A 55,374-nucleotide genomic window follows, 5' to 3' on the forward strand; every position below is an offset into this window, starting at 1 on the left:
ATGCGTCTCATAGTCCAACAAAGGGGAAATTTTTACATTTCCCGCTTCGTTCAGTTCCACTTCGCCGCTCATCTTGCATCACTTTCGCATTGAGTCGTCATTGACCCAACCGATCATGGCATGGAGACTATTGCAAGCACGTTAAGGATGCAAAGGAGCGCGGGTGATGAAATCAGCCATCTCCTGTCGCTGACGGTGGCATAGGCGGCGGACAACTGCTTGCGGCTATCCCGGCGAAACGCATCCGCCGGGCCCTCATTCAAAGTCGCCCAATCAGCCCCGCCTCAAAGCGCAGCCTTCACCTTGGCGGCCACATCCGGGCTCACCCATTTCGTCCAGACGTCTTCCCGCGTCTTTAGAAACTGGCGGGCCGTGTCTTCGTTGGTTCCCTGGTTGTCGGTCTGCCAAGCGAGGATGCTGTTGACGGTGTCGTTGGTCCATTTGCGGGTCTTGAGATAATCAATCGCAACGCCCGCCTTGTCTGCGAAGGACTTGGTGACGACGGTGTAGACCTCGGAGACCGGATAGGAATTGACCTTCGGATTGGCGCAATTGGTCACCGAGGTGCAGGCGTCCCATTCCGCCTTGTCATGCGGAACGCCGAAGGAGAGGCGCACCATCTCGTATTTGCCGAGGATGGCGGTCGGCGACCAGTAATAGCCGAGCCAGCCGGTCTTGTGCTCGAAAGCGTTGGCGATCGTGCCGTCGAGGCCAGCGGCCGAGCCGGTGTCGACGAGCTTGAAGCCCTTCTTCTCCATGTCGAGCGCCCGGTAGAGATTTTCGAGCGACGACTGGCATTGCCAGCCGGGCGGGCAATCGTAGATCGCAGCCTTGGACCGATCGTCCGGCGCGGGGAAGAGTTCGGGATGCTTCAGCGCGTCCTGAACCGTCTTGATGTCGGGATGCGCGTCGGCGATGAATTTCGGGATCCACCAGCCGTCCTGGCCTCCGTCGGAGAGCAGGGGGGCGGCAATGACGAGCCGGCCTTCGGAGACGGCCTTGTCGAGCGGCGTGCGGACCGCATTGATCCAGAGCTCAGGTGCTACGTCGGGCTGGCCCTTTTCGTCCATGGAGGTGAAGGTCGGCAGCGTGTCGCCGGTGACGAGATCGACCGAGCAGCCATAGCCGTTTTCGAGGATGATCTTGTCCACATTCGCCGCGACGCCCGCGGATGCCCAGTTCATCTCGGCGATCGACACCGAGCCGCAAGTGGCATTCGCCGATCCCACCAGGCCGCCAAGGAGTCCCGCTGCCAGCAGCGCGGACGCGATGAGCTTTTTCATTTCAACATCTCCAGGTCTTATCATTGCAATTGACCACCCGGACGCTATGGACAAAAGCCGGGCGTCTGCCCCTTCAGACGGCGGGGCACCTGCGGACTATTGCGACGGCTGCAAGACGACCAGATGTCAGCGGTTGAAAACCGGCGCTTTCCCACAGGAGATGAACTTCGCGTATCTATTCGAGGGGCCGGCGTGATCGTGCCGTCATCGACATCGCCGGTCAGCGCGTCGAGCTTGTCACGGCGGAAAGTCCGAGATTAAGTCACGCCGAAGACTGGTAATTGGTTGGCGTGCCGAGCAGCTTTCCCGTTTCCGCCGATAGCGGCTTCAAACCGCCCAAGCCTTGCGAGTCCGAGGTTTGCGCAAGAAGCAGATCCTCCGGAAAGTTGTAAATCTCCATCAAAAATAGAATAATTTATATGTAGAAAATGCAATTATAACTGTATTATTGTGAGAATTGCCTCACGTTAATCGAATTAATTCCATAATTTTGATATTTGTACATACTGATTCAATGGAATTGTGGTATTCTCTTAGTTTGCTTTAGAGCGATTTTTGACCGATACGGTTGCGGTCGTGTCGTTCTTGCAATTCTCCAAAGCAAGGAATGCAATTGTTGGTACAACCACTTGCCCTGAGGGGCGAACTTTGGGAGGACGACCATGAGACGCTTGCTTTCAATCTCACTCGCACTCGCAGGTATCGGCTTGATTGGCCCGGCAATGGCCGCGGAAGTGGACATGTCGAAGCTGACCTGCAAGGAGGTCGGCGCAATGCCCGCGGCAAAGAAAATCGGTGTCGCGATGTGGGTGAACGGCTACGTTCACGGCAAAGCAGGCAACGCGATGATTGACGGCGACAAGGCACACGCCAACGCAGAAAAGGTTGCCGACTACTGCAAGGACAACCCCGGATCCACTCTGCCGGAAGCGCTTGAAGCGCTGAAGTCATAGAGCTGGAATAGGGTATCTCGGCCCCTCGCTCTGGAGCGCGTTGATGCCGCTATGACTGTGTAAAGGCGTCAAGGAAGTATCCCGCCCTTTATCGTGAACCGCGTCGGCGGGCTTCTTCCTTATCTTTCCGAACGAAACGTCTCGTCTCCGGGCAAACGGCCCGGCGGCGGGGCTATAACGCTGGATTTCAAAGAGCGCTGGGAGGCATCTCAAAATGGCGGCGCCACCTGACCGGCAATGGAAGATGCCGAAAACGCCGCGGTTCAAAATTACCGGAAAGTTCCGCGACCCTCGTGCAATATCTGTGGAACTGCCTTATTTCCGACGGCTTGCGGGCGGATGGCGTTGCCGGACGCAAGCGGCGGTATGTCGCCGAGCAAGATTTGCGCCGGACCTGCTTGTTATATCGAATGGTGGCCGCCTCCATGATCCGTCAGATCGCATTGTCAGTGCTACTGCTTTCCGCAGCCTCGGCCGCGTCAGCTGCAACGGTCGAGCCCTTGCCGACCCTGCCTAGCAAGCCAGTCCAGAATGCCTCGGCGATCAAGCTGGTGGAACCACATCTGCATGTGACACGATCGGGCAAGGGCGCGCCGCGCATCGCGCTGACCTTCGATGCCTGCATGGGCAAGACCGATCCGCGTATCCTCAATACGCTGCTCGAGCAACACATTCCGGCAACGATCTTCGTCACCGCCCGCTGGCTGAAGACCAATCCGGAAACGCTTGCCATCTTCCTTGCCCATCCCGAGCAGTTCGAGCTGGAGGATCACGGCCAGAACCATATCCCGGCCGTGGATCACCCGACCCTCGTCTACGGCATCCCTGCCGCCGGTTCGCCGGAAGCGGTTGCCCAGGAGGTAAAGGGTGGGGCGGACGCCATGGTCGCGCACGGCATTCCGCAGCCGCACTGGTTTCGCGGCGCCACCGCCAAATACAGCCTGTCCTCGATCGCGCAGATCCGCGCCATGGGATACCGCATCGCCGGCTATTCCGTGAATGGCGATGCCGGCGCCTCGCTGATCCCGAAAATGGTCGAGAAGCAATATGCCTCCGCCAAGGACGGCGACGTCATCATTTCGCACATCAACCAGCCGACCCATGCTTCGGGCGAGGGCGTGGCTGCAAGCATTCTGGCGTTGAAGGCGAAGGGTGTGCAGTTCGTTCGCCTGCAGGATATCGCCGAGAGCGGCGACGACGACACGACGCAGTGATGCGCTTTCCCAATTCTCGCTGAGGGCTAATACCTGAAGGCAAGCTGCGCTTTCCAGCGCGTTCAATGCGGTACGGTGGCCATGAGCGGGTCGCCCCCACCGGCATAGTGCCGCATCCCCAATCCCGGTTCCGGCCGGTCGAGCGCGAAATCGTCGAACCAGTCGCGACGGGTATCGGTGACCATGGCGCCGATCATCAGCGCCGCCATGAAGGAGAAGGTGATGCCGTTGCCGCCGTAGCCATAGGCAGCGAGCACGCGGGGCATAGCGGGAACCGGCCCGATCAGCGGCAATCCATCCGCGGTCGTGCCGAACGTGCCGGACCAGGCATAGTCGACGCGCGTATCCGCCTGCGTCCAGAGCAGCTTCAATTTTTCCCTGAGGGTCGCGATCTTTTCCGGCACCTTGGCCTCGCGGGCCTGCGGATCGATGGTCTCGTCATCTTCGCCGCCGATCACGATGCGATTGTCGGCCGTCGTGCGGGCATAGAGATAGGGATGGCTGTCCTCCCAGATCAGCGCCCGCTCGCGCCAGAGCCGCGACCGATCCTGGGGCACTGTCGCCATCGCCCAACTCGAGGTAGACCGATGCAGTTTCGGCATGTCGATACCGGGCATGCTGTAGCCCGTTGCCAGCACCACGTGTCCGGCCTCGATGGAGTAAGGCCCGTCCATCTCGACGGTGACCCGTTGGCCCTCGCTATGAAGCTTGGTCGCCGAAGCGCTCACAAGCCGCGCGCCGCGCTTCAGGGCGACTTCCAGCAATCCCCAGGTGAGCAGCAGCGGATCGACCTCGGCCGAGCCGGGCGAGAAGATGCCGCCATCCCGCTCGATCTCGAATTCGGTCATCAGATAGGGGTGCGAGAGATATTCGCCCGGCAATCCTGCCCGATGCCGCAGTTCCAGCTCCTGCAGCAATTCCCGGGCGCCTCCGGGGCTGCTGGTGAGATAGAGGGATGAGCGCGGACGATATTTGCAGATGATGTTGAGGCGATCGATCAGTTTGGCGAGGCCGGACACGGCAACCGCGCTGCGACGATAGATCGCCGCCGCCTTCTCGAAGCCGTAGAAGAGCGAGAGTTCGGAGAGCTGCGTGTCGGTCTCCCATTGCAGCATGGCCGTGCTTGCCGCCGTGCTGCCGAGCCCCGGCGTTTCCCGATCGATGACACAGACTGAAAGGCCGCGTGCCGTCAGATGTTCAGCAGCAAGCGCGCCGGTGATCCCGCCGCCAACGATTGCCACGTCGAAGGAGAGGCTTTGGCGAAGCGGCGCATAGATCGGCCTGGCCGCCGCCCGTCCCCAGAGGGAACGGCCATTGACCAACTGGCCTTGAGCAGACTGCGGAAGCGGCATCTCGGACGACATGATATGTGATGACTCCCCGGTCGTCGCATATATTGAAACCATCTATTTCGGCAGTTGCGGCTGAGCCTTTTCCTCGACGAAGAGCTCGCTGACGACAGCCATCACGATCAGTGACAGCGGCAGCGCCAGCATAGCCCCAACGGCTCCCCACATCCATGTCCAAAATAGGATAGCTAGAAAAACAAGAAAGGGATTGAGCTCCAATTGTCGACCCATGACGGCAGGAAAAATCAGGTTTTCCATAGCTAGATGAAAGCAGAAGAACACCGCTGCCGGTATCAGCCCGATGATGAGCGTGTCGTGGGTCAGAATACCGGCGATCGCAACCGAGGTTGTCATGACCGCGATCCCGAGAAACGGCACGAAACTGGAGACGAAAGCAAAGATGCCCCAGAGGGCCGGCACGCTCAGCCCGCCGAAATAGGCAATGATCGTCATGACGACGCCGAGGCAGGCATAGATCAGCGCAGCGGTGGCGAAATAGAAGCCGAGCACCTGTTCAACCGCGTTGATGATGCGGATGGCGGCCAGACGGTGTTCGCGCGCCGAGAAGGCCATGATGATGGTCTTGCGCAGATTGACGCGGCCGACGAGAAACAGAAGCAGCGCTGCGAAGAATACCAGTCCCTGGACAAGCGCCGGCGTCAGGTTGCCGGCGACGACATGCAGGATATTGCCGGTATTTTCCAGAAGCGCGTTGATCGACATCGGTCCGCTTTCGAAAGTCTGCGGCGTGATGTGCAACCATTTAATCCCTTCGAGGAAGGGCAATACACGATCGATCGACTTCTGGACCATGTCCGGTCCCTGCTTGGCGAGCGACCCAAGCGGTCCGACGATGGTATTGACCGCCAGGAATATGAGAAGTGCGACTGATGTCGACAGCAACAGTGCATTCAGGATGCGCGGCACACCGAGCTTGCTCAGTTTCTCTGCCACTAGGCCGAGGATCATGCCGACGACGACGGCAAGCGTGATCGGGATCAGGATGGTCGACATCAGGTAAAGGCCGGCGACCGCAAGGACGAGAAAGATGCCGATGATCGACCAGGCGGAAACGACATCAAGTCCGTCCTTCTCTACGCGACGGACCGGCGCCTCGTTCGCCATTTCCTCGGTGGCAGCTCTTAGCGTCCTTGCCCAGCTGCTGAGATGCATCTGGCGCTCGGCCGCCGTCTTTGCCGCCTGCTTGCGGATGCCACTGGCGATACCCATCCTGGTTTGTTTCCCCGAAGCCCCATTGCGTTGCGACATAAACGCGCTTGGGTCGGTTCTGTTCCAGCGACCGATATCGACTGAGCTCTAACGTCCAAGTGCTGCCGAAAGCGGCACCGCGACATATCCGGGCGGCGGCGCCATTTCATTGTCCGATGTAACAGGAATGGGCGGTGGCAGGTTGTCGTTGATCTTGGCAGGCCCGATCCTGCCCCAGTCGTAGAGGAAGATTTCCTCGTAGAACTTGGCGATCTCGGCATCGTAGAAGATCAGGCTGGCATCGCGGTTGAAGCCGGTTCCGGCGGTCGTCCAGTTATGGCTTCCAACGAGCACCGCCTCGCTGTCGATGATGATGCCCTTCGTGTGGCAGTTCTTCTGTATTCTGATCGTCTTGCTGTCGAAGCCGTAGTCCTTTGCATTGCTGATCGTATCGCGGTCTTCCGAGCCGAAGCTGCGGAAGATGACGCGCACGTCGAGACCCGCCTTCTGTTTTTCGAGCAATGCGTCGAGCAGTCGCCGATACCCGTCGCCCACGGTCTTGGTGTTGAAGCTCTGGTTCTGGAAGAATATCCGGGTCTTGGCCGACTGGATGAAGGGGACGACCGTGTCGATATAGTTGTCGGGCGTCAGAACCGGCTGGGCGTCGATTTCGCGTTCGCCGGTAAGCGGCTCGAAATAGCGCGGCTTCTGCACTGCCTCCAATGCCTCGCCGGCAAAGTCCGCGGGCAGGAAGACCATCGGCTCGGCGGCGACCTCCGCTTCGGGCGTTGCCTTGGCGTCATCGAGGTCGCGCAGGATATGCTCCTCGTAGAGCTTGCTCAGTGCCTCGTCTTCCAGGATGGCATGCCATTCGCGATTGTAGAGCCGAAGCGCCGAGGCGGCATCGGCGGGCTTGGTCAGCGGCGATATGTTCGGCTGGTTCGAGCTTTGCCAGTTGCCGCTCGAAAGCCACATGGCGGTATGATCGCGCACTGCTACCTTGATATGGTAGGCGGAATCGAAAATGCCGGTCTTTCCGACGCTCGCCGGGGCGAAATCGAACTTGTCGCCCTTGGCCTGCCGGATCTTGGCGACCGCCTCGTAATCGGTCAGATCGCCCGTGTGCACCTTGCCGCCCATCTGTAGCACCAGGGACATGGTCTCGGTCTTGTTCTTCACGGCATCCAGCACGCCGTCGGCGACGTTGGTCGCGCCGAAATCATACATTGCGACGACAAGGGACTTGCGGGTCTGTGACAGGAACGCGCCGAGCTGCGGCCAGCTTGCATCCGGTCCGGAATGGATGACGAATTTCGTATTGGTCTTGCGGCGCGTCAGCGGCAGATCCGGCCGTGGCTTGTAGCTGGTATGCCAGCTCGGCGTGAATGCCTCATCGCCAAGGTCGATCCCAAGCATGTCGGCTGCCGAGGCGACGGCAACGTCGGTGCGTACGCCGTCGATATATTTCGGAAGCTGGGTGACGCCGCGCGATTCCAGCGCGCCCGGTTCGATCTTGCGTTTGACAGCAATCACCACGGCACGCTGGTCGGTGATCTCGCCGTTCTCGAAGCGGTAACCGGGCTTGATGGCGACCACGTCTTCGCGATTGGCAAGCAGCGTGTGCGCCGTTCGCACCGCGGACTGAACCTGTTCCTTCGTCGGCGACACGATCGCATCGGCGGGCGGCGTCGGGGCGCTGCCTGTGATGGCCGACATCGTCGCAATGGGCGGGCCGCCGGCCGGGGCCGCGGCAATAGCCGATTGCAGTGTTGCCGTGTCCAACTCGATCGTGATCTTCAGCGGCACCGTGAAGGTCACCTTGCCTCCGCCACCACCACCGCCACCGCTGCTACCGCTGCCTTGTTCGCTCATTTTCAGTTCCTCCGTCGACGGTGCGAGCAGTCCGCGCGCCCGCTGCAGGCAGCGCCGCAGCACTGCGGCTGGTATGGCGTCATTCTCGATGAATTCGACGCCTCGGTAATGAAGTCCGGTCACCTTGCCCGTTCCGATGTCGAGCAAAGGCGAGCCGGAATTGCCGCCGAAGGTCGCACAGGAATGGGTGAGCAGGTCATCCCCAACGCCGAGAAGATTGCCGACGGCAAGCCGCTTCTTGTTGAAGACCCCGCCGAAAACCTTGTTGGCAAGCGTCTGGTCGGAAAAACGGGAATCGCTCGCGGGATAACCGACCGCGGCGACCGGCAGCTTCGCCTGCGGAAGTTCGTCGGAAAGCTCGAGCTTCAGCCGACCGACCGGTGAAGACATTGGCTCGAGCTTCAGGAAGGCAACGTCAGGCCCGTTCTCGGGCGCCACCCATACGATGCGGTCGATCTTGACCTCGTCGGAGGCAGCGTTGCCGAATTCTTCGAGGAAATCGACATCCACGCCGATCTCGTGGCGCGCGTCGAAACCGATCCTGAATTTGAAGCCGGTGCCACTTGCCTCGGCAAAGAGATTTGCGACATGGCGGTTGGTCACGACCAGACCGTCATCGATCACCCAGGCCGTGCCGGCATAGTCCCGGTCGGCATTGCTCACATCGACCCGCCCGATCGACACCATTGTCCTGTTGATGACCGCAGCATTCGCGGTGAGAAGCCGTCGCCAGGCAACGGCCTCTTGCCGGGCGCTATCGATATCGACCACGTTGTTTCGAACAAGGAAAACCGGCGTCCCAACCGCAAAGACGATGGTCTCGTCATTGCCCGGAGGCGGCGGCGGGGCTGCCGTTTGGACTCCACCACCTCCGGGCGGTGGGCTCCCGATGTCGCCAGCCGCTCTGGCCTCGACCTCTTCGTAGACCGGTGGTGGAGGGTTCATCAACGCACGCAGCCCGCCATAGCGCGTTGTCATGGCGCTGCCGGCTTCCTGAACCCAGGCAGGCTGCTCGCGGCTTTGCTTCAGCGCCTCGATATCGGCCTGCACGTCAGGCGAGCTTGCATCTGCAACCTGCTGTGCGACCAAACGCACACGCTGGGAGTCCTCCACAGTCATTCTGCCCCCTCGGTCCGCACGCGGACCCTCAGTCAATATGCAGGAACGATGCGATCGAGATCAGCTGGGAAATCTATTGGAAGTTGCGTGAGGAAATGAGTATTAGAAGTTTATTACAACCAGATGATGACGTCTAGCCGCGGAAGTCGGTTGACGTTAGGGCAGGATGAAAAGGGCCGGTGTGTGGCCGCTCCGATCGGTCTTACGCCGTCAGCGTCAGGCCGATACCCCAGGGATCCCTGAGCGAGACGCCGCTGTCACGCTTCTCGCTCTTGATTTCGAGTTCGTCGAGCTTCGCAACCGCCTTGTCGAGCGCGGTCTTGTCGTTGAAGCGCAGCGTGTAGTCGGAGAGGCCGGTCATATGCTCGGTGCGAACGCCGGCGCCGCGGCTGTTCCAGATATTGGCGGCGACGTGGTGATGGTAGCTGCCGGTCGCAAAGAAGCTGGCGCCGGGATAGCGCGCCATCAGCTTGAGCCCCAGCACGTCGCGATAGAAGGCGTCTGCCTCCGGAATGTTGCCGACCTGAAGGTGGATGTGGCCGATGGCCGACCCGTCAGGCATGCCGTCCCACCTGTCGTCGGGCGCGCTGTTGTAGAGTGCCTGCAGGTCAAGCCTGAGCGTTGCCATCTCCACCATGCCGTCCTGATGGAACTTCCACTTTTCATGCGGCCGGTCGGCATAGATTTCGATGCCGTTGCCCTCGGGATCGGAAAGATAGATCGCCTCGCTGACGAGGTGGTCCGAAGCCCCTTCGAGCGCGACATTGTTGTGCGCTGCATGACGCAGCCAGCGGGCAAGCTCGACGCGATCGGGCAGCAGGAAAGCGGTGTGGAAGAGACCGGCGGCATTCCTTGGCGCAGCGCGGACATTCGCATCCGTCGTCAGCGTCAGAAGAGGCTGGCCGCAGACGCCAAGCACTTCGCCGCTCGGCGTCTTTTCGAGGACCTTCAACCCCAGCATCGATTGGTAGAAGCCGGAGACCAGAGCAAGGTCCGTCATCACAAGATGCGATTGGCCGACATAGGCGGGCCGCGTCAGTGCATAGGAGGTTTCGTGTTCGGTCATCGTTTCTGTCCGCTGTTGTGGGGCCGCCGTTGTGAAGGGGGAGGGACCGGCGCGGGCGACAAGCATGTCGCCTGTGGCAGGCCTGTAAATAGGCGCCGGTTCTATCCCCTCAAGTTCCATTGGCCCGCTGTACTTGGAATCTTTATGCCGGATTTTGATTGTTCACAGAAGCCTGCTTTTTGATGATGAAGCGTCCACTATTCGTTGACAACATCCGGGGTAGATTCGATTCTTATTATGGAATTATCGCCGTCTTCGGTGTCTAATCGCAAAGACGTTTTCGGTGAAAGGCATGGGGATTTCAGATGTATAAAAGGATCATCGCTGCGGTGGATATCGCCAAGATGGACAGGGCAAAGCGGATTCTCTGTCGGGCTGACGCACTGGCGGACGAAGACGGCGAAGTCATTGTCATGAGCGTCATCGAAGACGTGCCGGGCTATCTCGTTGCCGATCTGGCCCAGGACTATGTCGACAGGGCCATCATGACCGCGGAAAAGAAGCTCGAGGAGCTCTGCGCAAAGACCGGTATCCGCGCCGTCGTGGAGGTCCGCGCCGGAAAATGCGCTTCAGCGATCCTGACGGTGGCCGGCGAACGCGATGCCGATCTGATCGTGCTCGGGTCGCATGTTCCCGATATTTCCAACTACTTTCTCGGAGCGAATGCCGACCGGATCGTTCGCCACGCCCGGTGCTCGGTCCTGATCGATCGGCACTGAGACAGCCGTTCACGAAGTTTTACCGCGTCCGGCGCCGCGTCCCGTTGCCTTGCCGTTCAAGAGATGCAACGATCCAAAAGGATCGAAGGGAATGGCGCGCATGACCGAGTTCAACGGAATCCGCTGGGCTTACGACAGGTATGAGCTGATCGCTGACGCCATCGTCAATGGCGTGGGTGTCATATTCGCTGTCATCGGCGCCACCGTCCTCATTTTCTATGCAACGGTCTGGAGTTCCTATGGCGAGATCGCGGCTGCCTGGATCTATGGCCTTGGCCTGGTCCTCACGCTGGCCATGTCCTTTTCCTATAATATCTGGCCGGTTTCGCGCACGAAATGGATCTTGCGGCGCTTCGATCATTCGGCGATCTTCGTGCTGATTGCCGCCACCTATACGCCGTTTCTGGAACGCGGCGCCGACGACCCGCTGCTACGCGCCATGCTGATTGCGATCTGGCTCTTCGCGGCGGCCGGCATCTGCCTGAAATGCTGCTTTCCCGGCCGTTACGATCGGCTGGCGATTCTGCTCTATCTCGCCATGGGCTGGAGCGGCATCCTGGTTGCGGAACCTGTCGCCTCGCGCATACCCACGACCTCTATGGCGCTGATCCTGATCGGCGGGGTCATCTATTCGCTCGGCGTCATCTTCCATGTCTGGGAAAAGCTGCGCTTCCAGAACGCCATCTGGCACGGCTTCGTCGTTGCCGCAGCCGCGGTCCATTACTCTGCAGTGCTGACTTGTTTCAGCCTGTCGCAGGCAAATGTTTGAAAGCCTGCGTGCTGTTGGTGCATTTCGTGATCGGCTGAAGGCTGCGCACCAGCCGCATGACCACGGCGTCGAAACGGTGCATGTCCGCCTTCGCATAATCGATCTGGAAGAAGGCAGCGCCGCCGTTGCAGAGCGCCACGCCGCGGACGTAGACGATACGGTCCTGGCGGATGCCGGAGAAGCTTGCGCCGTGCGAACTCAGCTTCGAATAGGAGATCTGCCAGCCGTCGACCTTGGCGACCGCCATGCGGATCTTTGCTTCCGATGCCAGGTCGCCGTTGAGCACGGTTGTACCGAAGACCCTAAGCCTGGCAGACTGGTCGGCCGGCGTCAGCGTCAGCCCGTCACCACTGTCGGGATAGATCGAAAGACCAAATTCCGGCGGCAGCTCGATCGTGTAGCCGTAGCGCACATTGTCATAGGGCCACCAATCGGCCGAAAAAGCCGGAGCGGCAGAAAGCAGCAGGATGGCCAGAATGCGCGGAAGCATTGCAATTACCGGGAGGCGAAGAGGGGTATCGGCACGAAACTAGCGCATTTCTGAGCAAGAATCTCGTGCCGATTTAGGGAACGTTACAAACTTAGCTCAAAAAGATTACAGTTTGATTGCGAGCCATGCGGAAATAGCTGATTTACTTCGCTGATTTCGCGGCGTATGTGCCGAATATTCCAATTTAAGATGACGGACCGATCCATGGACCAGACCGTGCTGCTGCGCGATGCCACCGAAGCCGATCTACCGGAGATCCGCGACATCTATAATCACGCCGTGGAGCACACGACCGCGATCTGGAACGAGACGCTGGTCGACGTCGAAAACCGCCGCGAGTGGTTCAAGGCGCGCAAGGGCAGGGGCTTTCCCGTCATCGTCGCCGAACGCAACGGCAAGGTCGCCGGCTATGCCTCCTACGGCGACTGGCGCGCCTTCGACGGCTATCGCCACACCGTCGAACATTCCGTCTATGTCGAGAAGGATTGCCGTGGTCTGGGCATCGGCGAGGGGCTGATGCGCGAACTGATCGTTCGGGCAGCCGCTGCCGAAATCCACGTCATGATCGCCGGCATCGAAGCGGAAAACACCGCCTCCATCCGCCTGCACGAAAAGCTCGGCTTCCGCATCGCCGGCACCTTTTCCGAAGTGGGCATCAAGTTCGGCCGCTGGCTGGACCTGACCTGCATGGAACTGCGCATCGATAAAGCCCGATAGGCCGCAGGTCCGTCATTCATATGTCATATGCGATCGTTATCCCGCGCTGGTTGTAAGTGGCCGGCGACCAACGGGGTATGACGATGACGAAACAAGGCTTACGCATTGCCGTCATCGGCGCGGGTGTCGTCGGCGCTGCCATCGCCTGGCATCTCGCCCGTCGCGGCGCATCCGTGCATCTGTTCGATGAAGGCCCGCGACCGGCATCCGGCGTAACAAGCCGTGCATTCGGCTGGATCAATTTCATCAACGGCTCTCCCGCAACCCGTCCGGAGGACTATCGTCTCCGGCGCGACGGCGTCGAAGAATACCGGCGTTTGGCCACGGTCCTTCCCGATGCCGTCTGCGATATCAGGCCCGGCTCGCTGGTTTGGCTGGAGACTGCGGAAGAAACCGAGGAACTGATCCGCGAGCATCAGGCGGAAGGGGCAGGCGTCGAGCTGGTGGATGCCGTGACGATCGCGAAACTGGAGCCGCATCTGCGCGACGTTCCGCCATGCGCCGCCTATTCACCCGGCGATCTCGCCCTGTCCCCGGCGGCATTGACGGACGCATTCGTAAAAGACGCGCAGGCCGCTGGAGCAACGGCGCATTTCGGCGAGACGATAATCGCCATCGAGACTTCAGGCAGCAAGGTGACGGGCGTCCGGACGACAAGTGGCTCCCAGTCGGCTGATATCGTGGTGCTGGCTGCCGGCGTCGCGACAGGCAGACTCGCTTCGGCACTTGGCGCTGATATCGGCGTCGAAAGCTCGCCGGCAGTCTTACTGCGCTATTCCGCTTCAGCGCCGTTCATCAACCGCATCCTTTGCGGTCCCGGCCTCGAGGTCAGGCAATGGCACGATCATTCGCTTTTCGTTGCCGCAGCCTATCGAGACGATGCGGAGGAAAACTCGCCCGCTGCAGTTGGGCAGCGGGCGCTTACGAAGATCAGGAAACGCTTCGCAGCGCCGGATGACATGCATCTCGTCGAAGCGGTCGTTGGCCAACGCCCGATATTTTCCGATGGCCTGCCGAGACTGGGCTTCCTGCCCGACGTCGAGGGCGCTTATGTAGCCGTGGGCCATCCTGGCGTCATACTCGCGCCGTTGATGGGCCGGCTCGCGGCGGAGGAGATTGTCGATGGCATGAGACAGCATTCGATGCTGTCCCCGAGGCAGTCTTAGGCAGGATAAGGCAAGGCGATCCGCCATCCGCCGGGAAGCCGTCTTTCTGACGCCGGATCGCATCGATGATCTATATCCGCAAGGAAGCGGCAATCAGATCTTAGTATCCGCCGCCGCCCGTCGACCCTGCGGTTTGCGCGGGCTTGGAGCCGCCCCCTGCAGTCGTGCAGGCGGAAACGCCAAGGCAGACTAGGGCGAGCAAAGCGATGGAGGAGATGGCTTTCAGCAACATGTGAGGTCGATCCCTTCTTGCAGTCGGCGCACGATGCGCGCGACCGGAAGTGAACAGCCAAAGGAGCTGTTTTATTCGATCATCTCTTTGCCCCGGTTCCAATAATTTAGGCGCAATCCCGGCTTGGCTCATCCATGTTTGCTGCCTCTGCTTCGAACACCATCGCGTGCCCGTTAATGCAGTAGCGCAACCCCGTCGGCGGCGGGCCGTCCGGAAAGACGTGGCCGAGATGGGCGTCGCAGGTGCCGCAGCGGATCTCGGTGCGGACCATTCCATACGAGGTGTCGTTGTGTTCGGTGACAGCGCCTGATGAGACCGGCTCGAAATAGCTTGGCCAGCCGCAACCCGAGTCGAATTTTGTGTCGGACCTGAAGAGTGGCGCGTTGCAGCAGACGCATCGGTAAAGGCCTTTCTCGAAGGAGTCCCAGTGGGGACCCGTGAAGGCGCGTTCCGTTCCGTGCTGGCGCGTGATGCGGTATTGCTCGGGCGTGAGTTGCTGTTTCCACTCCGAATCGGTCTTCTCGACCTTGGGATAGATCGTTGTGACGGTCATGACATGGGCCCCTTTTTCCCTACCGGCGAAAGGAGTGTGCCCGGCTTTTGGTCAAACAATGTGGCGAAGCGTTGCGAATCCTGATGCCGGTGTGAGGTTCACCCCTGGGTAGCAGGGGGTCTATGGTCGATTTCCGGGGTTATACCCCGCTTTATTGACCTCGGCCCTTGAGCGAGCGTCACCCTTTCCCTATCCCGGAAGAACGTTTGATTTGCCTGATTCCGTGCTCCAGGAGGAAATATGGCCGGGTTTGCGGGCCTTACGTTCCTAGCCTTGTGTTTGCCCTTTCTCGGCGCTGTGGTTGCGCCGGCGCTGACGCGTGCGCTCGGCCACAACGCCGCCTGGTTGCTGGCGCTTGTCCCGGCACTCGCTTTCCTCCATTTCGCGACCTTCCTGCCCGCAATTGCCGGTGGAGGATCCGTCGTCGCCGGGTTTGACTGGGTGCCCAGCCTCGACCTGCGTTTCTCCTGGCTGCTGGACGGCCTGTCCCTGACCTTTGCGCTGCTGATAACGGGCATCGGCGCGCTGATCGTGCTTTATGCCGGCGGCTATCTGAAAGGTCATGCCGATCAGGGCCGCTTCTTCTCCTTCATCTTTCTCTTCATGGGATCGATGCTCGGCCTTGTCGTATCGAACGGCCTGCTGATGCTGTTCGTCTTCTGGGAGCTGACCTCGATCACCTCCTTCCTGCTCATCGGCTTCGATCACAGGCGCGAGGCCTCTCGCCGCGCAGCGCTGCAGGCGCTGGTCGTGACGGGCGGAGGCGGTCTCGCGCTACTTGCCGGGCTGCTGCTGATCTGGAACCTGACGGGATCCACGGAGTTGTCGCAGCTGCTGACATCGGACGATCGGCTACGCGCCAGCCCGCTTTATCTGGTGGTGTTGATCCTTGTACTCGGCGGCGCCTTTACGAAATCGGCGCAGTTTCCTTTTCACTTCTGGTTGCCGAACGCCATGGAAGCGCCGACACCTGTTTCGGCCTATCTCCATTCCGCGACCATGGTGAAGGCCGGCGTCTATCTCCTGATGCGGCTGAACCCGGTCATGGGTGGAACAGAGGCCTGGGAAATCATCTTGCCCGTTTTCGGTGGCGCAACGCTGCTGGTCGGCACGCTGCTTGCCATCCGCCAGACGGACCTCAAGCTGAAGCTCGCCTATACGACCGTCTCCTCGCTCGGCCTGCTGGTCATGCTGACCGGCTTCGGCTCGCCCTATGCCGTCGAAGCGGCAGTGCTTTATCTCGTTGCTCATTCGCTCTTCAAGGGTGCGCTCTTCATGGTCGCAGGCATCATCGATCATGAGACAGGAACGCGCGATATCACCAGGCTGCGCGGTCTGCGCGCCGCCATGCCGCTGACTTTCGTGACGGCGCTTGGCGCTGCCATATCCATGGGCGGCCTGCCGCCTTTCTTCGGCTTCCTTGCCAAGGAGGAGATCTATACGGCGCTCGCCCATGGCGATCTCCGCTCGATCACCTTCACTGTAGTTGCCGTTATCGGCAATGCGCTGATGTTTGCCGTCGCCTTTGCCGTGGCGCTGAAACCTTTCCTCGGCACATTGAGCAAAACGCCGAACAAGCCGCACGAGGCGCCGCCGCTGCTATGGCTCGGGCCGGTTGTGCTGGCGTTGCTGGGCCTTGCCTTCGCGCTCTTCTCGAACCTCTCCCATGCCTATGTCTCGTCGCCGATGGCGACAGCGGTGAAGGGGCGGGAGACGACGATCTCGATTTCGCTCGAACCACATCTCGGCCTGCCGCTCGCGCTCTCGCTGCTGACAGTCGTGATCGGCATCGTCGTCTATTGGCAGCTCGATCGTGCCCGCTTCGCAATGTCGATCGTGATGCGCGCGCTGGGTCCAGGGCCGAACCACGGCTTCGATAGTTTCATCGGCGGCCTGGTGACGTTTGCCTATGCGGTCACGCGATTTTTGCAGCCGGGGCGGCTCAGGACCTACACCACGGTCACGTTCGTCTGCCTCGGCGCGACCCTGCTCATCCCCGCCTTCCAATATGGCGAACTGCCGTCGATGCCCTCCTGGCCGGTCGATATCCAGTGGCACGAGGCGGCGATCTTCCTGATATCGGTCATCGGCCTTGCCGCAGTCGTTGCCGCAAGGGATCGGCTGACGGCGATTGTCTCGCTCGGCATCCAGGGCTTTGCTGTCGCCCTGATCTTCCTGCTCTTCGGGGCGCCTGATCTCGCCTTTACCCAGTTCATGGTGGAAACGCTTTCGGTGGTGATCCTGGCGCTGGTCATGACACGGCTGAAACTGTCCGTCACCGATCGCCGGCCGCCGGCGCGGATGGTTGTCGATGCCACGATTGCTATCGCCTGCGGTCTCGGCTTCGCCCTGTTCCTGATGCGAACGACCGAGGCTCCCCTCGACGCCAGGCTGACGGATTTCTTCAACCACTATTCCAAGCTGATCGCGCACGGCGCCAACGTGGTCAACGTCATCCTCGTCGACTTCCGCGGCACCGACACTTTCGGCGAGATCGCCGTGGTGACGATATCAGGCCTTGCCATTCTGGCGCTGGTCCGGTTGCAGGCCGGCACCGAGCGCAAGCTGGTGGATGACGCGCCGGATCATCCGGCCGACATCGGAGTGAAGCGCTGATGAACACGCCCATCTTCCGCACCGTCGCACCGTTTTTGACTGCCTTGATGCTGCTTTTTTCCGTCTTCGTGTTGCTGCGCGGGCATAATGAGCCGGGCGGCGGCTTCATCGGCGGGCTGATCGCAGCCTCCGCCTTCGCCATCTACGCGATCGCACATGGGGTTACCGCCGTGCGCTGCATTCTGTTCTTTCATCCGCTTACCATTGCCGGTTTCGGCCTGCTGGCGGCGACCGTCGCCGGGTTGCTGTCGGCGATGTCAGGAGTGCCCTTCATGACGGGCCTCGGCATCTATCCACACCTGTTCGGCGTCGAAGTGCCGCTTTCGAGCGTCCTGCTGTTCGATACCGGCGTCTATCTCGTCGTTCTCGGCGCCATCACCTCGATCGCGCTTGCGCTGGAAGAACAGGAGGCTGAATGATGGAGCCGGTTCTCGCCATCCTCGTCGGACTGTTCTTCGCAGCCGCTCTCTATCTTATGCTGTCGAAGGTGACGATCCGCCTGATGCTCGGCATCGCCATTCTCGGCAACGCGGTCAACCTGCTGCTCTTCACAGCAGGCCGCGTGACGCGCGAAGTGCCGCCGATCATTCCGGCAGGCATGGACACGCTGCCATCAGATGCGGCCAATCCCCTGCCGCAGGCCCTTATCCTGACCGCGATCGTCATATCCTTCTCGCTGCTCGCCTTCCTGCTGGTGCTGACCTATCGCGCCTATCAGACGCTGAAGACCGACAACACCGACCAGATGCGCACTGCCGAACCGCGGGAACGGCCCCTGCCGCCGATGGGGTATTGAGGATGGGAATGCGCAACACACCCCCCTCTGCCCTGCCGGGCATCTCCCCCACAAGGGGGGAGATCACGGATGCTACCGGTCTTGCTCCATATGCATTGGACAGAGCAGCTAGGCTGGGCGGTGAGGAGTGGGCGAGACAGTGCGGCATATCAATCTCCCCCCTTGTAGGGGAGATGCCCGGCAGGGCAGAGGGGGGTAGCTCCCGCGAAGGACTGATCAGATGCACCAACACATTGCAGGAGGCCGCCTGACATGGCCACTCCCGCCAGCATCGATCTCTCCGCCGCCATGATCACCGCGCCGGTGCCACCAGGCAACTGGCTGGTCGTCCTCCCCGTCGTGCTCTGCGTCGGCCTCGGCGCCCTTCTCCTCATTCTGAGAGACCGCACGAGCCTCCACGGCTGGATCGCGATTTCAGGCCTTGTCCTGCTTGTGTTGATCGATGCGGGCCTGCTTTATCGGGTGGCGAACGAAGGTCCTGTGACGATGGTCATGGGCCGCTGGTTGCCGCCCTTCGGGATCGCGTTCACGGTCGATCTCTTCGGCGCGCTGATGGCGCTGGCGGCGGCTATCGTAGGGCTTGCGGCAGCCGTCGCAGCACTCGGCGATATCGAGGACGTGGGCCGTCGCTACGGCTTCTATCCGTTCCTGATGCTGTTGCTTGCCGGCGTCAGCGGCGCCTTCCTGACCGGCGATATTTTCAATCTCTATGTCTGGTTCGAGGTGCTGCTGATCTCGTCCTTCGGCCTGCTGATCCTCGGCTCCGAACGCGAACAGATCGATGGCGCGCTGAAATATGCGGTGCTGAACCTGATCGCGACGACCATCTTCCTGATCGCAGTCGGCTATCTCTATGCGATCTTCGGCACGCTCAACATGGCGGATATCGCCGCCAAGGCAAGACAGTTCGGCGGCACAGCGCCGCTGATGACGCTCGCCGCGCTCTTCTTCATCGCCTTCGGCATGAAGGCGGCGGCCTTTCCGGTGAATTTCTGGCTACCGGCGTCATACCATACACCGCGAATCGTGGTTTCGGCGCTCTTTGCCGGGCTGCTGACCAAGGTCGGCATCTATTCGATGATCCGGGTTCTGGTCATGCTGTTTCCCGTCGAGCGGGCCGAACTCGCTTCGCTGGTCGGCATGGTTGCAGGCTTGACCATGATCGTAGGCGCGCTCGGCGCGCTGTCCGAAACCGACATGCGCCGGCTCTTCGGCTATGTCGTGATCTCGGGCATCGGCAACATGCTGGCCGGCATCGCGCTCGGAGGGGCGGATGGCATCGACGGGGCGATCGTCTATGCGCTGCATTCCATCATCCTGATGACGGCGCTCTATCTCGTGGCCGGTGAGGCAGCAAGGCTCGGCGGCAGCTATTCGGTAATCGAGCTCGGCGGTCTCTGGCGGAGAAGCGGTTGGTTCGCCGGGCTTTCGCTGGTTCTCTTCCTTGCCGCGTCCGGCCTGCCGCCCTTTTCCGGTTTCTGGCCGAAGGTGATCCTCGTCAAGGCGGCACTCGATGCCGGCTCGGGCTGGCTGGCGGGGATCATTCTCCTCACCGGGTTCCTCAATACGATTGCATTCGGCCGGCTTTTCCTGCTCGCCTATTGGCGTCCGCGCCAGATCCCCGTCGCAACCGGGCAGACGCACACAGGCGCGGCCGCGCAATCGCCGGCCTGGCAGGAGATGGGTGCGCTCGGAGCGTTGACCGCGCTTATTATCGCCGTCGGTCTGTTTCCCGAGCCGCTTCTGCACCTGACCGAAGGTGCTGCGAGGAACCTGACCGATCCCGCCGCCTATCTGGCTTCCGTCTTTCCGGGAGGAGGGCAATGATTTCGTTGACCCTCAGCCTTTTGCTGGCAATCGTCTGGGCCGCCATGACAGGCAGCGCCTCCGTTCCCAATCTCCTGCTTGGCTTCGTCCTTTCGGCGGCGGTACTCGCGATTGTCGGAGTTCCCTATGGCGGCCGACTGGGCTTGCGACGCATATGGCGCATCCTGTCGCTCGCCATTCTTTTCCTGCGCGAGCTTCTGAAATCGGCCTGGGCCGTGGCGATGACGGTCACGCGGCCGAACATGGTGGTGAAGCCCGGCATCTTCGCCTTTCCGCTGACCGTCGACAGCGATTTCGAGATCACGCTGCTCGCAAACCTCATCACGCTAACGCCGGGCACGCTGTCGGTCGACGTATCGGAGGATCGAAGGACGCTTTATGTGCATGCGCTCGACTGCTCCGATCCGGACGGGCTGAGACGGTCGATCGCAGACGGATTCGAGCGGAAGATACGGGAGGCATTCCAATGACGCCTTCAGGCATAATCTCCATTGCGGCAACGCTCTCGCTGGCAATCCTCGGGCTCGCCTTTCTGGTCACGATCTTTCGCGTGGTTGCCGGGCCGACATTGCCCGATCGCGTCCTCGGCCTCGATATGCTTGTCGCCGTCGCCATCGGCTTCATCGCTGTCATCGCCGTCAAGACGGGGTTTGCGCTCTATATCGATATCGCCATCGCGCTCGGACTGGTGGGCTTTCTTGCAACCGTCGCTTTTGCACGCTTCATTCTGGCACAGGCGCCGCAATCGGGCAGGGGTCACGGAGAAAAAACGGTTACGCAGAAGGTCGGAAAAGGACAGGGAAAAGCCAGGAATATGCGCAAGGTCGCGAATCGCAGGGGCCAAGGCGGCAGAGGCCAAGGTAGCAAGGGAAAGGCATGATGGAGATCGTTCTGGCATTCATAGTGTCTGCGCTGCTGCTCGCCGGCTCGCTCTTTTGCCTGATCGCCGCGATCGGCATCGTTCGTCTGCCTGATACCTACAGCCGCATGCACGCAGCCTCGAAGGCCGGCACGGTCGGTTCGGGATTGCTGCTGCTCGCGGTGGGGATCGCGGCTGAAGGCTTGCCGATCTTCGTTCGGGCCATGACAGGTATTCTATTTTTTATCTTGACCGCGCCGCTTTCAGCCCATCTTTTAGCCAGATCTGCCTATAAGGCAGGCTATTCTTTGTCGTCACAATCCGTGCGCGATGATCTGAACGAAAAATAAAACTTATGCTTTGCGAAACTGAGCATTCGCAACGATTTCATTGTCTGTAAAGGGAATGCAAATTTGCGATCTTAATTATGAGATCTTAATATGTGAGAAATTTTGCCAAGAACTGGTAGAAATAATAATTGGACATTTGCAGAAAGAATGCTAATTCAGATTCAAGTAGAGTTCTGATGTTGAGTTATTACAGGCCGGCATTAAGTACCAGATGCTTGGATGTTTCTTGAAACAATAGCAAGGTCTGAGGCTTTGTTCCGGAGCAGGAGAGCGGCGCAATGCCGCTTCTGCTGATTCTCTCATCGGACGGTATGGAAGTAGGTTTCACTGCTTGAAGTCTAGGGGTGGATTTCATCTGGGTTCCAGAATGGCTGTGAATTTCTCTTCTCTTTGCTGGAAAACGCTACGAATTTAGGCAGACCTTTTGAAGGGAAGGTCTGCCTGGGCAAGCATATGAACAGGAGAAAACTATGACAGATGTGGCTCTTGGCAACGGGCCGGATTTACTCGTTGAACTGACCGCGGACATCGTCGCCGCCTATGTCAGCAACCATGTGGTTCCGGTAAGCGACCTTCCGAATCTGATTTCCGACGTGCATTCCGCATTGAGCAATACGTCCACGCCGGCCCCTGCAGTCACCGTGATTGAAAAGCAGAAGCCTGCCGTCTCGGTTCGCAAATCCGTTCAGGACGACCAGATCACCTGCCTGGAATGCGGCGGCAGCTTCAAGTCCTTGAAGCGTCACCTTATGACACACCACACCCTCTCGCCCGAGGAATACCGTGAGAAATGGGATCTGCCGGCCGACTATCCGATGGTCGCGCCCGCCTATGCGGAAGCCCGTTCGCGCCTCGCCAAGGAGATGGGCCTCGGCCAGCGTCGCAAGCGCGGCGGCCGCTGATTAGCGCATCGCATTCAGAATGTCTTAAAACCGGGCCTTCGTGCCCGGTTTTTTGTTTGTCGGTGCCGGCCTCAAGGGAACTGAAAGAGGAAAATAGTCCCATATATTTTCCATGATATGCGGAAAATACCAAAGAAAACAATGTTAAGTTGTGGTTGGCTTGTTCCGCTCGTCCCCATTCGTGCTCTAGGGTGTATGAATTAATTCCTATTTCGTAGGAGTAGTTGATATGACCCTCAATAAAAACCCGGTCGGCAAGGCCGGGTCGCCCAAGGCGCCGCCCGTCCTTTCGTCCCTTGCGACCCCGAGCGACGAGGCGCTCTTGAGTGATGAGGCCGCGGTGATCCCGCGTCCTTCTTCCCTCCCGGTGCGCAGCATCTGCCGAATCGTCGGCCACATGACAAGCGAGATGGTCGCCCTTGTCGGCGCGCGCGTGCAATTGCGGCGCGATCGCCGCCGCACGCTCTGCCATGTGCGCCAGATCGCCATGTATGTCTGCCACGTCGCCCTGCAGATCCCGCTTCACGAGATCGGCCTTGCCTTCGGCCGGGATCGCACCACGGTCGGCCATGCCTGCCATGTGGTGGAAGACCGTCGCGACGATCCTGCCTTCGACGATTTCGTCGCCGCTGTGGAGCGCATCGTAACGTCCGTTTTCAGCACTTCGGGGAGTGCAGCGCATGAATGAGGCAGCAGTGGCAAGCGAAAGGAAAGAACTGCTACGCCTGCTGAAACTGCTGGGCAGCAGCGATGCCGTCGTCGGCATGCGGAATGACGGGAATGTCGATATCGAAACCGCCGAGGGCCGCAGCCAGGTGTTTCGGCCCCAGGTCGTCGAGCGCGCCGCAGCTCTCGGCCTCATCTCCCGCAGGGGAACCCAGTTGAAGCTCACGAAGGATGCACGCGCCTTCCTGCGGCGCGCAGCCGCTGACAAGGAGGAGGCTTTCCTTGCCCAGCATGGCGAGATCGAAAGCGGGACGATCGACATCGACGGCGGGCGGCAGAAGGTGCGGGTCAATCTGTCCGAATCGCCGCTCGGCCCGCTCTCCCGCCTCAGGGATCGCGACGGATCGCCTTTTCTGCCGGCGGAGGCGATTGCGGCAGGCGAGCATCTGGCAAGTGATTTTACCCGCGCCCAGCTTCAGCCGAGAGTCACGGCCTCCTGGGAGCCGCGTCTCTCATCGCATGGCAAGCGCGGACGCGGCGGCATGGCGGATCTCGCCGACAGCGCTGTTGCCTCGCGGCTTGCCGTCAACCGTGCGATCGAAGCCATGGGGCCGGAACTGTCAGGCGTCGCCCTTGATGTCTGCTGCTTCATGAAGGGACTGGAGACGGTGGAACGCGAGCGCCAATGGCCAGCCCGCTCGGCAAAGCTGATGCTCCGCACCGCGCTGATGGCCCTGTCCCGGCACTATGCCCCGCCGCCGCGGCGGACGCATCAGATGCAGCATTGGGGTACGGATGACTATCGGCCTGAGCTTTAGCAGACGGCATTTCCTTGCTTTGGAGGGATGCCGTCGGCGAAAGGTGCCTATATAGCTCCCAGAGAGACAGTTCGCCCCGTCGCTCCGGCTCGGGCCAGATGTCGCCAGAGATCTCAAGAGGAAGCCATGGACGATCAGATCAAGGCCGTGCTCGACGTTTATCACGAGATGATCGTGGAAGAGGAGAGCCGCTCAACCGAAGTCCCTCCCGGCGGTCGCGATGGCGGACAGGACAGGCGCATGCGCGCTGTTGGTCCCGAGACCGGTCAGTTCATCAATATCCTTGCAAAAAGCCTGGGTAAGCCGACCATTCTCGAGCTCGGCACCTCCTTCGGCTATTCCGGCATCTGGCTGGCGGAGGCGGCGCGCGCCTCTTCAGGCCGGCTGATCACCATGGAACTGCACGACTATAAATCTGCCTACGCCCGCGATATGGCAGTGAGGGCGGGCTTGGCGAAGCACATCGACTTCAGGGTGGGCGATGCTGTCAAGATGATCGCCGAGTTGTCGCATGGCATCGACTTCGTGCTCGTGGATCTCTGGAAAGATCTCTATCTGCCATGCCTGGAGGGTTTCTATCCTAAGCTCAATCCGGGCGCGATCATCGTCGCCGACAACATGATCTGGCCCGGAGATGACTATGTGAAGCAGTATGGCGTCGCCGTTCGCGCGAAGCCGGGCATTTCGAGCGTCCTCCTGCCTGTCGGCAACGGCCTCGAGGTCAGCCGGTTCGATCCTGTGCGATAAACGCGGATCTGCTATTTCTTTCTCAACCTGTCGCCTCAGACGATGGTCGATCGTCCGTCCGTCCAATATGGGCGCTCAGGAATCGTCCGGCGGATGCCAAGGCCTGGCGTCCGGCTTCCAGCCTGGCGTTCCAGAGCGGCCAGGCGTGGATCATTTGAGGCCAGATTTCCAGCGTGACCGGCGCATCGGCCTCGCCGGCAGCGGCTGTGAACCGTGTCGCGTCCGCAAGCAGCGTTTCGGCCGAGCCCACCTGGATGAGGAGCGGCGGCAGACCCTTCAACTCGCCGTAGAGCGGCGAAACGCGCGGGTCCCTAGGATCGATCGAAGCCGGCAGGTAGGCGTCGGCAAGCTCGTGGAGATAGGCTTTATGAATGAGCGGATCGACCGCGTCCTTCGTGGTCAGAGTCCCGCCCGACATCGTCAGATCGGTCCAGGGCGATATCAGCCAGCCGCAAGCGGGAAACGCTTCCCCCGCATCGCGCAGCCGGCTGATCAGCGCGACGGTAAGTCCGCCGCCGGCGCTGTCTCCGCCCACGGCAATGCTTTCGCCCGCAATGCCGCTCTCGCGCAGGAAGCGCCAGGCAGCCGTCGCATCGTCGAGCGCTGCGGGAAACGGGTTCTCGGGTGCCAGGCGGTAGCCGACAGCCAAAGTTCGAACTCCCGCCGCCCGCCCGGCCTCCGTCACCAGGCGCCGATGGCTGATGATCGAGCCCGAACAATAACCGCCGCCGTGAAAGAACATCAGGACGCGGGATGCGTCACTGCCGGGCGCGATCGACCATTCAGCGGAAACCCCGCCCAGATCCACACGTTCAAGCTTGATATCGTCGGCGACGGGCCAGATCGCGCCGACCTCGTCAAGGCGCTGTCGCCGTTCGGCCCAGCCGACCGGCCGGGGCTTGGAACTCAGCAGGGTTCTGATGGAATCGATCTCGCGCGTGTCCGCCATTTTGATCTCCACATGAGCCCACGCGAGGTTATTGCCGGATCTTTATATTTATACGGACGCGTTGCCGACGAAACGGATGCTACTCGCGTCCGGGTCCGTCAACAGAATAGGATCAGCACAGCAAGCTTGCAAGAAACGAGCGCGCCGTTTCCGGCGCACATAGCAATGAAGGCCTATGCGGCAGCCCTGAGCATCGCCTCTTCGCGAATGCGCTTGATCATCGAGCGCAGGCCGTTGGCGCGTTGGGTGGAGAGGTTCTCGACCAGCCCGATCTTGCCGAAGACCTCGATCGCGTCGAGCTTGGCGATTTCGGAGGCGTGCTTGCCGGAATAGGTGGCAAGGACGATGGCGACGAGGCCGCGGACGATATGGGCGTCGGAATCACCCTCGAAAGTCATGACAGGATCATCGGGATTGCCCAATGTATGGGTCACAAGCCAGACCTGGCTGGCGCAGCCCATCACCTTGTTTTCCAGCGTCTGCTTCTCTTCGGGCAGGGGCGGCAGCGCCTTGCCGAGCTCGATCACATAGCGATAGCGGTCTTCCCAATCGTCGAGGAAGGAAAAGTCTTCAATGATCTGCTCAAGCGTCGCCATCATGCCGGTCCTGTCTGTCTACGCTCCGCATATAGGTCATATCCGAAGGAATTTGAACCCGATGCAAAAAAGAACGCCGTGGGGGATGGCTCCCTCACGGCGCAGCAACAAGCTGAAAAAGTCAACAGGCAGGCACGTCACGCATCGGGTCGGTCGGCACTTGCGCCGGCCCGATGAAGCTTTGCGGATGCCGCATCAGGCGGAGATCCAAGAGGTAATTCAAGAAATGTCAGATGGCGGGCTTCGGCAGCGGCACCGGAATGAAGGAATGCGAGACCGTGCCGGTCACGACAGCATCGGCGGTTTCGCTGGGGGCAATCTTTGCCGGCATCGGCTGCGATGCCGCTGCCTGCTCGATCTTGCTGATGGTTGCGGGGTCGATCTTCAGCGACGCGGCGGCGGCGGCGAGCTTTTCGCCGACCTTATTATTGCCGGACTGGCCATTGCCGAGCTGCTGATCGAGGAATTCATAGGCAACGCGGGCGCCTTCGCGGGCCCGGTAGCCAAGTGCGGTCAGGGTCTCCCCACCCTTCACGCAGACGTCGGGGCGTTCGTAGCAGAGGGCACTCACATATTGAAACGCGCCGGTTGCAGCCGAGACCGCATCGGAAACCTGCACCTTGGGATCGCTCTCAAGCCTGGACGTGCTCTGCGAGCTGAAGACCGGCAGGAGCACCAGTACCAGCGAGAACCAGAAGGCCGTCTTGATCAGAAACCACATCGTGTTGCCCATCCTGTCTTATCGTTCGGTCTTGGTGCCGAATCGAACCGGTTTGTCCGGCGTTGATTGAACCCTACGCGGTAGATGCTGACATCGTTTTTCAAAACTGGGACGTATTTTCGGCAAATTTGGCTCAAATTCGAATTATCGGCATTTGAGACGCATTTTCGTCAAATTGTAGCGACTGCTGTTAAGCATGTGGGCAGGGCCTTGCCTGAAAAGCCGGGACTATTGCGGAGCGCGACTGCCACAAAGGTTAACGCAAAGCCGAAATGCAAGATAAATCCGTCGCTTACCCCCCATTAACCACAAGAGACAAAGCCGCTTGTCCTTGCCTCAAAATGGGATTTTCGGCCTTTTTCGCGGCCCTGGCGCCCGCTCACCTTATCCTTTCTTTAAGCCGCGAAGGCCTATTGTCGGCCCGTTAAATGGCGTTTGTGCGAGTCTAGTTTGCGCGTATTGAGTGACATTGTTGGCAGGGCGGTTGCCCTCGTGGATAGGGCAGGCGGAAGCTGGCTCGCACGCACGAGTGGTAACGGCGAGGTGCGCGAGCGGGAACTCGCGATCCTGCGCCGGCTTGCCCTCATGTCGTCGGCGGCGATGCTCGTCGTTCCCGCCGGCCTCTCCCTCATCACGAGCCCTGCCGTGGCACTGCCCGCCGGCGTTGCCACCGTCTGCGCCGCCTTCCTCTTTTCATCCGTCGGCGGAATCGCGCTTTCGCGCCAGAAGCCGCTGCCGGGTATCGCGCCTGCCGTCGCTGAACAGCAGGAAGAGCTGATGCTCGAAGCCGCCGCCGGCCTCGTGCTCATTTTCGATCCGCAGGCCAATGTCACCGAAACAGGTGGCCGCGACCGCGCCGAATTCCTTGCCTGGATGCGCAGCCCGCGCGGTCGCGGCTTCATCGAGCAGGTGCATGTTTCCGACCGTATCGTCTTCCTCCAGGCGATCGATGAACTGCGGCAGGGCCGCGACGCCCTGACGATCGACCTGCGCCTGGAGCGCTACACCGTTGGCGCCGACAGGGATCAATTCGTCCATATTCGTGTGGACATGACAGCCAGACGCGATGCTGACGGCGCGTTGCGCAGCATTGTCACGCAATCGCGCGATGTCAGCCATGAGCAGTACCTGCGCGAAGAGGCCGCCCGCAAGGCATCGGAAGCCGAATCGGCCAATGATGCGAAATCCCGCTTCCTGGCTGCCGTCAGCCACGAACTGCGCACGCCGCTGAACGCCATCCTCGGCTTTTCCGACATTCTGATCGGAGAATATTTCGGCAAGCTCGAAAACGACCGCCAGCGCGAATATGTCGGGCTGATCCGTCAATCAGGCGCGCATCTGCTCTCCGTCGTCAACACCATGCTCGACATGAGCAAGATCGAGGCGGGCCGCTACGAACTGCTGGTCGAGCCCTTCTCGATCGGCGCTTCCATACGGGCATGCGAGGCCATGCTCGGCCTGCAGGCGAAGGAAAAGGGCCTCACCTTGACCAGCCGCGTCCAGCGCGGCCTTGGCGAGGTCGTGGCCGACCAGCGCGCCCTCCAGCAGGTTCTCATCAACCTCGTCGGCAATGCTATTAAGTTCACGGAGGCCGGCGGCGTCGTCAGCGTCGATGCGGCGGCATCAGGCGACATGCTGAAGCTGACCGTCAGCGATACCGGCATCGGCATCCCGGCCGACAAGCTCGCCAATCTCGGCCAGCCTTTCGTGCAGATCCAGAACGAATATACCCGCCGTTACGAGGGCACGGGTCTCGGCCTGTCGCTGGTCAAGGGCCTTGTGGCGCTGCACGGTGGCAGCTTCACCATTTCGAGTGCCCCCGGCGAAGGGACGGCGATCACCATTCTCATCCCACTGGACGGATCGGGCGCCGTGGGCGCGGAGCGTCAGCAGGGATACCAGGACAAGACTGTGGATTTCCCCCCACGCCTCAGAAATGCAATGGAGTTTTCAGAAGACCGCACGACATATGGCGGCATGAAGGAAGACGTAGATGGCCACGCGGAAGCGAAAATCGCCTAAGGGAAAGGGCAAGCGGCGTCAGCCGGGACTGGCCTCCCAGGGGGCAGTCGCGGTCGGGACGCTCGGCTTGCGCGGTGCGGGCATGCTCGGGGTCCTCGGCATGCGCGGCGCAGGCGCGCTCGGCGGCATGATCGGCCGCTATCCGTCGATCGCTGGCGGCGCCATGGCCTTTGCCGTCATCTTCGGTTTCGTCGCTGCCAATGCCCTCTGGTATCAGCCGGGCACGCATCCGTCGCCCTTCTTCCGCACGCGCGACCCGTCCTCGCCGAATTCGCTCGGCCGCCGACCCTTCTTCAGCATGCAGAAGCAGAACCCCGCCGACGTCACCACGTTCCGCATCGAGCGTCCTGATGAGGATGCGGCGACTTCCCCGGCTGCAGCCTCTGGGCCGGCCGGACAGACGGCTGCCGCCACGACGCCTGCAGCCAAGCTTGTCGCCGATGTGCAGGCAGCGCTGGGTCGCCGCGGCCTCTACAACGGCAATGCCGATGGCGTGATGGGGCCGCGCACATCAGCTGCGATTATCTTCTTCCAGGAAACCGCGGGCCTCGCCCAGACAGGCGAAGCAAGCCCCGAACTGCTGGCCGCCTTGCAGGTCGGCGACAAGACTGGCGGGATTGCGGCCGACACCGCAAGCGCCAAGCCGACGGCTACCGTCCCGGCCGAACGCCCGCCGGTGGACCTCCATTCCAAGGCTGTCGCTGTCGATCCGGTCGCAGCCGCGATCATGAGCGCGGAAAAGAACGTCAAGACCGCTTCTTCGCCGAAGAAGCCGCCCACCGATCCGATCAATTCGTCCGATCCCACGAACACGGCCAAGCTGGTGATGCAGATCCAGAAGGGCCTGAGCAATATCGCCTACAGCAATGTCAGCATCGACGGCGTGGCCGGCGATCAAACCAAGGCGGCGATCAGGCATTTCCAGAAGCACTATCGCTTGCCCGAAACCGGCGAACCCGATGTCGCCGTGCTGAAGAAGCTACAGGATATCGGTGCGCTCTGATCGGCGATACCGCCCCACGGGGCCGCCGGCGGCCGGCTAGTCGAAATCGTGCGCCGTCCGATAACGGCCAGACATACCCCCACAATGTTGATTTGGAGAGCCAGAGGAAAATGTTCGTCACGCTATTCCAGATACGGCGTGAGCACACCTTCGATCCATTTCATGAATGCGCGGACTCGGCGCGACAGATTGCTCCGATGTGCTACGACGAGGGACACGGGGAGCGCCCGGCGACGCAAATCGGGGATGATCTCCACAAGCGCTCCACTCTCCAGGTATCGACCGATCCCCAAGAGTGGCGCCTGGATCAGGCCGAGGCCAGCAAGGGCCGCGGCTTCATAGGTTTGCGCGCTGTTGACGTGTAGCGTCCCTGGAAGCTGAAGCGTCGCGTAGCCGTCGCCGTCCGGATATTCCCATCCATAGGGTCTTGCGCCCAGCATCGTTGAAAAATGAATTGTCCGATGTTCCTGACGCTTAAGATCTTCCAGCGATCGAGGAACGCCGTGGCGGGCCAGATAGGCCGGACTGGCAGCGTTGGCCATGCGCAACAGGCCCAGTGGACGGGCAATCAGCGTCTCGTCCCTTATGGGTCCAAGCCGCAGTACACAGTCGAATCCCTCTTGAACCAGATCGACTTGCCGATCGCTACTCGACACTTCCAGCTCCAACTCCGGGTGAGCCACCATGAAATCCGGCAAGGCCGGCACGATCGTCATCCGCGCCACCTCGGTCGGAAAATCCACCCTTAGACGGCCGCGGAGCGCCACGCGATCGCCTGCGAACATCGAGTGCAGGTCATCGACTTCGGCAAGCAGAGCGCGGGCGCGGACATGAAATGCCCGTCCGTCCTCCGTCAACTGCACGCTGCGCGTCGTCCGATGCAGGAGTCTGACCCCGACATCTTCTTCCAGCTTCCGGACCGCCGTTGACGCCCGTCCCTTTTGAATGCCCAGGCTATCGGCTGCGCGGGTGAAGCTCCCCATTTCCGCTATCGTTACGAATATAAGTATGGGTTCGAGGTTCTGCATTTCCTTGCCTCGGTATTGTTCTCCTCTGAGAGAACGGTGAGTTCCTTTCCTTGGTGTTTATCACATCTGGGAGACACAGTAAGTTTCGCATATCAAAATCCCCATCGGAGAATGACAATGTCCGAAACTATGAACCACCATCATGTGCCTGACGCTATGACCAGGGATCACGCCCCGTGGGCCGGGCGGATAGTGAGTGCGTTTGTCGTCGTCGCCTTGATAGCAGACGGCACTATTCAGCTTTTCGCGCCGGCACAGATCGCGAGCATGCTGCAGGAAACCGGATTCGCGATGGATCTGACCCGCATCGTGGGTCCGATCATACTCGTCTGCGCCATCCTTTACGCGATTCCGGCCACCGCCGTCCTCGGCGCGATCCTGGTGACCGGCTTTCTAGGAGGCGCGATCTGCGCCCATGTCCGCGTCGGTGAACTGGGATCGCCGCCGGAACTTATTTCCCTGCTTCTGGGCGCGATGACATGGGGCGGCCTCTACCTTCGCGATCCCCGTATCCGGGCCGTTCTGCCGCTCATCCATTGAAACAACAGGGGGCAACGCTTTGTCCCAGGAAATCAGGAGAATACGCATGTTTTTAGTCATGGGAATTACCGGAAAAGTGGGTGGCGCAACGGCGGAACATCTGTTGGCGCAGGGCCAGAAAGTGCGTGCACTCGTCCGTAATCGCGAAAAGGCGTCAAGCTGGGCTGACCGGGGCGTGGAACTGGTGGACGGCGATTGGAATGACGCGGCGGCCATCGAGCAGGCGCTCAAAGGCGCCGAAGGTGCGTTCGTGATGTTGCCTTCTGTATGGGCGCCGTCACCTGACTACAAGGAAGCGCGGGGCATGATTGCGAACTATGTTGCAGCACTCACCAATGCAGCGCCGCCGCGAGTGGTAGCGCTCTCGTCGATGGGTGCGAACAGAACCAGCGGGCTCGGAATGATCACAGCCCTGTCGCTTCTGGAGCAAGGGTTTCGCGACCTGACGTCTCCCGTCGCCTTCGTGCGTGCAGGCGGATTCTTCGAAAACTTCCTCTACGGCTTGCACGTTGCCCAAGGCGGAACGCTGCCAGTCTACTACAATCCGACTGACCGGAAATCGACCATGGTCGCCACGAAAGATATCGGCGCGGAGGTCGCAACCCTTTTGACCAGACCGGCGTGGACAGGGCGGCGCATCATCGAGCTTGGTTCAATGGTCAGTGCCGATCAGGTCGCTGGGCAACTGGGCGAAGTCCTGAAGCTCGACGTGAAAGCCTTTGCCATCCCGCGTGCAAGGTGGGCGGAAGCGTTCGAGCAATTCGGTATCCCCAAGGGCCACACCGGGCCTGCCGAAGAAATGTTTGAGGCCGTGAACGCAGGATGGATGGACCTCGGAGCCGAGGGTACAGAGCACGTTGCGGGTACGACGTCCCCACGCGAAGTCTTCGAGGCCGCACAGAACGCACAGAACGCTGCCAGGACGTGAGTCCGGGACGAACCAGGCATGAGGCGATTGGTTGAATCGAAGTCGATTGTCACTTCGAGGCAGCGCCGCTATAGCTCTGCCATGAGATTGCGCACCGATATCTTCGTATCCGCTCTGCTTCGCCGTGTGTTCGGTCGGGGCGATTTCGCCGCCATCGAGCGCAAGGGGGCAGAGGAGGCAGGCGCGATCTTCATCCGTCAGCGCTTCCGCGATGGCCTGGAAACGCTCTACGGGCCAGCGCCGCAAAGCTTCTTCGAGGCGGATGAGAGCGGCGATCGCCTGTTCGAAATCCGTCTTGCGCGCACAAGCGCCGAGGCGGTTCGCGAGATGCTCGACCGCGAGGCGCGGTTCGATTCCGATTTATGGATCGTTGAACTTGAGGCTGACGATATCGCCGATATCGTACCGTTCGCAAACGGCGCCTGAGACCCCGGCTTACCCCAGGGGGCTGTCAGGGCGGAATCGGCCCGCCCGGACTCTTAAGATATCGGTTTGTCTGCGATATCAGTTGCAGACGCGCATACGCTCGTAGTGCCAGCCGTCGTCATATTCGTTTTGGACGGCCCGTCTTTCGAACCAGCACTCCGGCGGAGGCGGAGGAGGGGGAGCATAACCGGCATTGCCATTAGCAATCGCACCACCCAGGATGCCGCCGATCACGCCTGCCGCGATACCGCCGGCAATGACAGCGCCATTGTTGTTATGATGGTGGTGATGACGGTCCGGCGGTGGCGGGTCGTACCGGTCGTTATGGTGACGCCATTGCTGATTGTCATATTGCTGCGCCTGCGCCTGACTGACGGTCGCCAGCGTGCTTCCCGCAAGTGTCGCGAGAACGAGAACCGAGAGCATTGCTTTTTTGATCATTGCCAACTCCGAAGTGCTGGATCCAACCACCACCAGGAGCGTTCGAATCAGCTAAAAAAACCATATTGAATATGGCCATCGCGATCTGAACATTAGGTGAATATGCCGTTCATCAAATAAGGCCGCCATCCGGCGGCCGGACAGCACGGCCTAGCGCGACCGGCCGAATGCCTTGGAAAGGGTGCGCATGTCGCGGGCCGGCGGCACCTGGCGCATGAAGCGCGGCTCGCTGGCATACGCTGCCGGCGCGGCAGGTTCTTCCGGCGGCAGGTAGGTGTAGCTGTCGGCCCGGCGCCAGGCTTCGACGCGCTCGTCGCTCTCATAGGGATCGACATCTTCGAGCACATGCCATGCACGGCTGACGCTGCCCTTGATTTCGGCCAGATGCGGATAGAAGTGCTCAAGCACGAAGACCGCGTCGGGGAAATTCATGCCTAGACTGGTCAGCGTTACCGCAAGCTGCTGGCCGGAGAGATCCAGCATGATGCGCTCCGCAAGCCAGCGGCTTGCGGAAAGCGCGTCGGCAAGGGTCGTGGCGAAATGGGTCGCTTCACGTTCGCGGGCAAAGCGTACCAGTAGCGCTTCCTGCACCTGCGAGAGGGTGCGCAGCCCCAGACGGTCGTCGGGCTCATGGGCGAGATGGTTGGCGATTTGCTTGATCTCGCGGCGCAAAGCCTCTTCGCGCTCAAGGCGGCCGGGTTCAGCGGCCTCGATTGCCGGCACCTGGCTTTCCACGGTCCGCGGGGGCGCCGCAAGAGGTTCGATCGTGTCCACGGCCAACGGGTCGCGGCGGGGTTCGGCCTGCCGCAGGCCGACAAGCGCGTCGATCACCTTCGGCGACAGGGATTCCCGCCGAACGATCGCCTTGGCATGGGCAGCACCCTGGGTGCGGGCGATCGTGATCAGCGTATCGTCGTCAATGATCTGGGAGCTGGCAAGAAAGGGAGCGGCAATGCCGATCGGCTGGCAGCCGATGAAGAGCGCGACGGCCGGCGGCACATGCGCGCATTGCGACAGCGCTGCCACCGCCTGACGCTTAGCTTCCTCAGACGAGGCCTGGAAGAGCGGCGTGAACAACTCGGCGAATTGGCGGAGTTCGGATTTCGACGGATGCGAAAGGCTTTCGAAGCTGGTGACGGTCGCCATCAGGACAACGTCCTTCTTCCGGACAGCCAGCGGTCCTTCAAGGTCTCGAAACCGGTCGCGCACGCAAACACCCATACAGATACGCAGAACAACAAGGACGGGAACCGGACCGAAGGACGCATCGGCGGGGGCGCTATCCCGAAACCGTATCGCCTTGCCCGCATCTCTCTCTCCGGGCGAGCCAATACGGACGGAACCGACGCGTAGACGGTCATCCAGATCTGGTTATGGGGAAAGAGTAAGGCTCGCAAGGTTAACAGCTCGTGAAGACTTTATTAAAATCCTAATCAAAGTTACGCGCGTAGCTTGCGCCAAGATGACGGTTTTGTGAACATCGAAAATAAGAAAATTTGGTGGCTTAGCGCATTTTCGGGGAACTTGGCCCGGCGCGCGCCCGCGCATCAAAAAAGCGCCCCGTGAGGCGCTTCGGATGATCCACTGGCAGAAGAGATGAAGCCCTACAGAGCCCTGTGTTCCCGCAATGCGTCCAGCAACTTCTCGGCGGTGTTGTGGCCCGATTGGAAGAGGTCGATCGCTGCAGAGGCCGCAAACTGTGCGTCCGCGCTTTTCACGTCGATCCTTTTTTCCACGCACCAGCTATCAAGCGCGCCGCGCATAACTTCAACATCTTCAAAGGAAAAGGGCGAACCCATAAATAAAGTCATCACGTGTCCTCCGCATAAAAGGCAAGAGCACCTATGATCTCTTGAACCGGTCCCTGCCGACCGATTTGCGCACCATACGCTTAAATTAGTGATTGGCAAATTATATTTGCGTGACACTTTTTTGCAACAGTTGGAATTGTTGTTCCCAGCGGCTGGTGAGCCATTGGTTTTATTTAAGAATATGATTTTATATTACTTTATGGTTCGACCCTCGTAATTTTTTTGCCCAAACCGATGAAACCAAATCGCAACACGCTGCGTTATTTTATCCGGGATGCTGCGATCACGGGATCGCGTCATTCACATTAGCGTTCTGTTAACTATGGTGTGTCTCAATTCGGGTTGGAACAGTGCGATTTGCAGTATTTGATCGTATGCTGATTCTCATGATCGCTGAAGCACAGCGGTCATGCCACGGTATCCAGTAAGCATGAAAATGCCGTGAGAAAGGACGCAAATGCCTCTGGAGATGGGCAAAGCCCGGTTTCTCAAGAGGAGCGTCAGCCCGCCGCAAGCGGGCAGGATGAAATAAATCGCGAGTTCATCCGTCTCGAGCTGCAATTGGAGACGAGCATGGCAAAGGTCATTTCCCTTTTGGAACGCCAGTCGCGCATGCCGCGGCGCGTGCAAAAGGAGCCGGTCGAGGCGAAGATTCTTCTTTTCACCGGCGTGCGCTACGAGCGCCTGGACGTAACCTCGAATCGGCCGGGAACGGGTCCGAAGCGGGCAAAGAACAAATAGACTTCGCAGACGGCGCGACGGTCGACCCCTCCCGTGTCGCCTAACTGCCGTCAAAGACGTCGCAGCCCGCTTCCGCAAGGAAGCCGCGCGCGGCTTCGTCAAAGCTTGACTGCGGCGCCATCGTCCGCAGCACCGCGTAGCCCTCAGGATGAGGCATCTCCACAAGGATCGCCTGGGAAAGCGACGGCGGCAGCGCCTTGCGCAGTGTTGTCAGCTGGATCGGCGAGGCGACCAGAACGTCCAGCAGACCACCGACCGACGTCCGGTCGCTCATGCTGAAGACCTCGTTCGAAGCCCTGTCGTAAATCGAAAGCGACCAGAACGGCACCTTGCCGGCCGCCGTCAGGCGGATTGGCTGGTCCCCGAGATCGAAGGCGCAGACCGCCGTCTTGATATAAGGATCGCCGTTGGAAAGCCCGGCATCGTCATCCTTGTCATCAAGCATGTAGAAGTGGTTCTCGTCCCCTTCATCCTCGACACGCGTATAGGCGTCGCGATCGGAAAAATGCGGCAGCGACAGGATGATGACGAGGTGGAGCAGGGCCGCACCGAAAATCCCCGTCAGAACGGCAGAGACGATCCTAAACATGGCCGCAACCGATCTTTTCGAGTTTCGGCATGGAAAGGTCGATCAGTCCCGAATTGCCGGCGGCGGGGGAATCGAGCAGCGTCAGCACCAGCCGGAAATCGCCGGATGCGGGCAGCGCCAGCCAGTTTCCGGCATGGGCGTCCTGCGACACCGTGATGTCGAAGCTCGAATCCGGATTGCGTAGCACCGTCCAGGAATTGAGCGCCGAAGGCCGGCCTTCGATTGGCGGCAGCGGCTCGCTGTCTTCGCCGGCTGTAAACAGCGTCCAGAGGCGGGCAGGGGGTGTCTGGCCGCTGATCCGGTAACGGCAGCCAGCCGTCAGCCGGCCGCCGCTATCGTCATCGAGCGCGGTAAAGACGAGGCCTTCCGCGGTGCCGTAAAGCAATCTTCCCGCACGGGCGCGATGGGATTTGGCGTAAGGATCTGCTTCAGCCGTATGCAGGCTCGGAAAAGCCTCCCAGGCGCCCAGCCTGATCGCACCAAAGCCGGCGGTCGCGTCCAGCGCATAGAGCGTGAACATGATGCCGCCGCCGAAAGCTATGACGAGCGAAAGCGCGACCAGAAGGGGAACCCGGAACACCTTGGTTTCCTCGTGACTATTGGAACCAATAGCTTATCCCTGATTCTGCAATGAGGGGAAAGGCAGGGTTGTGCGCGCTCCACCGGAGAAAGGCGAATCTCAGGAATTCGACGGCAAGTGCCATCAGCGCACATGGCCGCCCGGCGCCGCGAACGAACAACGTGACGTAAAACTGTCAATGGCATCACATAGATACCCGGTCGGCTTTACATAAGGAGTTTGCCTTGTCCCCTTCGGCCCGCAACACTGTTTTGAAGTCGCTCGCAACCTCAATCTCATCGATCGAATTGGCTCGGCCAATTCGAGTTGCCGTTGATGGGCGAACGGCCTCGGGAAAGACAACGCTCGCGGATGAGCTTGCCGAACAGCTTATTGCAGTAGGCCGAGACGTTATTCGAACCTCAATTGACGGCTTCCACAGGCCGAAGGCGGAGCGCTATGCAAGGGGAAGGCACTCACCGGAAGGATATTACTACGACGCGCGTGACCTCGACGCGATCAACGCTTTGCTCCTTTCGCCACTCGGAGCAGGCGGCAACCACGAGTATCGTACGGCATCCTTCGACCTCCTGAACGATCAGGCCATTAAGCAGGCCGCAAGGATTGCTTCCTCCGACGCTATACTGATCGTAGACGGTACGTTCCTGCAGCGCCCGGAGTTGGTTGAAAATTGGGATTTGGTGATTTTCGTCGAAACCACAGAGGCAACCTCCGCGCAACGTGGAGTGGGGCGGGACACACAGCTTCTGGGCGGCATCGAAGCAGCCCGCCAGCTTTATGCAGCTAGATATCAACCTGCTTACAGGCTCTATGAGACCATTTGTGCGCCTGCGACCAGCGCGGACGTCGTATTCAACAATGAGGACGTCGACCGCCCGGTCCTTACGGTCAGGGGAAATGGTCGATTGCCAGCCTGACCTGAGTCTGCTCACGGCCCCATGAGCGACCATTGCGATCGTCTGCGAAGCAGCTACATTTGCCGCCGGCACGTCATGGGAAAGCCGGGGCCAGACATGACTTCCTTATTGGGGCTTACGACACTTCCGTGTTTGGCAATTATCATTTCCGCGTCATTCATGCGCCGAGGTGTGTGGACTTGGGCATCCCTAATATTCGCCGCTCTCTCGGTGTCGGTTGCAGCAATGTACCTGTGGCTTGGTGTCGCTCAAAGCTGTCAAATTGACGAAAGCGAATGTGTCGGTGCGACCGCCACATCTTACCTAGTCATGGCGCCGTGGGGTCTCTGCGCCGTCGCGCTTGCATTTCGCCTTGTCGCCGTACACTGGACGCGTCGGTGAGGCTGCGCAATGATCGCCATGGGCCGACTGCTTTCCTTGGGAGGGCCGCCGCTATCGATGGGAGTTGAATGGTGGACGGACGTTTGCACCGCGATTTATACGGGTGGGCTTTAACGATGCCGTTGGAAGTCCTTTGGGACGACAAGGGCGACTTTGGTCGGAAGGTTCGAGACCTGACGACCGAAGACATCAGGACGCTGCTGAAAGCTGGGCCTGTACAGTTCGTTGAGGCAGACGTCGGAAAGAGGCTCCGTTGGGTGCCCGAATCAGACCGTTTCGATTACTGGAAGGCTATTAAGCCCAACCTTTTCGAGGATGGGAAACACCATCTTGACGATTACCCCAATGGTTTCTTTCTGGCCGCGTCGGAATGGTCTGGCAGACAGGGCGAAACCATTGTAGCGCTGGAAAAACATCACTGATGACGGCTTCTGGCCGCCAAAGCCGATCCGCTGGTCAGCGGGAAAGCTCCCGACGGAACATTCTTGAAAACTCATCACAACTTTTCGGGGTTTGTTTGTGATATTCAGCCAATCGCTCCCTCGTCACCTGACGTCGCAGATAAGCGAAAGCCCTCTCGGTCGCAACTTCTGGCTGCTTAAATTCCTTCTTCGCGAACTTTAAGAAAAGGGCCTTTGCATCACGAACCATTTCCGGACGCTTGAATTGTAGATCGCAGACCATCGCGACATTCATGCTTACCGCTGCTATGCCCAATCCCGCATTTTCTGGTATTGGCCCTAGCTCATGTGCGTAAGATACAGAGGCCAAAATAGAAGCGACGAAAAAGGTGATCTGAGGAAATACTCTCATCTTCGGCAATTCCAATCTATTGTATCGCAATAAGCTCGCGTTCTACCAGAAACGCTCAAACCACGCTGCCGCGGTCGGGGCTTAAATATTTGAGACCAACTTTGTCGAATTCGGTCTCCAATGCTTCCAGTCCATGTATTTTCTTAAATGTGATTTCTTCTCGCGTAATCGGCAGAAGCCAATAGAAATGAATTGGGCCGCCTTCCAAATTGAAGATTTCGAGGCTTGGCCCGTCCAAATAGGGCAACAAGATAAGGCCATGATCAGCGCGCGCATGGTTCAACCAAGGGCGGCCGAAATTAACGGAATGACCTAGATCCAGGATCGCTCCGGTCCTGTGATAATGCGCCGTCGCCACGAGCAGTTCAGCCACGTCGTCAGTTTCGTAGGGACTATGAACATGAAGTTCGAGCGCCTTCTTATCTCCTTCTTGCGACATGCATGCAGTTGAATAGGTCCACATGTCTCGATCAGCGCTGGGGCCGAACTTTAACACCGCGAAATCGGGCGGGAGCTGATGGATCGGTCCCTCGGAGAAATCTACCTTCTGCGGACGCGTCCCCCACGACCGTTCATAATGGCCTATGATTGCTTCTTGTCGCTTGACCACAGGCTTCTCCTCGCCGGACACCGTCGGCCTGTATGTCAAAGATAGTGGGAGACAATCAAGTGCGCGCGAGGAAACACGATCAGTAGTTCTTCATCTCAAGATGCGGCATTCCCCCATCGAAAAATTCATCGCCGAATGCGGTGAAGCCGAAGCGCTGGTAAAGCGCAACTTGTCGCTCTGGGCGGTCAGGTAGAAGCGGTTGCCGCGTGCCGCGCGGTGGGTTTCCATCGCGTAGCCGATCATGGCGCTGGCAATGCCGCATCCGCGCCATCTGATGCCGACGGCGACCCTGCCGATCTTCACATGCTCCTCGGCATGGATCACCCGCAGCGTCCCGCGGACTTCGCCGGAACCGATGGACACCACGTGAAAGGCCGTGAAATCCCCGACATCGAATTCCTCTTCCTCGGGCACATTCTGCTCGACGATGAATACCTCGCGCCGGAGCCGGAAAGCCTCGTTGCATAGAGTGCTGAAAACAGGAACCGTCAAAATCGCCGTATCGTCCATAAGTACCTCCCTGTGGACGTCGTGGGCCGCAACGCATCATCCGGAGCGTCGATACCTCTGCAGGCAGCCATATTGGTCGGTTTCGGCGTCCGGCAATTGCACGGAATGAGTAGGTCGAGGCTCGTTCAGTGATCCGTCGGCAGGACCGGCATTGGTGCGTCCTTCATCATCTCGGCATAGAGCTTTTCCGTTTCCGCATCGGTCGGAAATAGGGATTCGACCCTCAATTCCTGAGCCGCGATCGTCATCGGCGTGCCGACTGTCGTGATCAGCGAAAAGAAGCTCAACGTCGTGCCATCCCTAACGAAATTCAGCGGAACGATCGGCGTGCTGGCGGGAGCGTCAAGCGCCTTCCAGTCGACATCGACATCGGGATAGGCAAGCAAGGTCTTCAACAGTTCCCTCGTCTTGTCATCGATCACCCGGCCGATCGATTCTCGATGCACACGGGCGAGAAGGCTCTTTGAGGTCTCGGCCCAGCCCTGAATGAAGGGGCGCATGCCTTTGGGGTCGAACATCAGGTGCAGCAGGTTGCGCGGCAGCTTGCGCTCTGCCATGTCGACGAAGCAATTGAAGAAGCGGGGCGCTGCGTCGTTGGACATGACAACGTTCCAGTAGCGGTCCATGACAACGGCGGGAAAGGGCTCGTGCTGTCTGAGCATTCGACGCAAGGCCTCCACCACGGGCTGCATGTCGGGTGCATCCCAGGAGTCATCCGAATAGAGCGGCGCGTAGCCGGCCGCCAGCAGCAGCGTGTTGCGTTCGCGAAACGGCACCTCCAGTGCTTCGGCAACCGTCATCAGCCGCTGGCGACTGGGAACGCTGCGGCCGCTTTCCACAAAGCTGATGTGACGCTGCGACACGCCGGTATCCATGGAAAGGTCGAGTTGGCTCTTGCCGCGCACTTCCCGCCAGTGACGCAGCAATGGTCCGAGCTCTCTCGATATCGCCATGCCTCTCCCGTTGCCGTTCATGCAGGCCTCCCTGTGCTTATGCCTCGCAGTCCCTTCGAGGAGGAAAGGGCCTGCGAGGCATGTTGGTTTCCATATCCGCACGGTACCGAACGGAAACGCTCGAACCGAAAAGATCAGAACTGAACCGGACCGACGGAGCCAAACCAGTGGCGCACTTTAGTGGGGTCTGCTTCGTCCATGTAGAAAAAGTGGGTCATGACGGGCTTGACGACAGGGTGACTTCGGTCGTCCGGCGTCATTGTCACAAAGCCGCGGAACACCTTCAGCGATCCGCCATCCCAATACTCGGTCACGTCGTGATGGGCGGTAAAGCCCGTGTCGATAAAAGCACGCAGGCTCTCGCGGATCGTCTCGCGGCCTCTCCATTCGGCGATGCCGAGATTGGCAGTCGCATTTTCAGCAAAGCAATCGAAGCCTTCGCCGAAAGTCTTGTCGTCGATTTCCCTCCAGAAGGAAAGCAGCCATTCCGGGGCTTCGCGCATGGTAAACGTCTTCTCGGTCATTATTCATTCTCCGATGTTTCGTGAGGCATCTCTCCGGCACGGTTAGTGCCGATCTCGTCTTGAGATGCCTGGAAACTATGCCCCGCCAGGAGGTGTCTCAATTACATCGGAGGTCATATTGCTATGTCAGGCAGCAAATGCCACCAGCCATCCCTGGCGATGTTAACGCGAGAATGGCGGCATAAGCGGCTATTTACCATCATTAGGCATAGATGTTTTGTGCAGCAATTTTTGATTGCAAAGTTGAACGCTGTTCAGCAACCTGCAACGTGGTCACTACGCGTTAGTCTGCTGAGGTTTTGGATATGCTAAGTGAAATCAAGGGCGGCGATCTCGTAAGGACGCTGATCCTAAGTGTCTCAGCCGTGGCACTTTTCAGCCTGTATTTCTATGTCCGCGGTGGGCTCAGCGTTGCGATATTTCAGTGGTTGGTCGCCATTGTCGCAATGGGGGCCATCTTCGATACCTGTTGGCTGAATGCCAAACGGACACGACTCCGATCCGCGCCTGAAAAGCCGGCTTCGCTCGCCGAAAAGCGGGAAAGGCAGATAAAACTAGGGCGCAGGCTGCTACGGCAGGCAGGCATAGTCGCGATCGCCGGCGTGACGATACCGGTCCTTGTTAAGCTTTGGTTCTTACTCCATTGACGACCGCTTCAGCCGTGACCCGCCACTGATGGCAACGGGCTACCCAATCATGCATATTTAGAGCGCGGCCGTGTGTCGTCTGGCCGCTTGCCAAGACGCGGCTTCCTCAAGCTCTCAATACGAAGCCAGAACATTACCGAAGTTCGGTTCGATGCCCAGCAGCGGTGCCGCCTGGCTGATGATGTCATGAACCATCGGTGCGGCCGTCTCTGCGGCGAGGTTCAGGTTGTGCACGCCCGTTAGCGGCTGGTCGATGAAGGACAGAACCACATATTTCGGGTGATCTATGGGGAAGGCTGCGAGGAAGGAGTTGAAGCTCAGCTTGTGCGAGTAGACGCCGTTGATGACCTTGTTGGCCGTGCCGGTCTTGCCGCCGACATGGAACCCGGCAACATCGGCCATTCTCCCCGAGCCCTGTTCGCCGTTGAGTTTGAAGAGATATTTGATGACGTCGCTGGTGCTTTGCTTGACGACGATCTTTGCGGTCTTTTCAGCCTCTTCCTGGGTACGCGGCAGGAAGGTGGGCTCGATCAGCTTGCCGTCGTCGATGAGGGCAGCACCCGCAACCGCCGTCTGCATCGGCGTCGTGGCGACGCCGTGACCGAAGGCGGCGGTCAGCGAGTTGATCATCTTCCAGACCTTCGGCTGGCTCGGCTTCGCCACCTCGGGCAGCTCGGTGTCCATCCTGGATAGCAGGCCGAAGCGATTGAGATAGGCGCGCTGGTTCTCCATGCCGACCTTCTCCATCATCTTGGCCGTGCCGACGTTGGAGGAGTAGCGGAAGATTTCCGGGATCGACAGCACCCGGCGCGGCACGTCGCGGTCGTCGTGGATGGTGAAGCCGCCGTAATGCAGCGGCGTGCTGGCGTCGAACGTGTCGGTGAGCTTGACCGTGCCGGTATCGAAGGCCATCGCCATCGAGAAGGTCTTGAAGACGGAGCCCATCTCGTCGGTACCGTTCGACATGCGGTTCAGCCAACCCTTGACATCCGTCTGCGGATCGTTGGGATCGAAATCGGGGGCCGAGGCCATGGCCAGCACTTCGCCGGTATGGATGTCGAGGATGACGGCGCCGGCCGATTGGGCCTGATAGGTCGCAGGTGCCGCCGCGACAACGTCATGGACGATGTTCTGGACGCGCAGGTCGACCGACAGTCGCACAGGCTGCAGCGCGGCGTCGCTCGGCGTCATGCCTGTTGCGGCCAGATCCGAGAGACCCTGCATGTCGAGATATTTCTCCATCCCCGCCACGCCGTGATTGTCGATGTCGACATAGCCGAGGATATGCGCGGCGGTGCGACCACCGGGATAGAAACGTTTAACTTCCGGGCGGAACCCGATCGCCGGCAGGCCGAGCGCAAGGACTGCGTTCTGCTGTTTCGGCGTCAGCTGCCGACGCAGCCAGGCAAAGCGCGACCGCTTGTCCGAGAGCTTCTGGTAAAGGGATTTTCTGTCTAGATCCGGGAAGACGCCAGCGAGCTTCTCGACCGTTTCATCGACGTCAACAACACGGTTCGGTTCCGCAAACATCGATACGGTGCGAATATCGGTCGCCATCAGTTCGCCGTTCCGATCGACGATGTCTGGACGGAATGCGGGCGCCTGGCTTGGCGGAATGGACGATGTGAGGTCCTCCGGCGTCATTGCCAGATAGGTAAGTTTTGTAAAGATGGCGACATAGGCAATCGCCAGGGCGCAGACGAGCACGAGGATACGGGATTTCGCCAGTTTCGCCTGCCCTTTACCCGTCGAATGTTGCCGCCGGCTGGGAGATCCGGGGCCGAATGTCAGCTCGATAAGACGGCCGCTATTCGCGCTGAAGGCATGGATGATGGACATGGCTACTCGGCTACAAAAACGGGGGTGCTCGCAATCGGTCGAATTGATCCTTTTTTATACCCGCTGGATGGTTAACGAGAGCTTATCACCGGCAGCTTCCCTAATATTCAATGACAATCTGGAACACCCCAAAAACGTTCAATCCCGTTGCCGGTCGCTCCCAGTTTGCAACCCAGGAATGATATGTTTTTGGATCGCGCAGATGACCTGTGATACAGTCAAAGCGGATGAAGGTGGGAACCCATATCTCTGATGCGCAGCTTTGAGAGGCTCGGCATGGTACACGGCGGGTTGATGCAGGCTGCAGATCTTGGCTGGAGATCTGTGGCCTATGTTTCCGTTCGCTTCGCAGTCGCTCTGGGCGGCTATCTCGTCGCCGTGCTCGTTGCCTGCGTCCTCATGGCCGCCTTCATGGTGATCAAGGACACGGCGCCGCAACATTATGGGACATCTGGCGATTTCGCTGCCGTCATCGAGTTTGCTGCGGTTGCATTTCCGTTCGTCGTCTACCTGCTTTTCTTTCCTGCAGGCCTGATCATTGTCGTGGGTGAAGTGATGAGCTTACGAAATAGGCTCTATTACGTTTTATCCGGCGGGTTTCTTGGTCTGCTGCTCGAAAGCTACGGCCCGCCGCCGCCGCCTTCGAGTTCACTCTTGGCCGGCCACGTTGGCGTGGCCTCCATCATAATCGGCTGCGCAAGTGGCTTCATCTATTGGCTGCTTGCCGGACGAATGATGCCGCGTAGCGCGCGAATCGTCTGGACGAAGAAGACCGAGGTTCCGCGTGAACCCGATGATGGATTTTGTGATGTCTGTCGGCGGCTCTTGCTCGGCGACGCCCGAAGGCCTCGCCGATAATTCCTGCGAGAAGAGCTCGATTAGCTCAAACGCGGGGCAGGGCGTGGCTCTATCCCGCCTTGGCAGCAGGTTGCGGCAAATCCGGTGCGGGCGCTTTTCCCTCGTTGGCCCGGCGTTGCAGCAGGCGCTCGAAAGCATGCTTGATCTTCATCACATGCGGCGTCTTGTACTCAAAATCCTTGTTGTGGAGATGGATCAGCATCGAAGCATTGACTTCGAACACCACGACCCGGCCCTCGGCATCCAGCGAACAGTCGATGCCGAAATAATCGAGCCCCACCTTGCGCCTGATGGCATCGAGTGTTGCCATGGCTTCCGCCCCGAAGACGCGGCCCGGCTGCTCCAGAAAGGCTTTTTCCTCGTCGCGCATCCATGCGACATCGGCCATGCGCGTCGACATGTGATGCACTTTCCAGACATCGCCGATTGCCAGGTGATAGGCAAAAATCTCTTCGCCGACGAAGACGAAGCGATATTTGCGGAAGTAGCCGTCGGCGGACCTGTAGTCGACGAAATCGGTAAGGTAGAGCGGTTGCTCTCCGGCTTCCTCGGCAAAGGCAAGCAACTCTTCCGGCGTCGAAACCAGTTCCATCTTGTCGCCGCCATGGGTGCCGGCATGGCGGACGATCGTCTGGATGCTCGTGACCGCGCCGCTGCGCAGGATTTGCCGGAGGACGGCGGCTTCGACCTGGACGGTTGCCGGCATGATCGCGCCCGATATGGCGGCAAGGCTCTCCGCGATGGTCGCGCGATCCGTCTGGAGGATCAGCCGGGGATGATTGACCACGGGCTTTTCGAGGGAATCGGCGAAGTCCACCAGCGACGCAATGATATCGCGTCCGAGATCCGCCTCCGACACCAGATTGACGACGACGTCGGTGCCCGCGCTTATTGTCTGCGGGTCGTAATGATGATCGGGCAGGATGAGGATGACATCGGTGTCGAAGGAACTGTCGCTGATCAGGTCTTCATAGGGCGTATTGCCGGATAGTGGCGAAAAGAGCATCAGCGCCTTGAAACTGGCAGGCCGGCGCTCGGCCGTATAGTTGCGGGCTGCCCCTGAAGTCGCGACCTTCAGAAAGCAGGCGCGCGCTGCTTCCTCGTTGCCGAGGTCATGCTCCAGACCGCCGCACAGGAGCAGCGCCTCTCTGTGGTTCGGCTCGATGCGAAGCGCGGTGCGGGCATAGGTCACGGCAAGCTTCTTCTGCCGGGCATCCTTCAGCGCCTGTGCCTTCTTGCAAAGGCAGACAACATCCCTGGGGGCGATCGTCAGCGCTTTCTCATAGGCCGATATCGCCCGCCCGAGGTCGTCACCCTCCTTGAGTATATCGCCGACCAAGAGCCAGGGCGCCGGATCGTTCGGCATCAGGTCGCAGCAGCGCAAGGCCGAGAATACCGCCTCTGAGACCTTGCCCTGCACCGAGAGGACCCGGCTGCGCTTCGTCAGCGCCGGGACGTGGTCGGCCTTAAGTTCGATCGCGCGGTCGAGGCTTACAAGCGATTCAGGCAGCCGGCCGATTCGAGCGAGCACGTCGCCATGATCGTACCAGGCATCGGCATCCTTCCAGCGGAATACGAGGATCGCTTCGCAGCATTGCAGCGCCCGTGTCAGATCGCCGACAGCCTGGCAGGCCGTGCCGAGGCCGGCAATTGCCTCGGCGTCACCGGGGCTCATGCTAAGTACGGCATCGAACCAGAAGATGGCATCCTGCGGCCTGCCGGCGCGTAGAAGCAGATTGGCAAGCGTACGGCATGCGGAAGGATCCAGACGGACAGGCTCCTGCACGGACAGAAGTGCGGCGATTGCGGCATTGTCGTCACCGGCGTCCATGAAGCTGGAAACCTGTTCCAGGATGGCAACGAGCGCTGATGGGTGGGATGCGGTATGATCAAGCTGCAGGCCCATAAAAAGCGGCTTTCAACTAGGGGGATAGGGGGGCGGGGCATAAACTATAAATAAAGCTTATCGTAACGGCCACGCCTTGCTCTGGGCTGACCATTGCGGCCGCCGCCCGTGATCTACCGGCTCGCTAAATCGATAAAGGGATGTCGTTCATTTGCCCCGTTGAACGCGGCTCATCGTCAGCCGGCGGTCGCCACTTTCTGTGGATTGAGCGGCGTTGCTTCCCGCAATTTCTGGCCCAGGTCATGCAGGATCTTGGTCGAATCCGCCGAGAGCGTGCGGGGGCGCAAGGGCGGCGGCTGGACCGGCTGGTCGCTGGGCGGCGCCGGCTTCTTGGCGGCAACCGTCTGCGACTTCTGCGGCGGGAACGGGTTCTCGATGCCTGGGATAGGCTTCAGCACGATGCCCTGATGGGCATAGTCCATGATCTTCTTGAAGGTCATGGCCGGCAGCATGCCGCCCGTCATGTTGTTGGTCGAGGTATAGTCGTCGTTGCCGAACCAGACGGCGCAGGTGTAGTTGCCGGAAAAGCCGATGAACCAGGCGTCGCGATAGGCAGACGTCGTGCCGGTCTTGCCGCCGATCAGGATGCCATGATCGAGCTGCGCCTTTCGGCCCGTGCCGTTTTGCGGCACGTTGATCAGCATCGTGTTCATGTAGGACAGCGCCTTTTCCGACAGCACGCGCTGCGGCGGCGGCTCGTCGCGGTCGAAATCGTAGAGAACCTTGCCGTCATAGCCAGTGATCTGCTGAATGCCGTGGCGTCGCGATTGCATGCCGTCGGCCGGGAAGACGGAATAGGCCGTCGCCTGGTCGAGCACGGTGACTTCCGACGTGCCGATCGGTATCGTCTTGTCGTTGCGGATCGGTGTTTCGACGCCGAAGCGCTTGGCCATCTCGCGGATGGGCTGGATGCCGAAATGCTCCTTGGCGAGCCGCACGGGGATCGTATTGATCGACTGGGTGATCGCCTGCAACAGCGTCACCTTGCCCTCGTAGCGGTTTTCGAAATTATGCGGGCTCCAGTTGCCCCAGGAGATCGGCGCGTCGATGATGGTGGTCGCCGGCGTCATGCCGTTCTCCATCGCCACCGAATAGGTGTAGATCTTGAACGACGAGCCCGGCTGGCGTAGCGCCTTGGTGGCGCGGTTGAACTGACTCTCGCCGTAATCCCGCCCGCCGACCATGGCGCGCACGGCGCCGCCGTTCTCGATCAGCACGCTCGCCGCCTGCTTGGCGTGATATTGCTCGCCATATTGCATCAGGCTCGATTCGACAGCGTCCTCGGCAGCCTTCTGCAGGCTCATGTCCACGGTGGTATGTACGATCAGCGTGCGTTCGGGGAAGCGGGAGGAAAGTCGCTGCACCTCGTCGAAGGCCCAGTCGAGGAAAAAGTCTGGCGATTCGGACTGCGCGCGGTCGACGACGGAGGCCGGATTGCGCCTTGCGGCAATCACCTGGCCCTCGGTCATGAAGCCTGACTGCACGAGGTTGGAGAGCACGTCGTTGGCGCGGGCGCGGGCCGCCGGCAGGTTGACGCTTGGCGCATATTTGGTCGGCGCCTTGAAGAGCCCGGCAAGCATGGCCGCTTCCGCAAGATTGACGTCGGTTATGCTCTTGCCGAAGTAATATTGTGCCGCCGCAGCAGCGCCAAAGGTGCCGCCGCCCATATAGGTGCGGTCGAGATAGAGGCTGAGGATTTCCTTCTTGGAGAGATTGGCCTCCAGCCAGATGGCAAGGAAGGCTTCCTTGATCTTGCGTTCGATCGAGCGCTCGTTGGTCAGGAACACGTTCTTGGCGAGCTGCTGCGTCAGCGTCGAGCCGCCCTGGACGACGCCGCCCGCCTGGGCATTGACGGTCAATGCGCGGAAGAGGCCGAAGACGTCGATGCCGAAATGGTCGAAGAAGCGCCGGTCCTCGGTCGCCAGGACCGCCTTGACGAAATAATCGGGCAATTGATCGACCGGCACGGAATCTTCATGGATGATGCCGCGATGGCCGATGACGTTGCCGTAGCGATCGAGAAAGGTAACGGCGAAATTGCCGCGATTGCGCCAATCTCCCTGTGTAGCCTCAAAGGCAGGCATGGCAAGCGCCAGCATGACGACTGTCCCTGCCACGCCGAGCGTCATGGCCTCGCCGGCAAGCTCGAAGACGATGCGCTTCCAGCCGCGGGCGCGGAAACGGCGGGAAAAGATGGTGATGTCTTCCCAGATTTCGGCGGCGCGGAAGCCGGCGTTCCAGACCGTGGAATCGATCCAGGAATCGATGCGCAGCAGAAGGTGCCGCTTCCTTGGCTTGCGGCCTTCCGGCTGTTCTTCTGGATTGGTTGGATCCTGCACGTCCCGAATTCCCGCCCGAATTGGCCTGATTTGCCGAACCCGACCTAAGAAGGTCAGGATTCACTCATAATCGCGCCTGATTGAATAATTGGTTGATTTGGGGAAAAGAACAAGAGAGATGCGGCGGGCTGTGCTTTATGGTCACGTCTGCGCTAGCGCCCCAAAGACTGAGACTTGAGAACAAAGGCCCAAGAACTGAGGCCAAGAACCGAGGAATGATGGACGAACTGCCTTTCTGGAAGCGCAAGACGCTGGCCGAGATGAACGCCGAGGAGTGGGAAAGCCTCTGCGATGGCTGTGGCCTCTGCTGTCTGAACAAGCTGGAGGAATGGGATACCGGCGACGTCTATTTCACCTCTATCCGCTGCAAGCTGCTCGATGGCGAGAGCTGTCGTTGCTCCAGCTATCCCAATCGCTGGGATTTCGTGCCCGATTGCGTGCAGCTGACCAAGGAAAACGTCCCCGACATCGCCTGGCTTCCGCCCACTTGCGGCTACCGGCTGGTCAATGAGGGCCGCGACCTCTACTGGTGGCATCCGCTGATTTCAGGCGATCCAGAAACCGTCCATCAGGCCGGTATTTCCGCGCGCGGCCGCACGATCAGCGAAGAGGGCATCGATATCGAGGACTACGAGGATTACGTGGTCGACTGGCCGCTGACGGTCGGAGACAAGATGGAAGAGGCCGAGGAGGCAAAGGCGGAGAGCGACCCTGCCGAAATCACCGAGCGGGATGGCTCCAAGGCCTAGTTCGGAAAGGCTCTTGTCACCTATTCTTCCTTCGAAATCAGTGATTTGGGCGCCGCATTCTTCCACGCCTGCTGGACAAGGTCATGCACAGTGCGGTCGTCGGCGGCCGCGTGATAGAGCCGCGTCGCCCCACGCTCGCCCCAGCCGCCGGGAACGACAACAGTCACGTCAGGGGCAATCGCGAGCGCCATCTTCTGCTGGTCGGGCTTCAGCCGCACCACGCAATAATCACCGCCGGGCAAGGTCATGAAAATCCGCCCGCGCACACGAAAAGCCCGCCTCTCGAAATGCGCGCTTTCGGTTGCCTCCGGCAGATTGAGCGCGAAGGCTATGAGCTCCTCCCTGGTCATGCCGGGATTATAATATTAGTATAATCAAATGTATAGGCGAGCCGCCTTGTGCCGCCGGCAGGCGGTCTTGGCAGAAGATCGAATTCGCGGCAAAGTGGCAGAATGACCGCTGGGACCCCTGAGAACGATCCGACCGCTGTGCCGCCCGTCGCCTCGAAAGTCCGGTGGTTGCCCTGTCGATGACGTGGCTGCTCGCCCCGCCGGAGGGAACGCCGCCGCCTGCGGCACCCGGCTGGGGCAGCCTTTTCGGTCCCAACTGGCACGTCCTGTCCCATGCGACGCGCACCGGCACGACGATTGCTCTCGTGCCGGTGATCTGGCGACAGCTGGAGCTGCCCAATCTCAGCCAGATGGCCATATCGATCGGCGCGGTCATGGCGGTTCCCGTCCTGACCGGCCTTGCCGACGCCGACCAGCGGGCGATCGACCAGCGCATGCTTCAGCGCGCCGCCGGCTGCGCGATCGGCGGCGCAATCGGCCTTATGCTGCTGGCCCTGCCGTTGACGCAGCTTCTCGTCCCATGGCTGATGGCGATCATGGCCGGCACCTTCGTGGCCATGCAGGTGCAGAGCGGACGCCGCGGCATTTCCGGCCTCGGCATTCAGGCTGCCGTCGCGCTGATACTGACGCTGGTGCAGGGATCAGGACCGCCGTCGAGCCTGCTGCCGGCGATCGACCGCCTCGTCGGCATGTTCGGCGCCATCGCTCTGCTGGTGCTCATCAACCTCTTGATGGGACCGCCCGTCACCGCCGGATCTGATCTGGGAGCCGGGCGGGACTGATGGATGTTTTTTGCGTCAAAGCGCGACCACCGTCAGCACCGGGGGCTACGCATTTTCACCTCGCCCCCATGATCCGCTTGAGGGCCCGCGGTCCAAGCCTTCGTTTCCGTCGCCCGTCGGGATTTTCCAGCCCGGGCACGATGACTTTCGCGACGCTGAAAGCTTGCTCGCCCGGATTGAGGTCTATGACGATGACAGACTTGATCCCCACCGCGACCAGCCGATCAACGATGGACGACAGCATCTCATCGACCGTCGTTCCGGCAATAGTCTCAAACTTGGGGGGAACTTCCGTTGGCCCGATGGAAAGAAGTTTAAAAAGATGATCGGGAAGCGGCCGGACAAATGTTTCCGGAAGGATGTCGTCACGGGCCCCGCTGATATAGGTCAGCCTCGATTGCGCGGCCTCGGTGATAGCTCGGATTGCGGCGCGCACGCCGTTGGGGTGGGCTCCGGCACCCTGCGTCATCTCGATGTAGCGCATGATGCCGCCGGCCGGCACCGCCGGGGCGATAAAAGCCTCGATGCAGGGTACGCCGACATTGCTGGTGATGTTGAACATCTGGAGCCTGAATCCGGCTGCGCGAACCCTGGCCGTGAGGCTGTCGACGACCGGATCCCGAAAAGACTTCGGGTCTACGCAATTCAGCCTGCGTTCCTCGGCCGGGATAAATTGCGACAGAATCTCGGCATCTCGCTCAATGCGCTCCAACAGCCCGTGGAACGTCGCCTCCGACAGGGTATTTCCCGAGGCCAGACCGTCCGACGACTGCCAGAACCTGTTGACGCTTCTGTCGTCGAGCTGGACCGCGTTGACAGGCACCCAGGTGGGGCGCTTTTGCAGGATGTCGAAACCGATCGTCCACGACAAACTTTCTTCCGGATGGACTTCGCGTTGGCCAGCCAAAATCAGCGTATCGAGTGTCTCGGCACCAAAACCTTCGGATAACAGTTCGCGTTGACTGGCGTTGCGCAACTCAAGCTTCGGATCACCGGCAACCGCGCGTTCCAGGGCTTCCATCGCCGCTGAGACCTTTGCGTCGATGTCCTCTATTCCCTTGCCCTGATTGATCACGATCGAGCGGGAGTTCGGGGCGATCGCGTTCCAGACCGGAATGCCGATCTTGTCCAGATCCGTCAGCCGAGCCAGGCGACTTATTCCATATCGGCTGAGGAGCGGCACGACACGCGCCATCGTCTCATCAGGCGAACAGATACGATCGGAATAGGTGGTCAATGTTGCGCCGTAAACTCTGTGGTCCAGGAGACTCAGGCCCTTGCGGGCCCGAGTCGGGCCGGCGCGTCAGTGAGACGAGCGTTCCGTGGCAGAGCTGCCGGAAGCTGGAGTTTTGTAATACTGCCCGGAAAATGCCGTCTCTTCAGTATCGAATACGAGGCTAAATTCGGCATTTTCCGGCGTCTTGTAAAGACGGCCCGAAAATGGGGATTCGACGGTTTCGACGGCAACCGCGACGTCTACAGCAGAGCTGCCGGAAGCTGGAGTTTTGTAATATTGCCCGGAAAATGCCGCCTCTTCAGTGTCGAATACGAGGGTAAACTCGGCATTTTCCGGCGTCTTGTACATACGGCCCGAAAATGCGGATTCAGCAGGTTCAACCGCAACCGCGACGTCTACGTCCGAGGTGGCGCCTTCCGCGTCACGGCGGGCCATATAGTCTTCCCGCGTTCCATCCATGGCGGTTACGCTACCCGCCTCGAAGTCGACCAGCCAGAGCTTGTCTTCGCCTTTTACGCCGAGAATCATCATCTTAGACATGGATATCTCCTCTAAAGGGTGTAAAAAATCTCGGGAATTCACTCTGAATGACGTTAATCGCAACGCCTCATTGCATCTGAAACCTATCATACCGCCTGAATGACACAAGCGAATGCTTGAGTAGAATTTCAAATGACGATCGGACAACGGCGGTCATCAGTCTGACCGCGTTGCCCGTCTTGGTTCTGACCTTGGCACTATCCAACGCTGCCGGATACGATCTGGGCGCGCGGATGTTCCAGCGTTAGGGCGCCACCACCGTCAGCACTGGAAAGTCCGGCTTCTCGTTCGGTCCCAGCGGGCCTGGAACCTTATGGCTCACGGGCGGCAGCGATTTCAGGTACATGGCGATGGATTTGGCGTCGGCGGCTGTGAGATGCGCAAAGTCGCGCCACGGCATGACCTCGGACAGCATCCGCCCGTCCGGCCGCTGGCCCTTGGTCATGGCGGTGACGATCTGCTCGACCGACCAGCTGCCAAGCCCGGTCTCCTTGTCGGGCGTCAGGTTCGCGCCGACGAAGGTTCCGGGCGGTATCTTGAAGCCGACATCGGAACCGCCGAGATAGCGGCTCTCGTCGGCCTTGCCGAGGAAATAGCCGGGCGTATGACAATCGCCGCAGCCGCCGACCTGCACGAGATATTTGCCCCGTGCAACAGTGCTTTCGGCCGCCTGCAGGGAGGCGGCGGAAAGACAGCAGGACGCAAGCAGCGTGGCTGCCATGAAATGAGTGGATCGCATCTCGAATTCCCCCGATGGTTGCGAAAAAACCGCGGGCACGATACGCTGGGCAAGGAGACCTCACAATCGCGCGATCGGGTGGTGCGGGTCTAATCAAAACGAATGGCGGATAGGAAAATAGTCTCGCCTTTTATCCCCATGCGTCCCCGTCAGAATCGTATAAACTGCGCCCTGCAATTTATGAAGGAGAGCAGAACGTGGCCAACCAATCATCTTTCCGGGCCGGCGAAGTCGCCCACAAAATCAAGAACTACAAGCCCAAGAACCTTGCGCAGGCCACCCAGAACAAGGCGTTGGCGATCTCGGCTATCGAAAAGGGGCTCTGCCTCTCGCTGACCTACGAGGGCCTGCCGCGCGTGGTGGAGGTCCACACGGTCGGAACGACCACGGCCTTCAAGCCCGCCATGAACGCATGGCAGGTGGATGGCGAGAGCAGCCTACCGCCGGTTTCGGAATGGCGCCTGTTCCTGTTCGACGAATGCTTCGACGTCGCCTTGACTGATATCAAATCCAGTGCCCCGCGCCCGGATTACAAGAAGGGTGCAAGGCAGTTCCGGAAGATCGACAAGCAGGTTTGACGAACCCGGCTCCGGCGGAAGCGACCGATGCGTCGCCCGCCGGAGCCTAAAATCCCCGCCCAAAATCCCCGCCCAGGATCGCCCCCAAAAACTTCGGTCAAAGAAAAATCACAGACATAGGAAAATAATCCTTGACGGCGTGACGGTGGTTTGATAGGGTTCAGGCATAGTCGGAAAGTTGCGGCTGCGGGCATCGCTTCCTGGTTTCGGGAAGCTGATCCGTAGGGTCGTACATCCGCTGAGTTTCAGAACATCGTAGACCGTGGTCTCCGCAGCTTTCGGGCTGGCGGCGTCTTTCCGCGTCCGGAGGGTTTCATGCAGGGCATCGACAATTTCGACCCGGCGCTGTTTGGCGCATGGCCGGAGAAACCGGCCTATGACGGGTGGCTCGAAGCTGGTGAGGTCGGCTGGAGCGAGGAGGAATGTCGTCGGCAGGCAGCTGATATCCTTCTGGAAACGAAATCAGCGGATGTGCCGCAGGAAGACCTGCGGCTGCTTCTCAACGATATGACGCGCGAGATGCGCGAGCAGTTCGACCATTTCCGCAAGCTCAGGGCCACGGCCGAGCTGCTCTGCGGACCCGATGCTGACGAGGCGGCGGCAAAGCTTGCCCGCGCCGATATCAAGGCGGCGACGGATGCCATGTCGCTGATCGTGCGCACGCTGGAAAAGGTCGATGCGCTGCAGCGCCAGCTTGCCCGCGACCGCGAGATGGAGGCGGAACGCAATGCCGACAGCTTGGGATATGAGGAAAAGAAACGGCTTCTCATGGAACTCATCGAGAAGCGGGTCCAGGAGCGCGTGGCTAAAATTCTTGAGCAGCACGAGCACACTCCTGGTGCCCGGGCAGGGGATGGCGCTGAAGGGCAATCCGGACCGGACGATGCAATTGCCGACACCGGCCCGCCTGCCATCCGAACGCCCGCCGCTCAAACACCGTTCGACCGATGAGCTGCTTCGGCGGCTGCGAAAATGTCTTGATGCCTATGAAGCGCGAATGAACACAATCGACAGCCTGCGCCGGCAGGCGAATGCAGGACTGAATTCCGGCCGGAAGCTGGCAGCGGACATGGAGCGTGAACCGCTCCCCGCCGGCCGCGATCGACAGCACCATAGGTGAGAGTAACGAGCCGATGGCGGGGACCCATCTTTCGTCCGATGGTTCGCAGCAAAACGGATCGTCGCTGGATGCCGAGATCGCCGATACGGTCGCCGCTATGGCCCATGTCGATCATTCGCCGAGGGAATGGAGCATTGCCGGCCGTTTGGATCAGCAGCCTCCCAAGGGTGACTGGCGCACCTGGCTCATCCTCGGCGGTCGCGGTTCCGGCAAGACGAGGGCCGGCGCCGAATGGGTGCAGGCGATCGCCAGCGCCGGGGAACGATCGGATCTGCGCATCGCGCTTGTCGCCGAAACGCTCGGTGACGCCCGCGA

The 55,374-nt window shown here is 60.1% G+C and carries 59 protein-coding genes and 1 pseudogene (2 of these 60 only partly in view); 31 read left to right on the forward strand and 29 right to left on the reverse strand.

Translation table 11 applies throughout. The features are described from left to right. On the reverse strand, positions 1–72 hold the start of the coding sequence (locus tag DTW90_RS11270) for a hypothetical protein (RefSeq protein WP_149338268.1). Its footprint begins 210 nt before the window's first position; the window shows 72 of its 282 coding nt (coding positions 1–72); the start codon lies at positions 70–72; its stop codon lies beyond the left edge, outside the window. Positions 73–284: 212 nt separating this feature from the next. Then, the gene (locus DTW90_RS11275) at positions 285–1,283 is read right to left on the reverse strand and encodes an ABC transporter substrate-binding protein (protein WP_149338270.1); all 999 of its coding nucleotides are present in this window, start codon (positions 1,281–1,283) and stop codon (positions 285–287) included. A 662-nt stretch (positions 1,284–1,945) separates the two neighbouring features. On the opposite strand from DTW90_RS11275, the gene DTW90_RS11280 reads away from it, so the two are divergent. Both DTW90_RS11280 and DTW90_RS11285 read left to right on the forward strand, forming a co-directional pair. Then, positions 1,946–2,236 (forward strand): HdeA/HdeB family chaperone, encoded by a 291-nt coding sequence (locus DTW90_RS11280; RefSeq protein ID WP_132517553.1) that lies wholly within the window; start codon positions 1,946–1,948, stop codon positions 2,234–2,236. Between the two features lie 425 nt (positions 2,237–2,661). Beyond that, positions 2,662–3,450 (forward strand): polysaccharide deacetylase family protein, encoded by a 789-nt coding sequence (locus tag DTW90_RS11285; protein WP_132517551.1) that lies wholly within the window; start codon positions 2,662–2,664, stop codon positions 3,448–3,450. Positions 3,451–3,512: 62 nt separating this feature from the next. On the opposite strand, the gene DTW90_RS11290 is transcribed toward DTW90_RS11285, so the two are convergent. From DTW90_RS11290 to DTW90_RS11305, 4 genes are all read right to left on the reverse strand, one after another. Continuing rightward, positions 3,513–4,814, reverse strand: a complete 1,302-nt coding sequence (locus DTW90_RS11290) for an FAD-dependent oxidoreductase (RefSeq protein WP_149338272.1) — start codon at positions 4,812–4,814, stop codon at positions 3,513–3,515. Positions 4,815–4,856: 42 nt separating this feature from the next. Then, a complete protein-coding gene (locus tag DTW90_RS11295) occupies positions 4,857–6,029 on the reverse strand; it encodes an AI-2E family transporter (RefSeq protein ID WP_132517547.1) in 1,173 nt (390 codons plus the stop codon). 87 nt (positions 6,030–6,116) lie between these two features. Then, entirely contained in the window at positions 6,117–8,999 is a 2,883-nt protein-coding gene (locus DTW90_RS11300; RefSeq protein ID WP_149338274.1) for a phospholipase D-like domain-containing protein, read from the reverse strand. Positions 9,000–9,201: 202 nt separating this feature from the next. Then, a complete protein-coding gene (locus DTW90_RS11305; protein WP_149338275.1) occupies positions 9,202–10,065 on the reverse strand; it encodes a VOC family protein in 864 nt (287 codons plus the stop codon). Between the two features lie 305 nt (positions 10,066–10,370). Between DTW90_RS11305 and DTW90_RS11310 the strand changes: the two genes are divergently transcribed. After that, positions 10,371–10,784: a universal stress protein gene (locus tag DTW90_RS11310; protein WP_132517539.1), complete on the forward strand. Its 414-nt coding sequence runs from the start codon at positions 10,371–10,373 to the stop codon at positions 10,782–10,784. A gap of 91 nt (positions 10,785–10,875) precedes the next feature. Continuing rightward, positions 10,876–11,553 (forward strand): hemolysin III family protein, encoded by a 678-nt coding sequence (locus tag DTW90_RS11315; protein ID WP_132517537.1) that lies wholly within the window; start codon positions 10,876–10,878, stop codon positions 11,551–11,553. Here the strand turns inward: DTW90_RS11315 and DTW90_RS11320 are convergent. Next, the gene (locus DTW90_RS11320) at positions 11,528–12,043 is read right to left on the reverse strand and encodes a hypothetical protein (RefSeq protein WP_132517535.1); all 516 of its coding nucleotides are present in this window, start codon (positions 12,041–12,043) and stop codon (positions 11,528–11,530) included. The two genes, DTW90_RS11315 and DTW90_RS11320, sit on opposite strands and share 26 nt — an antisense overlap. Positions 12,044–12,247: 204 nt before the next feature. Between DTW90_RS11320 and DTW90_RS11325 the strand changes: the two genes are divergently transcribed. Both DTW90_RS11325 and DTW90_RS11330 read left to right on the forward strand, forming a co-directional pair. Continuing rightward, positions 12,248–12,760 (forward strand): GNAT family N-acetyltransferase, encoded by a 513-nt coding sequence (locus DTW90_RS11325; RefSeq protein WP_132517533.1) that lies wholly within the window; start codon positions 12,248–12,250, stop codon positions 12,758–12,760. Positions 12,761–12,843: 83 nt separating this feature from the next. After that, positions 12,844–13,926, forward strand: a complete 1,083-nt coding sequence (locus tag DTW90_RS11330; protein WP_188079919.1) for an FAD-dependent oxidoreductase — start codon at positions 12,844–12,846, stop codon at positions 13,924–13,926. 338 nt (positions 13,927–14,264) lie between these two features. Here DTW90_RS11330 and msrB read toward each other — a convergent pair whose 3' ends face one another. Further along, positions 14,265–14,711, reverse strand: a complete 447-nt coding sequence (gene msrB / locus DTW90_RS11335; RefSeq protein WP_132517529.1) for a peptide-methionine (R)-S-oxide reductase MsrB — start codon at positions 14,709–14,711, stop codon at positions 14,265–14,267. A 240-nt stretch (positions 14,712–14,951) separates the two neighbouring features. On the opposite strand from msrB, the gene DTW90_RS11340 reads away from it, so the two are divergent. From DTW90_RS11340 to DTW90_RS11395, 11 genes are all read left to right on the forward strand, one after another. Further along, positions 14,952–17,327 (forward strand): putative monovalent cation/H+ antiporter subunit A, encoded by a 2,376-nt coding sequence (locus DTW90_RS11340; RefSeq protein ID WP_149338279.1) that lies wholly within the window; start codon positions 14,952–14,954, stop codon positions 17,325–17,327. Further along, positions 17,327–17,746, forward strand: a complete 420-nt coding sequence (locus DTW90_RS11345; RefSeq protein WP_149338280.1) for a Na(+)/H(+) antiporter subunit B — start codon at positions 17,327–17,329, stop codon at positions 17,744–17,746. Before DTW90_RS11340 ends, DTW90_RS11345 begins: the two co-directional genes overlap by 1 nt. Beyond that, positions 17,746–18,123 (forward strand): Na+/H+ antiporter subunit C, encoded by a 378-nt coding sequence (locus DTW90_RS11350; protein ID WP_149338450.1) that lies wholly within the window; start codon positions 17,746–17,748, stop codon positions 18,121–18,123. The genes DTW90_RS11345 and DTW90_RS11350 overlap by 1 nt, the downstream gene beginning before the upstream one ends. 252 nt (positions 18,124–18,375) lie before the next feature. Next, positions 18,376–19,950, forward strand: a complete 1,575-nt coding sequence (locus DTW90_RS11360; protein ID WP_149338282.1) for a Na+/H+ antiporter subunit D — start codon at positions 18,376–18,378, stop codon at positions 19,948–19,950. Then, on the forward strand, positions 19,947–20,420 hold the full coding sequence (locus tag DTW90_RS11365; protein ID WP_149338284.1) for a Na+/H+ antiporter subunit E: 474 nt from the start codon (positions 19,947–19,949) through the stop codon (positions 20,418–20,420). The genes DTW90_RS11360 and DTW90_RS11365 overlap by 4 nt, the downstream gene beginning before the upstream one ends. After that, positions 20,417–20,830, forward strand: a complete 414-nt coding sequence (locus DTW90_RS11370; RefSeq protein ID WP_149338286.1) for a cation:proton antiporter — start codon at positions 20,417–20,419, stop codon at positions 20,828–20,830. Before DTW90_RS11365 ends, DTW90_RS11370 begins: the two co-directional genes overlap by 4 nt. Then, positions 20,827–21,159: a monovalent cation/H(+) antiporter subunit G gene (mnhG, locus tag DTW90_RS11375; RefSeq protein WP_149338288.1), complete on the forward strand. Its 333-nt coding sequence runs from the start codon at positions 20,827–20,829 to the stop codon at positions 21,157–21,159. Before DTW90_RS11370 ends, mnhG begins: the two co-directional genes overlap by 4 nt. Before the next feature lie 470 nt (positions 21,160–21,629). Further along, positions 21,630–22,061 carry a MucR family transcriptional regulator gene (locus DTW90_RS11380; RefSeq protein ID WP_132517515.1) on the forward strand — a complete coding sequence of 144 codons (432 nt, stop codon included), beginning with the start codon at positions 21,630–21,632 and terminating at the stop codon, positions 22,059–22,061. A gap of 229 nt (positions 22,062–22,290) precedes the next feature. After that, positions 22,291–22,749 carry a helix-turn-helix domain-containing protein gene (locus DTW90_RS11385; RefSeq protein WP_246664922.1) on the forward strand — a complete coding sequence of 153 codons (459 nt, stop codon included), beginning with the start codon at positions 22,291–22,293 and terminating at the stop codon, positions 22,747–22,749. Beyond that, complete coding sequence (locus tag DTW90_RS11390) at positions 22,742–23,545, forward strand: DUF6456 domain-containing protein (RefSeq protein ID WP_132517513.1); 804 nt, start codon at positions 22,742–22,744, stop codon at positions 23,543–23,545. The genes DTW90_RS11385 and DTW90_RS11390 overlap by 8 nt, the downstream gene beginning before the upstream one ends. Positions 23,546–23,671: 126 nt before the next feature. Then, a complete protein-coding gene (locus tag DTW90_RS11395; protein ID WP_132517511.1) occupies positions 23,672–24,292 on the forward strand; it encodes a class I SAM-dependent methyltransferase in 621 nt (206 codons plus the stop codon). 22 nt (positions 24,293–24,314) lie between these two features. Here the strand turns inward: DTW90_RS11395 and DTW90_RS11400 are convergent, their stop codons facing one another. From DTW90_RS11400 to DTW90_RS11410, 3 genes are all read right to left on the reverse strand, one after another. Continuing rightward, positions 24,315–25,241: an alpha/beta hydrolase gene (locus tag DTW90_RS11400; RefSeq protein ID WP_149338290.1), complete on the reverse strand. Its 927-nt coding sequence runs from the start codon at positions 25,239–25,241 to the stop codon at positions 24,315–24,317. 173 nt (positions 25,242–25,414) lie between these two features. Then, positions 25,415–25,837: a SufE family protein gene (locus DTW90_RS11405; RefSeq protein WP_132517507.1), complete on the reverse strand. Its 423-nt coding sequence runs from the start codon at positions 25,835–25,837 to the stop codon at positions 25,415–25,417. A 229-nt stretch (positions 25,838–26,066) separates the two neighbouring features. Further along, positions 26,067–26,570, reverse strand: a complete 504-nt coding sequence (locus DTW90_RS11410; RefSeq protein WP_246664923.1) for a DUF5330 domain-containing protein — start codon at positions 26,568–26,570, stop codon at positions 26,067–26,069. A gap of 438 nt (positions 26,571–27,008) precedes the next feature. Between DTW90_RS11410 and DTW90_RS11415 the strand changes: the two genes are divergently transcribed. Both DTW90_RS11415 and DTW90_RS11420 read left to right on the forward strand, forming a co-directional pair. Then, complete coding sequence (locus DTW90_RS11415) at positions 27,009–28,580, forward strand: HAMP domain-containing sensor histidine kinase (protein ID WP_132517503.1); 1,572 nt, start codon at positions 27,009–27,011, stop codon at positions 28,578–28,580. After that, positions 28,552–29,583 (forward strand): peptidoglycan-binding protein, encoded by a 1,032-nt coding sequence (locus tag DTW90_RS11420; RefSeq protein WP_149338292.1) that lies wholly within the window; start codon positions 28,552–28,554, stop codon positions 29,581–29,583. Before DTW90_RS11415 ends, DTW90_RS11420 begins: the two co-directional genes overlap by 29 nt. Positions 29,584–29,705: 122 nt before the next feature. Here the strand turns inward: DTW90_RS11420 and DTW90_RS11425 are convergent, their stop codons facing one another. Next, positions 29,706–30,611 carry a LysR substrate-binding domain-containing protein gene (locus DTW90_RS11425; protein ID WP_132517499.1) on the reverse strand — a complete coding sequence of 302 codons (906 nt, stop codon included), beginning with the start codon at positions 30,609–30,611 and terminating at the stop codon, positions 29,706–29,708. Positions 30,612–30,728: 117 nt separating this feature from the next. Here DTW90_RS11425 and DTW90_RS11430 point away from each other — a divergent pair, with 117 nt between their 5' ends. The 3 genes from DTW90_RS11430 to DTW90_RS11440 all read left to right on the forward strand — a co-directional run bounded on the left by DTW90_RS11430 (position 30,729) and on the right by DTW90_RS11440 (position 32,505). Next, entirely contained in the window at positions 30,729–31,151 is a 423-nt protein-coding gene (locus DTW90_RS11430; RefSeq protein ID WP_149338293.1) for a DoxX family protein, read from the forward strand. A 46-nt stretch (positions 31,152–31,197) separates the two neighbouring features. Then, positions 31,198–32,079: an NmrA family NAD(P)-binding protein gene (locus DTW90_RS11435; protein ID WP_149338294.1), complete on the forward strand. Its 882-nt coding sequence runs from the start codon at positions 31,198–31,200 to the stop codon at positions 32,077–32,079. 81 nt (positions 32,080–32,160) lie between these two features. After that, positions 32,161–32,505 (forward strand): DUF1491 family protein, encoded by a 345-nt coding sequence (locus tag DTW90_RS11440; protein ID WP_149338454.1) that lies wholly within the window; start codon positions 32,161–32,163, stop codon positions 32,503–32,505. 78 nt (positions 32,506–32,583) lie between these two features. Here DTW90_RS11440 and DTW90_RS11445 read toward each other — a convergent pair whose 3' ends face one another. From DTW90_RS11445 to DTW90_RS11455, 3 genes are all read right to left on the reverse strand, one after another. Beyond that, entirely contained in the window at positions 32,584–32,946 is a 363-nt protein-coding gene (locus tag DTW90_RS11445; protein WP_149338295.1) for a hypothetical protein, read from the reverse strand. Positions 32,947–33,096: 150 nt separating this feature from the next. Continuing rightward, positions 33,097–34,155, reverse strand: a complete 1,059-nt coding sequence (locus tag DTW90_RS11450; RefSeq protein ID WP_188079920.1) for a DUF2336 domain-containing protein — start codon at positions 34,153–34,155, stop codon at positions 33,097–33,099. Between the two features lie 395 nt (positions 34,156–34,550). Then, a complete protein-coding gene (locus tag DTW90_RS11455) occupies positions 34,551–34,757 on the reverse strand; it encodes a hypothetical protein (RefSeq protein ID WP_132517488.1) in 207 nt (68 codons plus the stop codon). Positions 34,758–35,330: 573 nt separating this feature from the next. Here DTW90_RS11455 and DTW90_RS37085 point away from each other — a divergent pair. Continuing rightward, a complete protein-coding gene (locus DTW90_RS37085) occupies positions 35,331–35,498 on the forward strand; it encodes a hypothetical protein (protein ID WP_188079921.1) in 168 nt (55 codons plus the stop codon). Positions 35,499–35,538: 40 nt separating this feature from the next. Here the strand turns inward: DTW90_RS37085 and DTW90_RS11460 are convergent, their stop codons facing one another. Both DTW90_RS11460 and DTW90_RS11465 read right to left on the reverse strand, forming a co-directional pair. Then, positions 35,539–36,087, reverse strand: a complete 549-nt coding sequence (locus DTW90_RS11460; protein ID WP_149338297.1) for a DUF1254 domain-containing protein — start codon at positions 36,085–36,087, stop codon at positions 35,539–35,541. Beyond that, positions 36,080–36,667: a DUF1214 domain-containing protein gene (locus tag DTW90_RS11465; protein WP_149338298.1), complete on the reverse strand. Its 588-nt coding sequence runs from the start codon at positions 36,665–36,667 to the stop codon at positions 36,080–36,082. Before DTW90_RS11465 ends, DTW90_RS11460 begins: the two co-directional genes overlap by 8 nt. Positions 36,668–36,918: 251 nt before the next feature. On the opposite strand from DTW90_RS11465, the gene DTW90_RS11470 reads away from it, so the two are divergent. Together DTW90_RS11470 and DTW90_RS11475 are read left to right on the forward strand one after the other, a co-directional pair. Then, positions 36,919–37,584: a uridylate kinase gene (locus DTW90_RS11470; protein ID WP_246664924.1), complete on the forward strand. Its 666-nt coding sequence runs from the start codon at positions 36,919–36,921 to the stop codon at positions 37,582–37,584. Between the two features lie 449 nt (positions 37,585–38,033). Then, complete coding sequence (locus DTW90_RS11475; RefSeq protein WP_132517482.1) at positions 38,034–38,387, forward strand: hypothetical protein; 354 nt, start codon at positions 38,034–38,036, stop codon at positions 38,385–38,387. A gap of 34 nt (positions 38,388–38,421) precedes the next feature. On the opposite strand, the gene DTW90_RS11480 is transcribed toward DTW90_RS11475, so the two are convergent. The 6 genes and pseudogenes from DTW90_RS11480 to DTW90_RS11505 all read right to left on the reverse strand — a co-directional run bounded on the left by DTW90_RS11480 (position 38,422) and on the right by DTW90_RS11505 (position 43,861). Next, positions 38,422–38,778, reverse strand: a complete 357-nt coding sequence (locus DTW90_RS11480) for a hypothetical protein (RefSeq protein ID WP_132517480.1) — start codon at positions 38,776–38,778, stop codon at positions 38,422–38,424. 55 nt (positions 38,779–38,833) lie between these two features. Next, a complete protein-coding gene (locus DTW90_RS11485; RefSeq protein ID WP_132517478.1) occupies positions 38,834–39,388 on the reverse strand; it encodes a suppressor of fused domain protein in 555 nt (184 codons plus the stop codon). 79 nt (positions 39,389–39,467) lie between these two features. Then, positions 39,468–39,898: pseudogene (locus tag DTW90_RS11490) on the reverse strand (GNAT family N-acetyltransferase). A gap of 125 nt (positions 39,899–40,023) precedes the next feature. Further along, complete coding sequence (locus DTW90_RS11495) at positions 40,024–40,872, reverse strand: helix-turn-helix transcriptional regulator (RefSeq protein ID WP_149338302.1); 849 nt, start codon at positions 40,870–40,872, stop codon at positions 40,024–40,026. 113 nt (positions 40,873–40,985) lie between these two features. Then, entirely contained in the window at positions 40,986–41,375 is a 390-nt protein-coding gene (locus DTW90_RS11500) for a nuclear transport factor 2 family protein (RefSeq protein WP_132517472.1), read from the reverse strand. A gap of 761 nt (positions 41,376–42,136) precedes the next feature. Next, positions 42,137–43,861 carry a penicillin-binding protein 2 gene (locus tag DTW90_RS11505; protein WP_132517470.1) on the reverse strand — a complete coding sequence of 575 codons (1,725 nt, stop codon included), beginning with the start codon at positions 43,859–43,861 and terminating at the stop codon, positions 42,137–42,139. Between the two features lie 252 nt (positions 43,862–44,113). On the opposite strand from DTW90_RS11505, the gene DTW90_RS11510 reads away from it, so the two are divergent. After that, positions 44,114–44,719 carry a hypothetical protein gene (locus tag DTW90_RS11510; RefSeq protein WP_149338303.1) on the forward strand — a complete coding sequence of 202 codons (606 nt, stop codon included), beginning with the start codon at positions 44,114–44,116 and terminating at the stop codon, positions 44,717–44,719. Between the two features lie 49 nt (positions 44,720–44,768). On the opposite strand, the gene DTW90_RS11515 is transcribed toward DTW90_RS11510, so the two are convergent. Then, a complete protein-coding gene (locus DTW90_RS11515) occupies positions 44,769–46,625 on the reverse strand; it encodes a tetratricopeptide repeat protein (protein ID WP_149338305.1) in 1,857 nt (618 codons plus the stop codon). 176 nt (positions 46,626–46,801) lie between these two features. Continuing rightward, on the reverse strand, positions 46,802–48,964 hold the full coding sequence (locus tag DTW90_RS11520) for a PBP1A family penicillin-binding protein (RefSeq protein WP_246664925.1): 2,163 nt from the start codon (positions 48,962–48,964) through the stop codon (positions 46,802–46,804). 218 nt (positions 48,965–49,182) lie between these two features. Between DTW90_RS11520 and DTW90_RS11525 the strand changes: the two genes are divergently transcribed. Next, positions 49,183–49,713 (forward strand): YcgN family cysteine cluster protein, encoded by a 531-nt coding sequence (locus tag DTW90_RS11525; RefSeq protein ID WP_149338456.1) that lies wholly within the window; start codon positions 49,183–49,185, stop codon positions 49,711–49,713. 20 nt (positions 49,714–49,733) lie between these two features. Here DTW90_RS11525 and DTW90_RS11530 read toward each other — a convergent pair whose 3' ends face one another. After that, positions 49,734–50,063 (reverse strand): MmcQ/YjbR family DNA-binding protein, encoded by a 330-nt coding sequence (locus DTW90_RS11530; RefSeq protein ID WP_149338309.1) that lies wholly within the window; start codon positions 50,061–50,063, stop codon positions 49,734–49,736. Between the two features lie 179 nt (positions 50,064–50,242). Between DTW90_RS11530 and DTW90_RS11535 the strand changes: the two genes are divergently transcribed. Beyond that, a complete protein-coding gene (locus DTW90_RS11535) occupies positions 50,243–50,845 on the forward strand; it encodes a hypothetical protein (RefSeq protein WP_149338311.1) in 603 nt (200 codons plus the stop codon). 55 nt (positions 50,846–50,900) lie between these two features. Here the strand turns inward: DTW90_RS11535 and DTW90_RS11540 are convergent, their stop codons facing one another. The 3 genes from DTW90_RS11540 to DTW90_RS11550 all read right to left on the reverse strand — a co-directional run bounded on the left by DTW90_RS11540 (position 50,901) and on the right by DTW90_RS11550 (position 53,343). Beyond that, positions 50,901–52,082, reverse strand: coding sequence for a YcaO-like family protein (locus DTW90_RS11540; protein WP_281407565.1), 1,182 nt, complete (start codon positions 52,080–52,082; stop codon positions 50,901–50,903). Positions 52,083–52,148: 66 nt separating this feature from the next. Beyond that, positions 52,149–52,613, reverse strand: coding sequence for a hypothetical protein (locus DTW90_RS11545; protein WP_132517456.1), 465 nt, complete (start codon positions 52,611–52,613; stop codon positions 52,149–52,151). 253 nt (positions 52,614–52,866) lie between these two features. Beyond that, a complete protein-coding gene (locus DTW90_RS11550; RefSeq protein WP_246664935.1) occupies positions 52,867–53,343 on the reverse strand; it encodes a cytochrome c in 477 nt (158 codons plus the stop codon). Positions 53,344–53,558: 215 nt separating this feature from the next. Here DTW90_RS11550 and DTW90_RS11555 point away from each other — a divergent pair, with 215 nt between their 5' ends. From DTW90_RS11555 to DTW90_RS11565, 3 genes are all read left to right on the forward strand, one after another. Beyond that, positions 53,559–53,939, forward strand: a complete 381-nt coding sequence (locus DTW90_RS11555; protein WP_246664926.1) for a hypothetical protein — start codon at positions 53,559–53,561, stop codon at positions 53,937–53,939. 315 nt (positions 53,940–54,254) lie between these two features. Then, a complete protein-coding gene (locus DTW90_RS11560) occupies positions 54,255–54,890 on the forward strand; it encodes a hypothetical protein (RefSeq protein WP_149338313.1) in 636 nt (211 codons plus the stop codon). Between the two features lie 266 nt (positions 54,891–55,156). Then, on the forward strand, positions 55,157–55,374 hold the beginning of the coding sequence (locus DTW90_RS11565) for a terminase family protein (protein WP_149338464.1). The gene runs 1,012 nt beyond the window's last position; 218 of the gene's 1,230 nt are visible here — the first part of the coding sequence; it begins with the start codon at positions 55,157–55,159; its stop codon lies beyond the right edge, outside the window.

This window comes from Neorhizobium sp. P12A (assembly GCF_008365395.1).
Classification (GTDB): Bacteria; Pseudomonadota; Alphaproteobacteria; order Rhizobiales; family Rhizobiaceae; genus Rhizobium.

Coding starts and splice junctions, on each gene's coding strand:
- DTW90_RS11410 (WP_246664923.1), bottom strand. CDS start 26,570: ATGGGCAACACGATGTGGTTTCTGATCAAGACGGCCTTCTGGTTCTCG.
- DTW90_RS11395 (WP_132517511.1), top strand. CDS start 23,672: ATGGACGATCAGATCAAGGCCGTGCTCGACGTTTATCACGAGATGATC.
- DTW90_RS11285 (WP_132517551.1), top strand. CDS start 2,662: ATGATCCGTCAGATCGCATTGTCAGTGCTACTGCTTTCCGCAGCCTCG.
- DTW90_RS11430 (WP_149338293.1), top strand. CDS start 30,729: ATGTCCGAAACTATGAACCACCATCATGTGCCTGACGCTATGACCAGG.
- DTW90_RS11405 (WP_132517507.1), bottom strand. CDS start 25,837: ATGGCGACGCTTGAGCAGATCATTGAAGACTTTTCCTTCCTCGACGAT.
- DTW90_RS11310 (WP_132517539.1), top strand. CDS start 10,371: ATGTATAAAAGGATCATCGCTGCGGTGGATATCGCCAAGATGGACAGG.
- DTW90_RS11400 (WP_149338290.1), bottom strand. CDS start 25,241: ATGGCGGACACGCGCGAGATCGATTCCATCAGAACCCTGCTGAGTTCC.
- DTW90_RS11280 (WP_132517553.1), top strand. CDS start 1,946: ATGAGACGCTTGCTTTCAATCTCACTCGCACTCGCAGGTATCGGCTTG.
- DTW90_RS11550 (WP_246664935.1), bottom strand. CDS start 53,343: ATGGCAGCCACGCTGCTTGCGTCCTGCTGTCTTTCCGCCGCCTCCCTG.
- DTW90_RS11535 (WP_149338311.1), top strand. CDS start 50,243: ATGACGTGGCTGCTCGCCCCGCCGGAGGGAACGCCGCCGCCTGCGGCA.
- DTW90_RS11545 (WP_132517456.1), bottom strand. CDS start 52,613: ATGATGATTCTCGGCGTAAAAGGCGAAGACAAGCTCTGGCTGGTCGAC.
- DTW90_RS11480 (WP_132517480.1), bottom strand. CDS start 38,778: ATGAGAGTATTTCCTCAGATCACCTTTTTCGTCGCTTCTATTTTGGCC.
- DTW90_RS11530 (WP_149338309.1), bottom strand. CDS start 50,063: ATGACCAGGGAGGAGCTCATAGCCTTCGCGCTCAATCTGCCGGAGGCA.
- DTW90_RS11425 (WP_132517499.1), bottom strand. CDS start 30,611: ATGCAGAACCTCGAACCCATACTTATATTCGTAACGATAGCGGAAATG.
- mnhG (WP_149338288.1), top strand. CDS start 20,827: ATGATGGAGATCGTTCTGGCATTCATAGTGTCTGCGCTGCTGCTCGCC.
- DTW90_RS11340 (WP_149338279.1), top strand. CDS start 14,952: ATGGCCGGGTTTGCGGGCCTTACGTTCCTAGCCTTGTGTTTGCCCTTT.
- DTW90_RS11385 (WP_246664922.1), top strand. CDS start 22,291: ATGACCCTCAATAAAAACCCGGTCGGCAAGGCCGGGTCGCCCAAGGCG.
- DTW90_RS37085 (WP_188079921.1), top strand. CDS start 35,331: ATGGCAAAGGTCATTTCCCTTTTGGAACGCCAGTCGCGCATGCCGCGG.
- DTW90_RS11305 (WP_149338275.1), bottom strand. CDS start 10,065: ATGACCGAACACGAAACCTCCTATGCACTGACGCGGCCCGCCTATGTC.
- DTW90_RS11420 (WP_149338292.1), top strand. CDS start 28,552: ATGGCCACGCGGAAGCGAAAATCGCCTAAGGGAAAGGGCAAGCGGCGT.
- DTW90_RS11365 (WP_149338284.1), top strand. CDS start 19,947: ATGATTTCGTTGACCCTCAGCCTTTTGCTGGCAATCGTCTGGGCCGCC.
- DTW90_RS11445 (WP_149338295.1), bottom strand. CDS start 32,946: ATGATCAAAAAAGCAATGCTCTCGGTTCTCGTTCTCGCGACACTTGCG.
- DTW90_RS11435 (WP_149338294.1), top strand. CDS start 31,198: ATGTTTTTAGTCATGGGAATTACCGGAAAAGTGGGTGGCGCAACGGCG.
- DTW90_RS11510 (WP_149338303.1), top strand. CDS start 44,114: ATGCGCAGCTTTGAGAGGCTCGGCATGGTACACGGCGGGTTGATGCAG.
- DTW90_RS11515 (WP_149338305.1), bottom strand. CDS start 46,625: ATGGGCCTGCAGCTTGATCATACCGCATCCCACCCATCAGCGCTCGTT.
- DTW90_RS11290 (WP_149338272.1), bottom strand. CDS start 4,814: ATGTCGTCCGAGATGCCGCTTCCGCAGTCTGCTCAAGGCCAGTTGGTC.
- DTW90_RS11345 (WP_149338280.1), top strand. CDS start 17,327: ATGAACACGCCCATCTTCCGCACCGTCGCACCGTTTTTGACTGCCTTG.
- DTW90_RS11475 (WP_132517482.1), top strand. CDS start 38,034: ATGGTGGACGGACGTTTGCACCGCGATTTATACGGGTGGGCTTTAACG.
- DTW90_RS11440 (WP_149338454.1), top strand. CDS start 32,161: ATGAGATTGCGCACCGATATCTTCGTATCCGCTCTGCTTCGCCGTGTG.
- DTW90_RS11505 (WP_132517470.1), bottom strand. CDS start 43,861: ATGTCCATCATCCATGCCTTCAGCGCGAATAGCGGCCGTCTTATCGAG.
- DTW90_RS11380 (WP_132517515.1), top strand. CDS start 21,630: ATGACAGATGTGGCTCTTGGCAACGGGCCGGATTTACTCGTTGAACTG.
- DTW90_RS11330 (WP_188079919.1), top strand. CDS start 12,844: ATGACGAAACAAGGCTTACGCATTGCCGTCATCGGCGCGGGTGTCGTC.
- DTW90_RS11560 (WP_149338313.1), top strand. CDS start 54,255: ATGCAGGGCATCGACAATTTCGACCCGGCGCTGTTTGGCGCATGGCCG.
- DTW90_RS11360 (WP_149338282.1), top strand. CDS start 18,376: ATGGCCACTCCCGCCAGCATCGATCTCTCCGCCGCCATGATCACCGCG.
- DTW90_RS11300 (WP_149338274.1), bottom strand. CDS start 8,999: ATGACTGTGGAGGACTCCCAGCGTGTGCGTTTGGTCGCACAGCAGGTT.
- DTW90_RS11325 (WP_132517533.1), top strand. CDS start 12,248: ATGGACCAGACCGTGCTGCTGCGCGATGCCACCGAAGCCGATCTACCG.
- DTW90_RS11460 (WP_149338297.1), bottom strand. CDS start 36,087: ATGTTTAGGATCGTCTCTGCCGTTCTGACGGGGATTTTCGGTGCGGCC.
- DTW90_RS11275 (WP_149338270.1), bottom strand. CDS start 1,283: ATGAAAAAGCTCATCGCGTCCGCGCTGCTGGCAGCGGGACTCCTTGGC.
- DTW90_RS11350 (WP_149338450.1), top strand. CDS start 17,746: ATGGAGCCGGTTCTCGCCATCCTCGTCGGACTGTTCTTCGCAGCCGCT.
- DTW90_RS11320 (WP_132517535.1), bottom strand. CDS start 12,043: ATGCTTCCGCGCATTCTGGCCATCCTGCTGCTTTCTGCCGCTCCGGCT.
- DTW90_RS11370 (WP_149338286.1), top strand. CDS start 20,417: ATGACGCCTTCAGGCATAATCTCCATTGCGGCAACGCTCTCGCTGGCA.
- DTW90_RS11455 (WP_132517488.1), bottom strand. CDS start 34,757: ATGACTTTATTTATGGGTTCGCCCTTTTCCTTTGAAGATGTTGAAGTT.
- DTW90_RS11500 (WP_132517472.1), bottom strand. CDS start 41,375: ATGACCGAGAAGACGTTTACCATGCGCGAAGCCCCGGAATGGCTGCTT.
- msrB (WP_132517529.1), bottom strand. CDS start 14,711: ATGACCGTCACAACGATCTATCCCAAGGTCGAGAAGACCGATTCGGAG.
- DTW90_RS11495 (WP_149338302.1), bottom strand. CDS start 40,872: ATGAACGGCAACGGGAGAGGCATGGCGATATCGAGAGAGCTCGGACCA.
- DTW90_RS11295 (WP_132517547.1), bottom strand. CDS start 6,029: ATGGGTATCGCCAGTGGCATCCGCAAGCAGGCGGCAAAGACGGCGGCC.
- DTW90_RS11525 (WP_149338456.1), top strand. CDS start 49,183: ATGGACGAACTGCCTTTCTGGAAGCGCAAGACGCTGGCCGAGATGAAC.
- DTW90_RS11390 (WP_132517513.1), top strand. CDS start 22,742: ATGAATGAGGCAGCAGTGGCAAGCGAAAGGAAAGAACTGCTACGCCTG.
- DTW90_RS11315 (WP_132517537.1), top strand. CDS start 10,876: ATGGCGCGCATGACCGAGTTCAACGGAATCCGCTGGGCTTACGACAGG.